Source organism: Agrococcus sp. UYP33 (assembly GCF_054060915.1).
In genome coordinates, this window is the sequence record NZ_JBSSDR010000001.1 from 111,653 (window position 1) to 167,638 (window position 55,986).

Annotated in this window: 51 protein-coding genes and 1 tRNA gene (2 of these 52 only partly in view); 21 read left to right on the top strand and 31 right to left on the bottom strand. The window is 73.6% G+C overall.

Translation table 11 applies throughout. The features are described 5' to 3' along the window. Positions 1–857 carry the 3' portion of an aminotransferase class I/II-fold pyridoxal phosphate-dependent enzyme gene (locus ACVWW9_RS00500; RefSeq protein ID WP_354259832.1) on the top strand. 352 nt of this gene lie to the left of the window's left edge, so 857 of the gene's 1,209 nt are visible here — the last part of the coding sequence; the start codon falls outside the window, past its left edge; the stop codon is at positions 855–857. A 56-nt stretch (positions 858–913) separates the two neighbouring features. Here ACVWW9_RS00500 and ACVWW9_RS00505 read toward each other — a convergent pair whose 3' ends face one another. Further along, complete coding sequence (locus tag ACVWW9_RS00505) at positions 914–1,714, bottom strand: nitrilase-related carbon-nitrogen hydrolase (RefSeq protein WP_456513966.1); 801 nt, start codon at positions 1,712–1,714, stop codon at positions 914–916. A 106-nt stretch (positions 1,715–1,820) separates the two neighbouring features. Here ACVWW9_RS00505 and ACVWW9_RS00510 point away from each other — a divergent pair, with 106 nt between their 5' ends. Both ACVWW9_RS00510 and ACVWW9_RS00515 read left to right on the top strand, forming a co-directional pair. Beyond that, complete coding sequence (locus tag ACVWW9_RS00510; protein ID WP_123698305.1) at positions 1,821–2,126, top strand: thiamine-binding protein; 306 nt, start codon at positions 1,821–1,823, stop codon at positions 2,124–2,126. Further along, entirely contained in the window at positions 2,123–2,839 is a 717-nt protein-coding gene (locus ACVWW9_RS00515) for an AIM24 family protein (RefSeq protein WP_354259826.1), read from the top strand. Before ACVWW9_RS00510 ends, ACVWW9_RS00515 begins: the two co-directional genes overlap by 4 nt. Positions 2,840–2,861: 22 nt before the next feature. On the opposite strand, the gene ACVWW9_RS00520 is transcribed toward ACVWW9_RS00515, so the two are convergent. The 4 genes from ACVWW9_RS00520 to ACVWW9_RS00535 all read right to left on the bottom strand — a co-directional run bounded on the left by ACVWW9_RS00520 (position 2,862) and on the right by ACVWW9_RS00535 (position 8,020). Beyond that, positions 2,862–3,626: a class I SAM-dependent methyltransferase gene (locus ACVWW9_RS00520; RefSeq protein ID WP_456513967.1), complete on the bottom strand. Its 765-nt coding sequence runs from the start codon at positions 3,624–3,626 to the stop codon at positions 2,862–2,864. 86 nt (positions 3,627–3,712) lie between these two features. Next, positions 3,713–3,786 (bottom strand) — tRNA-Met (locus tag ACVWW9_RS00525). Positions 3,787–3,845: 59 nt separating this feature from the next. Then, positions 3,846–6,812 (bottom strand): UPF0182 family membrane protein, encoded by a 2,967-nt coding sequence (locus ACVWW9_RS00530; protein ID WP_456513968.1) that lies wholly within the window; start codon positions 6,810–6,812, stop codon positions 3,846–3,848. A 71-nt stretch (positions 6,813–6,883) separates the two neighbouring features. Then, entirely contained in the window at positions 6,884–8,020 is a 1,137-nt protein-coding gene (locus ACVWW9_RS00535; protein ID WP_354259818.1) for a YlbL family protein, read from the bottom strand. Positions 8,021–8,040: 20 nt separating this feature from the next. Here ACVWW9_RS00535 and ACVWW9_RS00540 point away from each other — a divergent pair, with 20 nt between their 5' ends. Next, positions 8,041–9,435, top strand: coding sequence for a zinc-dependent metalloprotease (locus ACVWW9_RS00540; protein WP_456513969.1), 1,395 nt, complete (start codon positions 8,041–8,043; stop codon positions 9,433–9,435). Positions 9,436–9,520: 85 nt separating this feature from the next. After that, complete coding sequence (locus tag ACVWW9_RS00545) at positions 9,521–10,243, top strand: hypothetical protein (RefSeq protein WP_456513970.1); 723 nt, start codon at positions 9,521–9,523, stop codon at positions 10,241–10,243. Here ACVWW9_RS00545 and ACVWW9_RS00550 read toward each other — a convergent pair. Next, the gene (locus ACVWW9_RS00550; RefSeq protein ID WP_456513971.1) at positions 10,173–11,921 is read right to left on the bottom strand and encodes an ATP-dependent helicase; all 1,749 of its coding nucleotides are present in this window, start codon (positions 11,919–11,921) and stop codon (positions 10,173–10,175) included. The two genes, ACVWW9_RS00545 and ACVWW9_RS00550, sit on opposite strands and share 71 nt — an antisense overlap. Continuing rightward, positions 11,876–12,778 (bottom strand): NAD(+) diphosphatase, encoded by a 903-nt coding sequence (gene nudC, locus ACVWW9_RS00555; RefSeq protein ID WP_456513972.1) that lies wholly within the window; start codon positions 12,776–12,778, stop codon positions 11,876–11,878. The genes ACVWW9_RS00550 and nudC overlap by 46 nt, the downstream gene beginning before the upstream one ends. A gap of 58 nt (positions 12,779–12,836) precedes the next feature. On the opposite strand from nudC, the gene ACVWW9_RS00560 reads away from it, so the two are divergent. Next, a complete protein-coding gene (locus ACVWW9_RS00560) occupies positions 12,837–13,877 on the top strand; it encodes a phosphotransferase (RefSeq protein ID WP_456513973.1) in 1,041 nt (346 codons plus the stop codon). Here ACVWW9_RS00560 and ACVWW9_RS00565 read toward each other — a convergent pair. Further along, a complete protein-coding gene (locus ACVWW9_RS00565) occupies positions 13,863–17,009 on the bottom strand; it encodes a UvrD-helicase domain-containing protein (RefSeq protein WP_456513974.1) in 3,147 nt (1,048 codons plus the stop codon). The genes ACVWW9_RS00560 and ACVWW9_RS00565 overlap by 15 nt on opposite strands. Then, positions 17,006–20,146, bottom strand: a complete 3,141-nt coding sequence (locus tag ACVWW9_RS00570) for a PD-(D/E)XK nuclease family protein (protein WP_456513975.1) — start codon at positions 20,144–20,146, stop codon at positions 17,006–17,008. The genes ACVWW9_RS00565 and ACVWW9_RS00570 overlap by 4 nt, the downstream gene beginning before the upstream one ends. A 112-nt stretch (positions 20,147–20,258) precedes the next feature. Between ACVWW9_RS00570 and ACVWW9_RS00575 the strand changes: the two genes are divergently transcribed. Together ACVWW9_RS00575 and ACVWW9_RS00580 are read left to right on the top strand one after the other, a co-directional pair. Continuing rightward, complete coding sequence (locus tag ACVWW9_RS00575; protein ID WP_123698315.1) at positions 20,259–20,477, top strand: DUF3107 domain-containing protein; 219 nt, start codon at positions 20,259–20,261, stop codon at positions 20,475–20,477. Further along, positions 20,477–20,776, top strand: a complete 300-nt coding sequence (locus ACVWW9_RS00580; protein WP_354259794.1) for a hypothetical protein — start codon at positions 20,477–20,479, stop codon at positions 20,774–20,776. Before ACVWW9_RS00575 ends, ACVWW9_RS00580 begins: the two co-directional genes overlap by 1 nt. Before the next feature lie 17 nt (positions 20,777–20,793). On the opposite strand, the gene ACVWW9_RS00585 is transcribed toward ACVWW9_RS00580, so the two are convergent. After that, positions 20,794–21,519, bottom strand: coding sequence for a ferritin-like fold-containing protein (locus ACVWW9_RS00585; RefSeq protein ID WP_354259791.1), 726 nt, complete (start codon positions 21,517–21,519; stop codon positions 20,794–20,796). Positions 21,520–21,606: 87 nt separating this feature from the next. On the opposite strand from ACVWW9_RS00585, the gene ACVWW9_RS00590 reads away from it, so the two are divergent. Further along, positions 21,607–23,112: a DEAD/DEAH box helicase gene (locus ACVWW9_RS00590; protein WP_354259788.1), complete on the top strand. Its 1,506-nt coding sequence runs from the start codon at positions 21,607–21,609 to the stop codon at positions 23,110–23,112. Between the two features lie 23 nt (positions 23,113–23,135). Here ACVWW9_RS00590 and ACVWW9_RS00595 read toward each other — a convergent pair whose 3' ends face one another. Genes ACVWW9_RS00595 through ACVWW9_RS00605 form a run of 3 tightly spaced genes read right to left on the bottom strand, consistent with a single transcriptional unit; the run spans position 23,136 to position 24,744 of the window. After that, positions 23,136–23,417, bottom strand: coding sequence for a winged helix-turn-helix transcriptional regulator (locus ACVWW9_RS00595; RefSeq protein WP_456513976.1), 282 nt, complete (start codon positions 23,415–23,417; stop codon positions 23,136–23,138). Then, complete coding sequence (locus ACVWW9_RS00600) at positions 23,414–23,818, bottom strand: VOC family protein (RefSeq protein WP_354259782.1); 405 nt, start codon at positions 23,816–23,818, stop codon at positions 23,414–23,416. Before ACVWW9_RS00600 ends, ACVWW9_RS00595 begins: the two co-directional genes overlap by 4 nt. 32 nt (positions 23,819–23,850) lie before the next feature. Further along, positions 23,851–24,744 (bottom strand): PHP domain-containing protein, encoded by an 894-nt coding sequence (locus tag ACVWW9_RS00605; protein ID WP_354259780.1) that lies wholly within the window; start codon positions 24,742–24,744, stop codon positions 23,851–23,853. A 75-nt stretch (positions 24,745–24,819) separates the two neighbouring features. On the opposite strand from ACVWW9_RS00605, the gene ACVWW9_RS00610 reads away from it, so the two are divergent. Continuing rightward, entirely contained in the window at positions 24,820–25,827 is a 1,008-nt protein-coding gene (locus ACVWW9_RS00610; RefSeq protein WP_456513977.1) for an endonuclease/exonuclease/phosphatase family protein, read from the top strand. On the opposite strand, the gene ACVWW9_RS00615 is transcribed toward ACVWW9_RS00610, so the two are convergent. Genes ACVWW9_RS00615 through ACVWW9_RS00625 form a run of 3 tightly spaced genes read right to left on the bottom strand, consistent with a single transcriptional unit; the run spans position 25,824 to position 28,754 of the window. Continuing rightward, the gene (locus ACVWW9_RS00615; protein ID WP_456513978.1) at positions 25,824–26,642 is read right to left on the bottom strand and encodes an esterase/lipase family protein; all 819 of its coding nucleotides are present in this window, start codon (positions 26,640–26,642) and stop codon (positions 25,824–25,826) included. The two genes, ACVWW9_RS00610 and ACVWW9_RS00615, sit on opposite strands and share 4 nt — an antisense overlap. After that, complete coding sequence (locus ACVWW9_RS00620; RefSeq protein WP_456513979.1) at positions 26,639–27,433, bottom strand: alpha/beta fold hydrolase; 795 nt, start codon at positions 27,431–27,433, stop codon at positions 26,639–26,641. The genes ACVWW9_RS00615 and ACVWW9_RS00620 overlap by 4 nt, the downstream gene beginning before the upstream one ends. Positions 27,434–27,485: 52 nt before the next feature. After that, a complete protein-coding gene (locus tag ACVWW9_RS00625; protein WP_456513980.1) occupies positions 27,486–28,754 on the bottom strand; it encodes an MFS transporter in 1,269 nt (422 codons plus the stop codon). A 57-nt stretch (positions 28,755–28,811) separates the two neighbouring features. Here ACVWW9_RS00625 and ACVWW9_RS00630 point away from each other — a divergent pair, with 57 nt between their 5' ends. Beyond that, on the top strand, positions 28,812–29,348 hold the full coding sequence (locus ACVWW9_RS00630; protein WP_456513981.1) for an ArsR/SmtB family transcription factor: 537 nt from the start codon (positions 28,812–28,814) through the stop codon (positions 29,346–29,348). Between the two features lie 45 nt (positions 29,349–29,393). Next, positions 29,394–30,848 (top strand): aminopeptidase P family protein, encoded by a 1,455-nt coding sequence (locus tag ACVWW9_RS00635; protein WP_456513982.1) that lies wholly within the window; start codon positions 29,394–29,396, stop codon positions 30,846–30,848. 18 nt (positions 30,849–30,866) lie between these two features. Here ACVWW9_RS00635 and ACVWW9_RS00640 read toward each other — a convergent pair whose 3' ends face one another. Next, positions 30,867–31,526: a LysE/ArgO family amino acid transporter gene (locus ACVWW9_RS00640; RefSeq protein ID WP_456513983.1), complete on the bottom strand. Its 660-nt coding sequence runs from the start codon at positions 31,524–31,526 to the stop codon at positions 30,867–30,869. Between the two features lie 85 nt (positions 31,527–31,611). On the opposite strand from ACVWW9_RS00640, the gene ACVWW9_RS00645 reads away from it, so the two are divergent. After that, positions 31,612–32,493 carry a LysR family transcriptional regulator ArgP gene (locus tag ACVWW9_RS00645; RefSeq protein ID WP_456513984.1) on the top strand — a complete coding sequence of 294 codons (882 nt, stop codon included), beginning with the start codon at positions 31,612–31,614 and terminating at the stop codon, positions 32,491–32,493. A gap of 4 nt (positions 32,494–32,497) precedes the next feature. Here ACVWW9_RS00645 and ACVWW9_RS00650 read toward each other — a convergent pair whose 3' ends face one another. Then, entirely contained in the window at positions 32,498–33,031 is a 534-nt protein-coding gene (locus tag ACVWW9_RS00650) for a general stress protein (RefSeq protein ID WP_354261583.1), read from the bottom strand. 100 nt (positions 33,032–33,131) lie between these two features. Between ACVWW9_RS00650 and ACVWW9_RS00655 the strand changes: the two genes are divergently transcribed. Genes ACVWW9_RS00655 through ACVWW9_RS00665 form a run of 3 tightly spaced genes read left to right on the top strand, consistent with a single transcriptional unit; the run spans position 33,132 to position 35,964 of the window. Then, positions 33,132–34,361, top strand: coding sequence for a magnesium transporter MgtE N-terminal domain-containing protein (locus ACVWW9_RS00655; RefSeq protein WP_456513985.1), 1,230 nt, complete (start codon positions 33,132–33,134; stop codon positions 34,359–34,361). A 46-nt stretch (positions 34,362–34,407) separates the two neighbouring features. Beyond that, entirely contained in the window at positions 34,408–34,851 is a 444-nt protein-coding gene (locus tag ACVWW9_RS00660) for a DUF1003 domain-containing protein (protein ID WP_456515389.1), read from the top strand. A 30-nt stretch (positions 34,852–34,881) separates the two neighbouring features. Then, positions 34,882–35,964 (top strand): Mrp/NBP35 family ATP-binding protein, encoded by a 1,083-nt coding sequence (locus tag ACVWW9_RS00665; RefSeq protein WP_456513986.1) that lies wholly within the window; start codon positions 34,882–34,884, stop codon positions 35,962–35,964. A 533-nt stretch (positions 35,965–36,497) separates the two neighbouring features. Here ACVWW9_RS00665 and ACVWW9_RS00670 read toward each other — a convergent pair. After that, complete coding sequence (locus ACVWW9_RS00670; protein WP_211333872.1) at positions 36,498–36,869, bottom strand: twin-arginine translocase TatA/TatE family subunit; 372 nt, start codon at positions 36,867–36,869, stop codon at positions 36,498–36,500. 93 nt (positions 36,870–36,962) lie between these two features. Between ACVWW9_RS00670 and ACVWW9_RS00675 the strand changes: the two genes are divergently transcribed. Further along, a complete protein-coding gene (locus tag ACVWW9_RS00675; RefSeq protein ID WP_354259754.1) occupies positions 36,963–37,613 on the top strand; it encodes an O-methyltransferase in 651 nt (216 codons plus the stop codon). An 86-nt stretch (positions 37,614–37,699) separates the two neighbouring features. Here the strand turns inward: ACVWW9_RS00675 and ACVWW9_RS00680 are convergent, their stop codons facing one another. From ACVWW9_RS00680 to dapE, 3 genes are all read right to left on the bottom strand, one after another. Next, positions 37,700–37,873, bottom strand: a complete 174-nt coding sequence (locus ACVWW9_RS00680; protein WP_123698332.1) for a DUF3117 domain-containing protein — start codon at positions 37,871–37,873, stop codon at positions 37,700–37,702. Positions 37,874–37,971: 98 nt separating this feature from the next. Beyond that, on the bottom strand, positions 37,972–39,177 hold the full coding sequence (locus ACVWW9_RS00685; RefSeq protein WP_456513987.1) for a hypothetical protein: 1,206 nt from the start codon (positions 39,175–39,177) through the stop codon (positions 37,972–37,974). Next, positions 39,159–40,241, bottom strand: coding sequence for a succinyl-diaminopimelate desuccinylase (dapE, locus tag ACVWW9_RS00690; protein WP_456513988.1), 1,083 nt, complete (start codon positions 40,239–40,241; stop codon positions 39,159–39,161). The genes ACVWW9_RS00685 and dapE overlap by 19 nt, the downstream gene beginning before the upstream one ends. 23 nt (positions 40,242–40,264) lie before the next feature. Here dapE and ACVWW9_RS00695 point away from each other — a divergent pair, with 23 nt between their 5' ends. The 3 genes from ACVWW9_RS00695 (at position 40,265) to ACVWW9_RS00705 (ending at position 43,641) form a co-directional block, all read left to right on the top strand. Further along, positions 40,265–41,185, top strand: a complete 921-nt coding sequence (locus ACVWW9_RS00695; RefSeq protein ID WP_456513989.1) for a DapH/DapD/GlmU-related protein — start codon at positions 40,265–40,267, stop codon at positions 41,183–41,185. A gap of 90 nt (positions 41,186–41,275) precedes the next feature. After that, positions 41,276–42,088: an ABC transporter ATP-binding protein gene (locus ACVWW9_RS00700; protein WP_456513990.1), complete on the top strand. Its 813-nt coding sequence runs from the start codon at positions 41,276–41,278 to the stop codon at positions 42,086–42,088. Then, positions 42,064–43,641: a hypothetical protein gene (locus ACVWW9_RS00705; RefSeq protein WP_456513991.1), complete on the top strand. Its 1,578-nt coding sequence runs from the start codon at positions 42,064–42,066 to the stop codon at positions 43,639–43,641. The genes ACVWW9_RS00700 and ACVWW9_RS00705 overlap by 25 nt, the downstream gene beginning before the upstream one ends. Positions 43,642–43,666: 25 nt before the next feature. Here the strand turns inward: ACVWW9_RS00705 and ACVWW9_RS00710 are convergent, their stop codons facing one another. From ACVWW9_RS00710 to ACVWW9_RS00740, 7 genes are all read right to left on the bottom strand, one after another. After that, positions 43,667–45,118 carry an NCS2 family permease gene (locus tag ACVWW9_RS00710; RefSeq protein WP_456513992.1) on the bottom strand — a complete coding sequence of 484 codons (1,452 nt, stop codon included), beginning with the start codon at positions 45,116–45,118 and terminating at the stop codon, positions 43,667–43,669. A 58-nt stretch (positions 45,119–45,176) separates the two neighbouring features. Continuing rightward, entirely contained in the window at positions 45,177–46,493 is a 1,317-nt protein-coding gene (locus tag ACVWW9_RS00715) for a citrate synthase (RefSeq protein ID WP_354259734.1), read from the bottom strand. 61 nt (positions 46,494–46,554) lie between these two features. Next, entirely contained in the window at positions 46,555–47,631 is a 1,077-nt protein-coding gene (gene dapC / locus ACVWW9_RS00720) for a succinyldiaminopimelate transaminase (RefSeq protein WP_456513993.1), read from the bottom strand. 10 nt (positions 47,632–47,641) lie between these two features. After that, on the bottom strand, positions 47,642–47,971 hold the full coding sequence (gene fdxA / locus ACVWW9_RS00725; protein WP_354259728.1) for a ferredoxin: 330 nt from the start codon (positions 47,969–47,971) through the stop codon (positions 47,642–47,644). Beyond that, positions 47,968–49,059, bottom strand: a complete 1,092-nt coding sequence (locus tag ACVWW9_RS00730) for a PIG-L family deacetylase (RefSeq protein WP_354259725.1) — start codon at positions 49,057–49,059, stop codon at positions 47,968–47,970. The genes fdxA and ACVWW9_RS00730 overlap by 4 nt, the downstream gene beginning before the upstream one ends. Positions 49,060–49,154: 95 nt before the next feature. Next, positions 49,155–51,059 (bottom strand): translational GTPase TypA, encoded by a 1,905-nt coding sequence (gene typA / locus ACVWW9_RS00735; RefSeq protein WP_354259723.1) that lies wholly within the window; start codon positions 51,057–51,059, stop codon positions 49,155–49,157. Positions 51,060–51,142: 83 nt separating this feature from the next. Continuing rightward, complete coding sequence (locus ACVWW9_RS00740; RefSeq protein ID WP_456513994.1) at positions 51,143–53,041, bottom strand: ABC transporter ATP-binding protein; 1,899 nt, start codon at positions 53,039–53,041, stop codon at positions 51,143–51,145. A 62-nt stretch (positions 53,042–53,103) separates the two neighbouring features. Between ACVWW9_RS00740 and ACVWW9_RS00745 the strand changes: the two genes are divergently transcribed. Further along, on the top strand, positions 53,104–53,721 hold the full coding sequence (locus ACVWW9_RS00745) for a PH domain-containing protein (RefSeq protein ID WP_354259718.1): 618 nt from the start codon (positions 53,104–53,106) through the stop codon (positions 53,719–53,721). 14 nt (positions 53,722–53,735) lie between these two features. Here the strand turns inward: ACVWW9_RS00745 and ACVWW9_RS00750 are convergent, their stop codons facing one another. After that, entirely contained in the window at positions 53,736–54,731 is a 996-nt protein-coding gene (locus ACVWW9_RS00750) for an ABC transporter permease (RefSeq protein WP_354259715.1), read from the bottom strand. Continuing rightward, positions 54,728–55,986, bottom strand: the 3' portion of a protein-coding gene (locus tag ACVWW9_RS00755) for an ABC transporter permease (RefSeq protein ID WP_456513995.1). The gene runs 283 nt beyond the window's last position; only the last 1,259 of its 1,542 coding nucleotides appear in the window; its start codon lies off the right edge, out of view; its stop codon occupies positions 54,728–54,730. The genes ACVWW9_RS00750 and ACVWW9_RS00755 overlap by 4 nt, the downstream gene beginning before the upstream one ends.

Here is a 55,986-nt window from a genome sequence, read left to right on the forward strand (position 1 = left end):
TCTCCCCGGGCGACGAGGTGATCGTCTTCGAGCCGTACTACGACGCGTACGCCGCGGTCGCCGCGCTCGCCGGCGCCGTGCTCGTGCCCGTGCCGCTCGCCGCACCCGACTTCCAGCCCGACCCCGACCGGCTGCAGCGCGCGGCGACGCCTCGCACGCGCATGATCATCGTGAACTCGCCGCACAACCCGACCGGCACCGTCTTCGACGAGGCGTCGATGCGGCACATCGTGCGCGTCGCCGAGCGCCGCGACGCGATCATCGTCACCGACGAGGTCTACGAGCACCTCGTCTACGACGAGCGGCACGTGCCGATCGCCACGATCGACGCGGCGCGCGACCGGCTCGTGTCGATCTCGTCGGCCGGCAAGACCTTCTCCGTCACCGGCTGGAAGGTCGGCTGGATCATGTCGACGCCGGAGCGCATCGCCCAGATCAGCGCCGTCAAGCAGTACCTGACGTTCGTGAACGGCGCGCCGTTCCAGCCCGCGGTCGCCGTCGGCCTGCGGCTCGCCGACGAGCACTTCGACACCATCCAGCAGACCTTCGCCCGCAAGCGCGACATCCTCGCGCGCGGGCTGCGGAAGGCCGGCTTCACGGTGCACGACGCGATGGCCGGCTACTTCCTGCTCGCCGACGCCGCGCCGCTCGGCATCGACGACGCGACGGCGCTCGCCCGGCGCATGCCGGAGCTCGTCGGGGTCGTCGGCGTGCCGCTGCTCGCGCTCGCGCGGCCGTCGCGGCGCGACCTGCGCTCGACGATGCGGTTCGCGTTCTGCAAGTCCGACGACACGCTGCACGAGGCGGCCTCGCGGCTCGCGGGGCTCAAGAGCGCGGTGCTGCAGCCGGTGCCCTGAGCCCGCCGCGCTGAGCGCGCTGCGCAGCGCCCGCCGCGCACCGCGCGCCGCCGCCCTCAGGCGATGCGGTAGCGCCGGTTCGCGAGCGACGGGTTGCGCACGCGCGTCGCCGCGGTGACCTCCGCGTCGATCGGCGCGACGGCCAGGCCCTCCCCGTCGCCGAGCGCGGCGAGCGCCACGCCCATGGGGTCGACGATGAGCGAGCAGCCCACGCCGAGCGGCGGCGCCTGGTCGGCGGCCACGACGTGCACCGTCGACTCGATCGCGCGGGCCGTGACGAGCGTCGTCCAGTGCCGCTCCTTCTGCGGTCCGCGCACCCACTCGGCGGGCACGACGACGACGTCGGCGCCCGCGTCCACGAGCCGCCGCGTCGCCTCCGGGAAGCGCAGGTCGTAGCAGGTCTGGATGCCGATGCTGGTGCCGAGCGCCTCGATGACCGGCACCTGTCCGGGGTCGCCGGCCGTCAGCCAGTCGGACTCGCTCGACCCGAACGCGTCGTAGAGGTGCACCTTGCGGTAGGCGACGCGCACCCCGGTCGCGTCGACGGCGACGACGGTGTTCGAGACGCCGCCGCCCCGGCGCTCGAGCAGGCCGGCGACGACGAGCGCGTCGTGGGCGGCCGCGCGGTCCGTCAGCATCGCGACGAACGGTCCGTCGAGCTCCTCGGCGGCCGAGGGCGCGGTGGCGGCGAGGTCGCTCGAGCAGTGCTGCGAGTACTCGGGCAGCACGATGAGGCGAGCGCCGCGCGCGGCGGCCGCATCGATCCAAGCGGCAGCGGCATCCCGGTTCGCGTCCACGTCCTCGCCCGGCGCCCACTGCACGGCCGCGGCCGTCAGCACTCCGTCTCGCTCGTCCATGCTCCGAGCCTACGGCGGCGGCCGTGCGCGGGCTGTCGGGAGCCGTGGCGAGCCGCGGGCGCTTCCAGCATGCGGATGCCAAGATCGCACCGACGAAGGGAGCAGGATGCTCGTCGCATTCTCCGTTGCACCCGGCACCGCCGGCCCCGACGGCTCGGTGCACGACGCGGTCGCCGCGGCCGTGCGCGTGGTCCGCGAGAGCGGGCTGCCGCACCGCACCGACGCGATGTTCACGACGATCGAGGGCGAGTGGGATGCGGTGTTCGACGTCGTGCGCCGCGCGACCGACGCCGTCCTGGCGCTCAGCCCGCGCGCATCCCTCGTCCTGAAGGCGGACATCCGGCCCGGATGGACGGGTGAGCTCGACGGCAAGGTCGTCAGGCTCGAGCAGGCCCTGGAGGGGGACGCATGAGATCCGAGCTGTTCGCAGAGGCGAATCAGGAGACCCAGTCGACCGAGCGGTGGGTGAAGCAGTCCAGCTACATGCTGCGCACGAACGTCGCCAACGGCGGCGACGTGCTGGCCGCGAAGGGCGCGATGGTCGCCTACCAGGGCCAGATCGAGTTCCAGCACGAGGGTGCCGGCGCCGCGCGCATGCTGAAGAAGCTCGTCACGGGTGAGGGCGCACCGCTCATGCGGATGCGCGGGCAGGGCGAGGTCTTCCTCGCCCGCGACGCCGCGAACGTCTTCACCGTGCTGCTCGAGAACGAGGGCCTGTCGGTGAGCGGCAAGAACCTGCTCGCCTTCGACGCGAACCTGCAGTGGGACATCAAGATGCTGCGCAGCGGCAACATCATGGCCGGCGGCCTGTTCAACCTGGAGCTCGGCGGCGCCGGCACCGTCGGCGTCTCGTGCGAGGGGCAGCCGATGCTGCTCGACTGCTCCCGCCAGCCGACGTTCGTCGACCCGAACGCCGCGGTCTGCTGGTCGTCGAACCTGCAGCCGAGCGTCGTGAACAGCATGAACATGCGCTCGCTGCTGCGCGGCGGCACGGGCGAGGCCTTCCAGCTCGCGTTCCACGGCCCCGGCTTCGTCGTGGTGCAGCCGAGCGAGGGCCGGCAGCAGGTCTCGGGCTCGAACGGCGGCAGCAGCAGCGGCGGCGGCATCGGCGGGCTCTTCGAGTAGCCCGCGCGGCACGCGCGCCGCGTCAGGCGCGCGTGCCCCTGGCCGCCCAGGCGACCGCGCGCACCTCGAACGGCGGCTCGGGCAACAGCTCGCCGCAGCGATCGCGCAGCCGCTCGCGCGCGGCCGCGTCGAGGCCCGCCACGTGGTCGCCCGCGGGCCCGACGCCGAGCTCGAACGGCTGCCACCACGACGCGACGTCGGGGAAGGCGACCGTCACCGCGATCGGCTCCTCCCGCACGCCCTGCAGCCCCGCCGCCTCCAGGAGCTCCGCGAGCTCGCCGCGGTGCGCGCCCGGCCGCCGCGCCTCCGAGGGCGGCTCCCCCGGCCCGTCGTGCAGCGAGGCGACAGCCGCCCAGAAGGCGCCGAGCGGGCCGGTCGCGTGGTCCCAGACGCACGCTGCGACCGTGCCGCCCGGGCGCGTGACGCGCGCCATCTCGGCCAGCCCCTGCACGGGGTCGCGCATGAAGTGCACGACGAGCTGCGCGAGGGCGGCGTCGAACCTCGCGTCGGCGAACGGCAGCGCCTCGGCGACGCCCTCGACGACCTCGACCGACGGGTGCCTCGCGCGCGCTGCCGCCACGAAGCTCGGCGAGGGGTCGATCGCCGTCGCGGTCGCGCCGCGCGCGAGCAGCTCGTCGGTGAGCGCGCCGGGGCCGCTGCCGACGTCCAGCACCGCGGGCGCGGCGCCGGTCGCGACTCCCGAGAAGTCGGCGAAGACCGCGGCGAGCGGCACCGAGAACCTGCCCATGAACCGGTCGTACGACTCGGCTGAGACCGCGAAGCCCATGCGGCGAGGCTAATCGCCCGCGCCACGACGCAGAAGAGGCCCCCTCGCGGGGGCCTCTTCGTGTGCCGCAGTTCGCGGACTTCTTGTTGCGGGGACAGGATTTGAACCTGCGACCTCCGGGTTATGAGCCCGGCGAGCTACCGAGCTGCTCCACCCCGCGGCACAAGAAGAGACGTTACCAGGGACTCGGCAGCAGGGCAAATCGGCCCCACCGGATGCTTACGGCGCGGTGGTCTCCTCCGGCGCCGGCGTCTCCGCCGGAGCCTCCTCGGGTGCTGCCTCGCCCTCAATCTGGGCCGAGAGCCGGATGGCCTCCGCGAGCGCCGTGGTGAGCCGCTCGTCGGCCTCCGCGGCCGCGACGAGGTCGTTCTCGGCGTAGGCGGCCTGGCGCTCCTGGAGCGCCGTGCCCGCCTGCGCGATGGCCGCGTCGAGCTGCGTCTGCAGATCCGTCTCGGGCGCGGGCTGCTCGCCCTCCTGCCCAGGCTCGGTCGGCACGGGGTCGACGCCGGAGTCACCCGCGTCGGCACCGGAGTCGCCGCCGAAGAGCGAGTCGAGCGCCTCGTCGAGGGTGTCCTCGAACGCGATGTCGTCGCCGAACGCGACCAGGATCTTCCGCAGCACCGGGAACGAGGTCGCGCCCGTGGACTGCAGGTAGACCGGCTGCACGTAGAGCAGGCCGCCGCCGACCGGGAGGGTCAGCAGGTTGCCGTTCAGCACCTCGGTGGAGCCCTGCTGCAGGATGTTGAGCACCTGCGAGACCTCGGCGTCGGTGTCGAAGTTGTTCTGCACCTGGCCGGGGCCGGGGATCGATCCCTCCTTGGGCAGCGACTGCAGCGTGAGCCTGCCGTAGTCCTCGCTCACCTGCCCCGGCGTGCTGCCGGCGTCCGCGTTCACCGACAGGTAGCCGTAGAGCACCTCGCGGCCGTCGCGCGGGATGAAGGTGGAGTAGAGCGTGAACGCGGGGTCCTGCCCGTCCACCGACATCGTCAGGTAGTACGGCGGCTGCGGCGGCGCGGTGACCTGCGCGTTCGACCACGTCGGGTCGGAGGGCGTCGCCCACTGGTCGTCGCCCGAGAAGAAGGTCGCGGGGTTCGTGACGTGGTAGTCGCCGAGCACGTTGCGCTGCAGCTTGAACATGTCGGCCGGGTAGCGCACGTGGCTCATGAGCTCGCCCGACATCGCGCTCATCGGCTGCACCGTGCCGGGGTAGATCTGCATCCACGCCTGCAGGATCGGGTCCTCGGGGTCCCACGCGTAGAGCGTCACGGACCCGTCGTACGCGTCCACGACGGCCTTCACCGAGTTGCGCATGTAGTTCACGATGTCGCCGGCGGTGAGCTCGGGGTTCGCGTTCGTCACGTCGGCGATCGTCTGCGCGATCGAGCGGTGCGACGAGTACGGGTACATCGAGGTCGTCGTCATGCCGTCCACGATCCAGACGAGCCGCTGGTCGACGACCGCCGGGTAGGGGTCGCTGTCGAGCGTCAGGTACGGCGCGACGGCGGCGACGCGGTCGCGCGGGTCGCGGTCGTAGAGGATCTGCGAGTCGGCGGTGACGGCGTCGGACAGGATGATCTGCTCCGACTGGAACTTCAGCGCGTAGACCAGGCGGTTGATGAACGAGTCGAGCTTGGGGCCGCCGTCCTCCGAGAAGGTGGTGTTGGCGTTGCCGCTGCCCTCCTCGGCCGACCGCGGGTAGTCGAGCTCGAGCGGCGCGGAGCCCTCGGCGCCGCCGACGATCGAGTAGTCCGGCGTCGACTCGCCGAAGTAGACGCGCGGCTGGTACTCGCCGAGCGCGCCCTCGGTCGGGATGCCCTGCTGCAGGAAGACCGGCTGGCCCTCGGGCCCGCGCTGGTTGCCGTACGCCGCGACGACGCCGTAGCCGTGCGTGTAGACGATGTGCCGGTTGTACCAGCTGTCCTCCTCGAGCCCCGAGAGGTCGAGCTCGCGCACCGCGATCACGGTGTCCTGCGTCTGCCCGTCGACCTCGTAGCGGTCGACGTCGAGCTGCTCGGCGAAGCCGTAGTACTGGCGGTACTCCTGCAGGTTCGCGAACGCGTCGGTGACGAGCGCCGGGTCGATGATGCGGATGTTCGCGGTCGTCTCGGCGTCGGCGCGCAGCGCGCCGGGCTCGGCGTCCGTGCGCGCATCCGACTCGCTCTCGACCATCCCATCGATGCCCCACGCGGCGCGGGTGGCGTCGATGTTGCGCTGGATGAACGGCTCCTCGAGCGTGCGCGCGCTCGGGTCGACCTGGAACCGCTGCACGATCGCCGGGTAGGCGACGCCCACGACGAGCGAGGCGGCGATGAGCAGCGCGGTGCCGACGATCGCGATGCGCCAGCGGCCGATCACCGCGGTGATGATGAAGAAGATGGCGACGAGGCCCGCGATGCCCGCGAGGATCTGCGCGCCCGGGATGGTCGCGTTCACCTCGGTGTAGCCGGCGCCGGTCGCGAGGAAGCCCTGCGACGTCATGGCGAGCGCGGCGTACTGGCCGAGCCAGATCGAGACGCCGAGCGCGAGCATGTAGAGCGCGACGATGATCGCGAGCTGGATGCGCGCGGAGCGCGAGATGCGGAACTCGCGGCCCGTCACGCGGATGGCGCCGTAGAGGTACGCGGTCGCGAGCGTCGCGACGCCGCTGATGAAGAGCACCGCGAGCGCGAAGCCGACGATCTGCTGGTAGAGCGGCAGCTCGAAGACGTAGAAGCTGATGTCGAAGCCGAACTGCGGGTCGGCCTCGCCGAACGGCGTGCGGTGCAGCCACAGCTGCGCCGTCTCCCACTGCGTGGCGGACGCGATGCCGGCGAAGAGGCCGAGCACGACCGGCGCGGCCCACATGCCGACCTGGCGCAGCGGCTCGACGAGCTCCTGGTAGCGGTCGAGCTGCGAGTTGAGCTGCGCGTAGACGGGGCGCGAGCGGAAGGCGATCTGCACGCTGAGCGCGAGCGGCACCGCCATGCCGAGGAAGCCGATGAGGAACATCACGGCCATCGACAGCCAGCGCGTCTGCAGCACCTGCACGAAGCCGAGCTGGTCGAACCACAGCACATCGGCGTAGAACCCCGAGAAGAGCACGAACGCCCCGATGATGGCGGCGACGATCAGGATCGTGATGAGCAGCGGCGATGGACGCTGCCGCCTGACGGTCGCTGGGGTCGGTCGTTCGGCGTTGGAAGACACGTCGTTCAGCTCCAAGGTGCGGGGCGGGCGGTGCCGCTCATGGTATCCGCCCCGCCTATGAGCAGACCGCGCTACGGCGCGGGCGCAGCCTCGCACGTCGGGAGCGCCGACGTGTCCTCGTTCATGGCCACCGCGTCGATCGCCGCCATCGCGTCGTCGAGCGTGTCGACCGCGAAGACCGTGAGCCCCTCGGGCACGTGCCCGACGACCTCGCCGCAGTTCTCGACCGGCGCGAGGAAGTGCGTCGCGCCGGCGTCGACCGCGCCGTGCATCTTCTGCACGATGCCGCCGATCGGCCCGACGTCGCCGAGCGCGGCGATCGTGCCGGTGCCGGCCCAGCGCGTGCCGGCGGTCATCGCACCGGGGGTCAGCTCGTCGACGACCCCGAGCGCGAACATCATGCCGGCGCTCGGTCCGCCGACGTTCGGCAGCTGGATGTCGACCTCGAACGGGAACGTGAACTCGTTCGACGGGTAGATGCCGACGATCTTCTGCCCGTCCTCGACGACCGGCGTCACCTCGACGGTGAGCGCCTCGTCGCCGCGCTGGATCTCGAGCGTCGTCGGGCCGTCGACGGCCGCGATGGACGCGCGGATCGAGAAGACGTCGTACGCCGCCTCGCCGTTGACGCGCAGGATGCGGTCGCCCTCCTCGAGCAGGCCCTCGGCGGGCGAGCCGGGGATGACGCCGGCGATGCGCACGTCGCTCTCGACCTCGAGGCCCTCGTGCAGCAGCGCGGCCGCGACGGCCGCGGACTGCGAGTTCTGCATCTCGATGCGGCCCGCCTCGTTCGACTCCTCCACCGACACCTGGGGCGGGAAGGCCGCGGCCATCGGGATGATCGAGTCGGACGGGTCGAGGTATGCCTCGGCGACGTCGATCCAGGTGAGCGGCCGCTGCGGGTTGCCGAGCAGCGACACGGTCAGCAGCCGGAGCTCCCCCTCGGTCGGGTACGTCTCGGCGCCGTCGATCGTGATGAGCGGGCCGGCGTCGGTGGCGCCGAGGGTGTCGAAGGTGGGGCCGGGCGTCTCGACCACGTAGGGCGACGGCAGGAAGGCGAGCGCGAGCGACGCGACCGCCGCGATGCCCAGCCCGACCCATCCGGCCCGGCGCACACGGCGGGGCCGCACGTCCGGGAACCGGTGCTGCACCGGGTGTTCGCGGACGGCGGAGGACGGGATGGGCGGATTCCCCGCGGGTTGCGACATGCTGCGGCTAGCGTAGTCGCATGCCTGAGGACTCCGACGATCGACGCCCTGAGGACGAGCTGCGCGAGATGCTGCAGAAGTTCCTGTCGGGCGATGGGCCGATCGATCCCGCCCGACTGGCAGGCGCTGCCGGCATGCCCTCCGATCCCGCGCAGCTGCAGGCCCTGATGGCGCAGCTGCAGGCGGCGCTCGCCCGCACCGAGGACGGCATCGACTGGGAGGCGTCCCGCCGCCAGGCCGCGGCCGTCGTGCAGCGCGACCCGGGCTCGGTGTCGAGCGCCGAGCGCGACGCGGTGCGGCAGGCGGCCGAGCTCGCGGCGCTGTGGCTGAGCGAGACGACCGACATCGGCGCCGCCGCGACCGAGCTGCAGCTGCTCTCGCGGCAGCAGTGGGTCGACGCGACCATCCCCGTGTGGCAGGAGATGAGCGAGCCGGTCGCGAACAGCATCTCCGACGCGCTCACGGCCGCGATGCAGGAGCACGCGCCCGAGGAGGCGCAGGAGATGCTCGCGGGCGCCGAGCGGATCCTCCGCAACGTCGGCGGCACGATGTTCGCGATGCAGCTCGGCAACGTGGTGGGCCAGCTCGCCGGCGAGACCGTCGCGGGCGGCGACTTCGGCTTCCCGCTGCTCGAGGGCACCGCGGCGCTGCTGCCGGTCAACCTGCGCGCGGTGGCAGAGGGGCTCGAGATCCCCGAGGACCAGGTGCGCATCTGGATGTCGGCGCGCGAGCTCGCGCACGCCCGGCTCTTCCACCACGCGCGCTGGCTGCGCCTGCACGTGCTCTCGTCCGTGCGCGAGTACGCCGAGGGCATCCGCATCGACGTCGACCGGCTCGAGGAGCTCGCGGAGTCGTTCGACCCGACGAACCCCGACGAGCTGCGCGAGGCGCTGAAGAGCGGAGCGCTCATCCCCCCGAAGACGCCCGAGCAGGTCGAGACGCTCGCGCGCCTCGAGACGACGATCGCCCTCATCGAGGGCTGGGTCGATGCGGTCACCGAGACGGCGACCGCCAGGCTCCCCAAGCGCGAGTCGATCGCCGAGATGGTGCGCCGGCGGCGCGCGACGGGCGGCCCCGCCGAGAAGGCGTTCGGCACGCTCGTCGGCCTCGAGATCCGGCCGCGCCGGCTGCGCGAGGCGGCCGCGTTCTGGCGCACGGTGACGGATGCCGTGGGCGCCGAGGTGCGCGACTCGCTCTGGGACCAGCCCGACCTCATGCCCGACGGGGCCGACATCGACGACCCCTCGCGCGTCATCGCGCGGCTGCAGGGTGCCGGCGAGCTCGACGAGATGGACCTCGCGCTGCAGGAGCTGCTCGACGACGCGGAGCGCGCGGAGGGCGAGGCGCCCGCACCGGACGCGCCGGCCGAGGACCTCGGCGACGACACCGGCGAGGACACCCCGCCGCAGCGCTGAGCCGGCCGGCGAAGAGCAGGCCGGCGGAGCGCCGGCCTGTGGACAGCCGGCGACGCGGCCCTGCCGATGGGCGCACCATGCCGCCATGCTGCGCCTCGATCCGCACCTCGCCGTCTTCCGCAGCGCGCCCGATCGCATCATGATCGGCGCGCAGCAGCCGGTCGCCGAGCTCGCCGCGGACGACCCCACGCTCCTCGGCATCGCGGCGCTGACGCGCGGGGTCGTGCGCCGCGAGCTCGAGCACCTGCTGGGCGACGAGCCGGCCGCCGTGCTGCTGCGCGCGGTGGGCCCGGCGCTCGAGCCCGCGCCGCCCACGCTCGGGGTGCGCGTGCGCGGCCGCATCCCGCTCGCCGACGCGCTGCACCGCGCCGCGCGGCTGTCGGGCCATCCCGCGCGCGACGACGGGCTCGTGCTGCCGGTGGCGGCGTGGCGGCTGCCGGACGCGGAGCTCGAGCGGCTCGCGGCGTCGGGGCTCGCGCACCTGCCCGTCGTGGTCGGCGACGTCTGGGTGCAGGTCGGGCCGTTCGTGCCCGCGGGCGCCGGATGCGCTGGCTGCGCCCGGCAGGACGCCACGCGCCTGGACGGCGACGCCCTGCTCCCCGGCCACCTCACGCCCGTGCCGAGCGCGATCGCGGCGGCGCAGACCATCGTCACGGTGCTCGGCGCCCTCCGCCGGGCGGCCGACGAGGCGCTGCCCGCGGGCTGGGGCGCGCGCATCCGGCAGCGCGACGCCGCGGTCAGCGCGCTGCGGCGCTCCCGGGCGCGCTGCCCCCACCGATCTCGGCCAGGAACCGCGATGGCTGCCTGACGGCGTGCCCGGAGTGGCGCGCCCAGGTCAGCGAGAGCGACCGCTGCGCGCGGGTGATGGCGACGTAGAGCAGTCGGCGCTCCTCGTCGATCTCGGCGAGCGTCGTCGCGTGCGAGACCGGCAGCAGCCCCTCCGCGAGCCCGATCACGTGCACGTGCGGCCACTCGAGGCCCTTGGCGGCGTGGATCGTCGCGATCGTCACGGCCGCGAGCGTCGGCTCGTGCTCCGTCGCCGCGCGCCGCTCGAGGTCGCGCGCGAAGCCGGGGAGGTCGGTGCCGCCCGCCTCCTCGGCGAGCGTGACGAGCGCGTGCAGCGCATCCCACTGGGCGCGCTCCTCGCCGTGGGTCGCGGGCGGCGAGGCGGAGTAGCCGAGCCCCATGACGATGTCGGCGACCGCCTGGAACACCGGCCTGCCGTCGGCGGGCGCGCTCCGCAGCATGAGCACGGCGCGCTTCACGACGGGTATCTCGAAGAACCGCGTCGATCCGCGCACCGTGGACGACAGCCCGACGCCCGCGAGCGCCTGCTCGAGCAGCCCCGCCTGCGCGTGGAAGCGGGTGAGCACCGCGATGTCGCCCGGGTCGGCGCCCGCGTCGACCTGCGCGCGGCACGCGGCGGCGACCGCGGCGGCCTCGGCGGAGTCGTTGCCGTGCACGGTCGCGCTCGGCTCCCGCCCCGGCTCGCCCGACGCGGCCGTGAGGGTGAGCGCGTCGCGCCCGCGCATGAGCCGGTTCGCGCAGCCGACGATCGCCGCGGTCGAGCGGTACGACCGCTCGAGCCGCACGACCTCGGCGTCCGGGTGGTCGTGGACGAAGCGGTTGAGGCTCGCCGGGTCGGCGCCGGCGAAGGAGTAGATGGTCTGGCTCGGGTCGCCGACCACGCACACGTCGCGCCGCTCGCCGAGCCACGCGGCGAGCAGCCGCTGCTGCATGGGCGAGACGTCCTGGTACTCGTCGACGGTGAAGTGGCGGTAGCGGGATCGCACCTCGTCGGCGACCACGGGCTCCCGCTCGAGCATGCCGGTGGTCGCGAGCAGCACGTCCTCGAAGTCGATCTGCCGCCGCTCGTCCTTCACGCGCTCGTACGCCATGTGGAGGTCGATCATCGCGTCGGGGGCGATGCCCGTCGGCATCGGGCGGATGCGGGCCTGCAGCCCGTAGTCCTCCATCGTCATCGCCTGCGACTTGCGCCACTCGATCTCGCCGGCCGCGTCGCGCAGCTGCGCCGTCGGCAGCCGCAGGCGCAGCTGCGCCGCGGCGTCGGCGAGCAGCGACGCCTTCTGCGGCAGCAGCCGCGGCATCGCGGAGCCGGTGAGCCGCGGCCAGAAGTGCGACAGCTGGGCGAGCGCCGCCGCGTGGAACGTGCGCGCCTGCACCCCGCCGGCACCGAGGCGCGCGAGCCGCGTGCGCATCTCCCCCGCCGCCCGGCTCGTGAACGTGAGCGCGAGCGAGGCGTGCTCGGCCTGCTCGCCGGTCGCGACGCCGTAGGCGATGCGATGCGTGATCGCCCGCGTCTTGCCGGTGCCGGCGCCGGCGAGGATCGCGACGGGGCCGCCGAGCGTCGTCGCCGCCTGGCGCTGCTGCTCGTCGAGGCCGGCGAGGATGCGGTCGGCGTCGGTCAGCACGCGATCGGTCACGCGGGTCGGGCGCCGCGCGCGAGCCAGGCGTCGAGGATCCACGACGCGATCGAGGTGCGGCCCGGCAGCTGCACGGCGCCCGCCCGCAGCTCGTCGCGCGTGAACCAGCGGACGTCGAGGATCTCGACGCCGTCGGGGCGGATCGTGCCCGGGTCGTCGGCGACGCACTCGAAGCCGATCATGAGGCTGCGCGGGAACGGCCACGGCTGCGAGCCGAGGTAGTGCGGCTCGACGACCTCGAGCCCCGTCTCCTCCCGCACCTCGCGGACGACGGCGGCCTCGAGCGACTCGCCCGGGTCGACGAAGCCCGCGATGAGCGAGTAGCGGCCCTCGGGCCACGCCGCGTTGTGCCCGAGCAGGATGCGCTCGTCGGCCCGGTCGTGGATCGCCACGATCACGGCGGGGTCGGTGCGCGGGAAGTGGGCGCCGCCGTTCGCGTCGCGGCGCACCCAGCCAGACTCCTCGAAGTCGGCTGGGCTGCCGTCGATCGGGCTGTGGTGGCTCTCGCGCTGCCAGACGCCGAGCGCGACCGCCTGCACGAGCGCGCCGGCGTCGGCGTCGTCGAGGTCGGCACCCACCTCGCGGAGCGAGCGCCACTCTGCGCCGGGCACGTCGAAGGGCTCGGCGACGAGCATCGACAGGATCGCGCCGCCGTACGCGCCGTCGGCGCCGACGGCGCGGCCGAGCCAGCTGAGCGGCACGAGCGGCTCGACGTCGGCGGCGGGCAGCGCGTCCGGCGCGAACCGCACGAGCGCGCCGTCGCGCACCGGGGCACGATCGCCGGCGACCGCGATGATGCGGGTCGAGGGGTCCTCGAGGGCGCGGTCGACCGCATCCGGCGCGAGCCGGGACGCGTGGTCGCGGTCGAGCGCCGATCGGGCGAGCGGGGGAACCTGCACGTCACCTCCGTCGCGTGGCGCGGCCCCCGACGGTCGAGGGCGGCCTAGCCTGGCATCCATGAGCACGAACCCCTTCACTCTAGCCGCGCTCGCCACCACCGCCGTCGACGGCCTGACGGTGGTCGGCGCGACCGAGGACGGCTCCGACGAGCACCGCTCGGTCGTCGCCGCGCGCCTCGCCGACGGCGAGACCGTGCAGGTCGTGCTCCCCCGCTCGGTCGCGGCGCTCCGCACCGCGCAGGCCCACGCCGCCGCGCTCGCGGCGCTCACGCTCGCGACCCGCTCGCGCCTGCCGTTCGAGGTGCCGTCGGCGCTCGGCACCGCCGAGGCGGGCCGCTCGACCCTCTTCGTGCTCACCCGGCTGGGCGGCGCGACGATGCGGCTGCAGGACATCTCCCCCGCCCGCCCCGGCCTCGCCACGAGCGTCGGCCAGGCGATCGCGGCGATCCACGAGCTGCCGACGTCCGTCGCCGCCGACGCCGGCCTGCCGCACGAGACCGCGCAGGCGCTGCGGCAGCGGCTGCTCGACACCTTCGACCGCGCGGCGGCGACCGGCTCGGTGCCGGCGGCGCTGCTCGAGCGCTGGGAGGGCGCCCTCTCGGACGACCGGCTCTGGCAGTTCAAGCCCGCGCTCGTGCACGGCGACCTGCAGGCGCCCGCCTTCCGCGTCGAGGGCGCGCGGGTCGTCGGGATCGACGGCTGGCACGCGCTCGCCGTCGGCGACCCCGCGCGCGACCTCGCGTTCCTGCTCGGCTCGAACGAGTTCGGCAGCGTCGACGAGGCGTTCGACGCGCACGCCGCGGCGCGCGGCATCGGCGACCGGCAGCTGCGCCAGCGCGCGATGCTGCACGCCGAGCTCGACGTGGCCCGCTGGCTGCTGCACGGCGTCGACTCGGGCGACCGATCCGTCGTCGACGACGCATCCGGCATGCTCGCGTCGCTCGTGCAGCGCGTTGACCGCGACCCGGGCGCCGCGATCGCGGCGAGCCAGCCCGAGACGATGGACCTCACCGGCGTGCAGCAGTACCTCGGCGAGACCGGACCGGTCGACGGCGCGAGCGACGACTACGCGGACCGCGCGCCCTCAGCCGACCGCTGACGCCGCCGCGACCGCCCGCTGCGCCCGCAGCCAGCGGTCCTCGAGCTCGGCGAGCGACTCGATGCGCGACGGCCGCACGACGCGGTCGTGCTCGACGAAGTAGAGCTCCGCGTCGACCAGGTCGGGGTCGAGCCCCGCGTGCGCCGCGTAGGCGGCGCGGTAGAGCGCGAGCTGCAGCTGCCGCGCCTCGAGGTCGGCGTCGCCGGAGGGCAGCCTGCCCGTCTTCCAGTCGACGACCGTCGCCCGCTCGCCGTCGCGGTAGACGGCGTCGATCTTGCACACGACCGTCGTGCCGGCGAGCGGCAGGTGGATCTCGAGCTCGGTCTCGGCCGGCTCGCGGTCACCGTAGGGCGAGGCGAGGAAGGTGCGCTTGAGCCGGTCGAGCCGGTCGGCGTCGATGCCCACGAGCTCCTCGTCGAGCGCCTCGTCGTCGACGGCGTCGCCGAGGCCGATCGCGCTGCCGCGCCGCTCCACCCAGCCGTGGAAGAGCGTGCCGAGCCTGGTCGCCGCGAACGGCTCCTGCGGCATCGGCCGCGCGATCTGCTGCGCGACCGCGACCGGGTCGGCCGCCCAGTCCTTGAAGCCGGATGCGGCGATGCGCGTCGGGAGGGCGAGCGGCGCGGCCGAGCGGTCGGCGAGCAGCAGCGCGATGGCGTCGTCCCACGGCGTCGGCGCCGACGCATCCGCCGCCCGGACGGCGGCCGCGGCGGCCTCGATCGCCGCCCGCCTCGGACCCAGGGGGTCGACCGGCCACGCGAGCGAGGGGCTGCGGTCGCCGAGCGGGTTCTCGGCGCCCTTCGCGGGCGGCTCGAGCAGCTCGGCGCCCATCGCGCCCGCGGCGAGCTCGAGGAGACGCTTCGGCTTCGCGGGGGTGCGCGCCATGCCGTACCACTGGGCACCGGAGAGCCACAGCGCGCGCCGGGCGCGGGTGACGCCGACGTACGCGAGCCGGTCCTCCTCCGACTGGAAGTGGTCCCAGAGCGCCTCGAGGAACCGCTCGCGCGCCGTCGCGTAGTCGAGCTGGGTCGCGTGGCCCCGCCACTCGAGCCGCGGCAGCAGGTCGGCGTCGCCCCGCAGCGGGTAGGGCAGCGTGGCGTGCGTGAGCCAGCCGAGCGGCTGGTCGTCCTGCTTCGCGGCGGCGAGCCGCGGCAGCGCCACGACGTCCCACTCGAGCCCCTTCGAGGCGTGCATCGTGAGCACCTGCACCCAGCCGGGCTCGGGCTCGGGCTCCGGCACGTCGGGGCCGCGCCCCGCCTCGAGCACGTCGAGGTAGGTGAGGAACGCCTCGAGCGAGCCGCGCTCGTCGGCAGCGGTGAACGCCTGCACCTCGCGCGCGAAGGCGTCGAGCGCGCCGTGCGCGTGCGGGCGCTTCGCCGCGACCTCGATGTCGAGCCGGAGCGCCTGCTCGACGCTCCGCACGAGCTCCGGCAGCGGCATCCCGGCGCGGCGGCGCAGCTCGCGCAGCAGCGCGCCGGCCTCCCGCATGCGCGCGAGCCCCGCGTCGGTGGCGCCCTCGAGCCGCGGGACGTCGACGAGCTCGTCGAGCGCGTCGACGATCGACACGTGCGCCTCCGGCGCGATCGCGCCCCGGTCGGCGCTGCGCTGCTCGTCGCTCAGCCCGGCCTTCGCGAGCATCGACGCGCGCCGCTGGAGCGCCGCGAGGTCGGCGACGCCGACGCGCCAGCGGCTGCCGCTGAGCAGCCGCACGAGGCTCGACCCCTCCTCCGGCCGGCCGAGCACGCGCAGCGCGGCGACGAGGTCGACGACCTCCGGCTCGTCGAGCAGCCCGCCGCCGCCCGAGCGGAACACGCGGATGCCCTCGGTGCGGAGCGCCCGCGTGAGCTCGATGCCCTGCGCGTGCGAGCGCACGAGCACGGCCGCGGTGGTCTCGGAGCCCGCGACGCCCGCGCCGTGGGAGCGCAGCCACCCCGCGAGCTCGCGCGACTCGTCCTCGATCGTCGGCAGGTGCCGCACGACGACGTCGCCGGGGCCGGCACCGTCGCGCGCCGCGAGCCGCCTGACGGGCACGCCGGGCTGCTCGGGCAGCCGGGTCGCGACGGCGTGCGCGAGCCGCAGCACGTCCTCGTCGTTGCGCCAGCTCGTCGAGAGCGTGAGCGTGCGCTCGACCCGGAAGCGCTGCGCGAAGAGCGCGAGCGTGCCGGCGCTCGCGCCGCGGAAGCCGTAGATCGCCTGGTTGGGATCGCCCACCGCCATCACCGGCGAGCCGTCGAACAGCGCGTGGATCAGCTGCAACTGCAGCACCGAGGTGTCCTGGAACTCGTCGAGCAGCACCGCGCGGTGGCGGGCGCGCAGCTCGTCGACGGCACCGGCGTGCGCGCTCACGGCATCGAGCGCGAGCCGCACCTGGTCGCTGAACTGCACGGCGCCGCGGCGCCGCTTCGCGTCGTCGAACGCGTCGACGAGGTCGGCGAGCGGATCGAGGCTCGAGACCCGCTCGACGTCCTGCGCGATCGCCTTCGCGTGCGCCGCGCGGAAGGTCTTCGGCTCGTCGGCGGTCGGCAGCGCCCGGAGCGCTTGGAAGCCCTGCGGGTAGTGACCGCGCCGCAGCTCGTCGGTCGAGACGCGGTGGTCGCCGAGCGTGCCGGCGAGCTGCACGACGCGGTCGGCGACGGTCTCGGCGCGGCCGAGGGCGGCGAGCCGGAGGTCGTCGGAGGCGCGCGCGACCCGCAGGGCGAGCAGGAACGCGGCGGGGTCGGTGAGCACCTCCGACTCGGGATCGCGCCCGATCAGCAGCGCCCACTCTCGGAACAGCGCGCTCGCGAAGGAGTTGTAGGTCTGCACCACGGGCCGACGGGTCGCGGCCACCTCGGGGTCGACGAGCCCTGCCTCGCCGAGCGCGCGCAGCTCGGCGGTCAGCCGGTCCCCGAGCTCGCGCGCCGCCTTGCGGGTGAAGGTCAGGCCGAGCACCTCGTCGGGCGCGACGCTGCCGTTCGCGACGAGCCACAGCACGCGCTGCGCCATCGTGTGGGTCTTGCCGCTGCCCGCGCCCGCGACCACGAGCGTGGGCTCCTCCGGAGCCTGGATGACCGCGATCTGCTCCTCGGTCGGGCGCTGCGGCGCCCTCCCGTGCACGGCGGCGATCGCCTCGGTGATCTCGATGGCGCTGATCACTCGGTGACCTCCGGGATGACGTGGATGGCGCACTGGCCGAAGCTGTAGTCGCCGCTGCAGTGCAGCTCGGGCCGCGCCACGAACGTCGCGCCGCCCATGGTGTCGATGGCCGAGCGGATGTGCGCGCGGAACGCATCGGCCACCTCGTCGAACGGCTCGGAGTCGACCGTCTTGTCGCGCCGCGCGAGCTTCGGCATCACGAGCCGCGCGGACGTGCGGCCGCCCGCCTCGATGCCCTCGATGCCGCCGAGCGCGACGGCGAGCTGGTAGGCGCGCAGCTGGAGGTTGCCGAGGCCGGGCACCTCCTTCGGCACGCGCTTGCCGGTCTTGAGGTCGACGATGCGCACCTCCCCCGACGGTCCGTGCTCGATCCAGTCGATCGCCCCGGAGAGGACCGCGCCGTCGACCTCGACCGAGAAGCGCGCTTCGCGCTCGTCGCGCTCGATGGTCCAGCCCGCGCCGCGCAGCACCTGGAAGTAGCCCGCGAGCGCGCCCGCCATCGGCACGACCTCCTCGCGCTGCTGGGCCGCCTCCCACTCGGAGGGGTGGGCGAGCTCGGCGAAGCGGGCGTCGACGGCCGCCTCGATCGCGGCCGCGTCGGTCGCGTCGACGTGCTCGACCGCGTCGTGCACGATCGTGCCGAGCGCCGCCGCCCGGTTGGAGGTGCTGCCGGCGATGCGGCCCACGACCCACGAGAGCTCGCACTCGACGAGGCCCTGCAGCGCCGAGGGGCTCACGCGCACCTGCTCGCTCGCGTCGAGCCGCTCGGTGGTCGTGACCTCCGCGAGGCCCGCCCACTCGTCGGGCGCGGCACCCGGCACGCCGGCGTCGGCGAGCCGCCGGAGCGCCGACGCGGCCTGCTCGGCATCGGGCCGGCGCTCGACCACGCGCCGTCGCAGGCTCGCGACGAGGGAGCGCAGGGAGTGCCAGCCGTCGTCCCTGCCCGGGGCGGGCTCGGGGTCGATGCCGCCGACGAAGGGCGAGGGCTGCTCGTCCTCGCTCGCGACCGCCGTCAGCAGCACGGCGGCGCGCGCGCTCGCGACTGTCTTGACGAACGTGCGGAGCTCGTCGTGGAGCACGCCGGCGCGGGCGTCCTCGCTCGGGTCGCCGTCGAGGCGGTTCGCGCCGAGCAGCGAGCCGCGGGGCCGCAGGTTGGGCCAGACGCCGTCCTGCAGGCCGGCGACGATCACGGTGTCGAGCTCGCGCCCGACGAGCTGGCCGGGGGTGCCGATCGCCACGCGAGAGCGCTCGGCGCGCGCCGCGAGCGAGTCGTCGTCGACGCTCGACGCGAGCCACGCGTCGACGAACGCACCCGTGTCGGCGTCGGGCCGGCGCTCGATGAGCCGTGCCACCTGGTCGAAGAGCGCCACGACGGCGTCGAGCCGGCGGTTCGCGAGCGCGCGCTCGACCGTCGTGCCGCCGAGCGCGGCGCGCCGCCAGCCCTCGGCGACGCCCGCGGCGCTCCACACCGCCCACAGCACGCGGTCGGCGCCCGCCGGGTCGGTCGCGCCGAGCAATGTGCCGGCGTCGGCGAGCATGCGCGCGAGCCGCCGCGCGGCCGCGGCGCCCTGCCGCGCGTCGGCGAGCCCCTCGAGCTGCGCCGGGTCGCCGGCGACGGCGGCCGCGATCGCGGCGCGCACGAGCTCGGCGCCCGCGACGTGCACCTCGCCGCCCGCCGCGACGATGCGGTGCCGGAGCGCGCGCTTGAGCCGCCGCACCGCGAGCGCGTCGAGCCCGAGCAGGTCGCTGCGCAGCAGCTCCTCGGCGAGCTGCGCGTCGAGCTCGCGGCGCCCCGTCGCGACGGCGAGCACGCGCACGAGGGCCTCGACGACCTCGGTCTCGCGCAGCCGCGTGGGTCCGCCGGAGGCGACGGGCACCTCGAGCGCCGAGAGCAGCGACCCCATCTCGGCGGCCGCCCGCCCGGTGCGGGCGATGACGGCGATGTCGTCGAATGCGACGCCGCGCGCGCGGCGCTCGTGGATGAGCCGCGCGATGCGGCGCGCCTGCTCGTCGATCGACTGCGCGAGGTGCAGCTCGAGCTCGTCGTCGCCCGCCGTCACGCGCGGGGCGGCGCGACGGTGCGTGCCGGCGCCCGCGGTGCCGATCCCCTCGACCGACGCCGCGAGGAAGGCGCGCACCCGCGCCCCGTGGCGGTGGTCGACCGCCAGCTCGAGCCGGTGCCCTGGCTCGCGCGCGAAGCCGAGCCGGGCGGGCAGCGCGGCGAGCAGCGCGGGGTCGGCGCCGCGGAAGCCGCCGGTGGTCGTGTCGGGGTCGCCGAAGGCGATCACCGTCGCCCCGCGCGACCGGAGCGCCTCGAGCACGACGACGGCCCCCTCGGTGAGCTCCTGCGCGTCGTCGACGAGCACGAGGCTCGGGAGCGGCACCGTCGTCTCGGCGATCGCCGTCGCGGCGCGGCGCAGGAGCGACGCGGCCGTCATCGCCTCGGCGCCGCGGCGCTCGAGCCGCTGGAGCCGCTCGAACTCGTCGAGGAACTGCGCGGCGGCGGCCCACTCGGGCACCTCGCGCGCCGCCGCGAGCGCGGCGAGGTCGGCGGCGTCCATCCCCCGCTCCTGCGCGGCGGCGAGCAGCTCGCGCAGCTCGGCGCGGAAGCCCGCCTGCTCGCGGACCTCGTCGTGCAGGTGCGGCGGCCACTCGGGGCCGGTCGCGATGCCGGCCGCGGCATCGTCGGCGTGGCCGGCGAGCATGGCGGCGATGATGCGGTCCTGCTCGGCGCCCGAGAGCAGCTGCGGCACGGGCCGCTCGTCGGCGAGGGCCGCGGCGCTCAGCAGCGCGTGCGCGAACGACGGCATCGAGCGCGCGAGCGGCCCGGGCGTGACGAGCGCGGTGCGCTGCGCGAGCCGGTCGCGGAGCGCGGTCGCCGCCTGCCGGGAGCCCGCGACGACGAGCAGCGATGCCGGGTCGAGGCCCCGCGCGAGCCGGTCGGCGGCGAGCTCGACGAGCGTCGTCGTCTTGCCGGAGCCCGCGACGCCGAGCACGATCGCGGAGGACCGCCCGTCGAGCGCGAGCACGGCGCGCTGCGAGGCGTCGAGGCCCGCGCCGGCCGGGGCGACGGGCTCGGCGCCGGGTGCCTCGGGCAGGTCGGCGATCGCATCGGCGAGGGGCAGCAGGTCGAGCACGACGCCACGGTAGCGGCGGCCGCCGACACGGCCGGGAGCCGCTCCGGGCGGCGGCGCTTCGCCCTCGGCGGACGCGGCCGATCGCCCGGCCGGCATCGCCTATCCTGAGGCCATGGACATCCGCATCGGCATCAAGGACTCGCCCCGCGAGATCGCGTTCGACTCGGCGCAGACGGCGCAGGAGATCGAGTCCGCCGTCATCGCCGCGCTCGGCGCCGGTCACCTCACCCTCGACGACGCGAAGGGCCGCCGGTACCTCGTGCCGAGCGCGCAGATCGCCTACGTCGAGATCGGCAGCGAGACGACGCGCAAGATCGGCTTCGTGGCCTGATGCCCATCCTCGTCCTGGTGCCGATGGTCATCGGCGCGGCGATCGGCCTGACCGCGCGGTACCTGCTGCCCGGCAGGCAATGGGTGGGGCTCTTCCTCAACCCCGCCGCCTCCGCCGCGGCCGCCGGCATCGTCTGGACGATCCTCCGGCTCGCAGGGCTCGCGAACGACAACGGCTGGCTCTGGATCGCGAGCCTCGCGGCGGCGCTCGCCGTGGCGCTCGTGCTGCCGCGCGTGCTCCCCCCGCGCCGCGAGCGGGCCGACGCCGCCTACCTCGCGCAGCTGACCCGCGCGGCCTGACCCGCTCGGCCAGGCGCTCAGGCCGTGAGGCCCAGCTCGTCCATGCGGCGGGTGTGCGACGCGACGATGTCGTTGAACGCCGGCTCGAGCCGCGGCTGGCTTGGCACCGCCCGACCGGAGTCGTCGGGGCCGTTGACCGCCAGGTACATCTGCAGCAGCGCATCCCCGACGATCCGGCGGCCCCACACGGCCAGCCGGTCGGAGAGCCGCGGCGTCGCGACGATCGCCCGCTGCAGCAGGTGCACGAGGTGCGGATGCGTGGACTCGCTGCGCAGCGCGCGCAGCATGGCGTCCTGGTCGTCCTCCGGCAGTCCGGGCGCGATCGAGACGAAGAAGTCGACGAGCAGCCCGCTCGCGACGTGCAGCGCGAGCACCTGCTCGTACCAGTCGGCGCCGGCGATCGCGTCGGCGAACGAGCGGGTCGTCTCGGCGAAGGGGCGCATCGCCTCCTCCGCGTCGACGTGCTCGCCCTCGAGGATGTGCGCGAACGCTCCTGCGCGGGCGGCGTGGATGCGGACGACCTCCGCGAGCGCGACGCGCGACTCGAGCGAGGGCGCCTCCGCGAGCACGCGGCCGGCCTTCGCGACGAGCTCGAGCTCGAGCCCGAGCGCCTGGCCGACGAAGGGCACGAGCGCGGGACGCACGTCCGAGAGCAGCACGCGGTCGCCCACGACCGGCACGCGATGCTGACGGAGCAGCTGGCGCGTGACGTCGCGCGGCGTCCGGTCGAACCACTTCACCACGCTGAGGAGTCTAGGGGCGCGGAACACCCCGCCCACGCATGCCGCGGGTAGGCTGGTCGGAGCAACCCGAACAGGCGGAACACTCCCTTGACTTTCCAAGACCTCAACATCGATGCCGACATGGTCCAGGCGCTCGCCGACCGCGGCATCCTCGAGCCCTTCCCCATCCAGACGCAGACGATCCCGCTCGCGCTCTCCGGCCAGGACATCATCGGCCAGGCGAAGACCGGCACCGGCAAGACCTTCGCGTTCGGCCTCCCCCTCGCGCAGCGGCTCGGTGCGGAGCCGCCCGCCGGCGTCCAGGCGCTCATCGTCGTCCCCACGCGCGAGCTCGCCGTGCAGGTGACCGAGGACATGGAGATCATCACCTCCAACCGTCCGACGACCATCGTCTCCATCTACGGCGGCAAGGCCTACGAGGGCCAGATCGAGCAGCTGAAGGCCGGCGCGCAGATCGTCGTCGGCACGCCCGGCCGCCTCCTCGACCTCTCGCAGCAGCGCATCCTCGACCTCTCCAACGTCAAGGAGATCGTGCTCGACGAGGCCGACAAGATGCTCGACCTGGGCTTCCTGCCGGACGTCGAGAAGATCTTCTCGAAGGTGCCGGCGGTGCGGCACACGATGCTGTTCTCGGCCACCATGCCGGGACCGGTCGTCGCGCTCGCCCGCCGCTTCATGGCGCGCCCGCTGCACATCCGCGCGACCGACGTTGACGACACCATCGCGCAGGCCAACATCGAGCACGTCGTCTACCGGGCGCACGCGCTCGACAAGGACGAGGTCATCGCGCGCATCCTGCAGGCCGAGGGCCGCGGCAAGACCGTGGTCTTCACCCGCACGAAGCGCGCCGCCGCGCGCATCACCGAGGAGCTCATCGACCGCGGCTTCCAGGCCGCGGCCGTGCACGGCGACATGAGCCAGGAGGCGCGCGAGCGCGCCATGGCGTCGTTCAAGGCCGGCAAGAAGGATGTGCTCATCGCCACCGACGTCGCCGCCCGCGGCATCGACGTCGACGACGTGACGCACGTCATCAACCACACCATCCCCGAGGACGAGATGGCGTACCTGCACCGCGTCGGCCGCACCGGCCGCGCCGGTCGCACCGGCATCGCCGTGACCTTCGTGGACTGGGAGGACCTCCACAAGTGGTCGGTCATCGACCGCGCGCTGGAGTTCGGTCGCCCCGAGCCGGTCGAGACGTACTCGTCGAGCCCGCACCTCTACACCGACCTGAAGATCCCGCAGGGCGTGAAGGGCCGCCTGCACGCGACGCCTCCCAACAAGGAGGCGAAGCGCGAGGGCGTCGCCCCCGGCGGCCGCTCCGAGCGCGGCCGCGGCGGCGAGGGCCAGCGCAGCGGCGACAGCCAGCGCAGCAGCGACGGCGAGCGCAGCGAGGGCGGCCGACGCCGCAGCCGCGGCGGACGCGGCCGCGGCGCCGAGGGCGCTGCCCCGACGACGGATGCGCCGGTCGCCGAGGGGCGCGGCACGCACGACGGCGGCGGCAATGAGCACCACGACGGCAACGCGTCGCCCACGCGCCGCCGTCGCCGGCGCAGCCGCTCCGGCGGCTCGACGCCGCCCGCCCAGGGCTGAACCAGCGCTGACAAGGCGCCGAGCTAGTCGAGCTCGGCGCCCCAGCGCCCGAGCGCGTCGATCGCCGCCCGCAGGGCGAGCCCGCGCTCGGTGAGCGCGTAGGCCCTGGTGTTGTGCGTCAGCGGGAGCCGGGCCAGCACGCCGGCCTCCTCGAGCTCGCGCAGCCGGGTCGCGAGCATGTTCGTCGGCACCCCGAGGTCGCGCTGCAGGTCGCCATAGCGCTGCGGCCCGTCGAGCAGCCGCTCGACGATCCGCAGCGCCCAGCGCGCTCCCAGGACCTCGAGGGCGGCCGCGAGGTCGCTCACGCGTCGGGGGCTGCGTCCGGCTTCATCCAGAACGGCGAGTAGTGGTAGCCGTCCGGGTCGTCGAACTGGCGCTGGTACATGAAGGGGTAGTCGTCGGTGTCGCCGATCCGGCCGCCCGCGGCGCCGGCGCGCTCGACGAGCTCGTCGACCGCCTCGCGGCTGCCGAGGTCGAACGAGACCGTGACCTTCGACGGGGTGTCGGGACCGCCGATGACCGACTCGACGCCGCCGACGCTCGCGTACATCTCGCGGCTGCCGAGCATGACGTACTGCTCGGGCGCGATCTGGAAGCACGAGACGTTGTGGTCGGACATCTCGGCGTTGAGGGTCCACCCGATGGCGGTGTAGAAGGCGGTCGCGCGCTCGACGCTCTGGACCGGGCAAGTGATGAAGAGGCTCATGCCGCTGATGCTTGCAAAATGCAAGTGCCGCGTCAAGGCCCCGTCGCGCGCGGCGAGGGCCCGGGGACGACCGGCGCGAAGCCGGTCGCGCGCCGCACGATCTCGGCGAGCACCGCCGGCTCGGTCGTGTGCTCGCCCAGCACGTTGGGCTTCCCCGAGCCGTGGTAGTCGCTCGAGCCGGTCACGAGCAGCCCGAGGCGCTCGGCGTCGACGAGCAGCTCCCGCTGGGATCGCGCGTCGTTGTCGCGGTGCCAGATCTCGACGCCCGCGAGGCCGGCGTCGACGAGCTCGCCGAGCACGCCCATCCGCATGACGGGCCTCCCGCGCGCCGCGGGGTGCGCGAGCACGGCGACGCCGCCGGCATCCGCGATGATGCGGATCGCGTCGACGGGGTGCGGCGCGTGGTGCGGCTGGTAGTAGCCGCCCTGCCAGTGCAGGATGCCCTCGAACGCCGCGGACCGGTCGGGCACGATGCCGAGGGTCACGAGCGCGTCGGCGATGTGCGGGCGGCCGATCGTGGCGCCGGGCGCCGAGTGCTCCTCGACGTGCCGCCAGGTGAGCGGGTAGTCGCGGCCGATCGCGCGCACCATGCGCTCGGCGCGCTCGACGCGCTCGAGCCGGATGCGCTCCCGCTCGCCCACGAACGCGGCCGAGACGGGGTCGAGCAGGTAGCCGAGCACGTGCACGCTCGCGGGGCCGATCTGCGACGAGAACTCGACGCCCGGGATGAGCGCGACGCCCGTCTCCATCGCGGCATCGGCCGCCTCCTGCCACCCCGAGACCGTGTCGTGGTCGGTGAGCGCGACGACGCCGAGCCCCGCCGCGGCGGCGGCTCGCACGACGTCACCGGGCGCATCCGTGCCGTCCGACTCGCGCGAGTGCGCGTGCAGGTCGATCGGGCCCCTGCGCACCCAGTCGTCGTCCATCCGGCCAGCCTATTCCGGCCGATCGGGGGACGCGCTCCACAGGCCCCGCATCGACCGGTGTCCTACGCTCCCGATGTGCTCGCGATCCTCGGCTGGCTGCTCGCCATCGTCATCGCGGCGTGCCTGCTGGTCGCCGCGTGGCCGCAGGCGCTCGGGCTCGAGCAGGCGCCGGTCGTCGCCCAGGTCGTGTCGATGCGGATCGGCGTGGTCGGCATCGCGCTCGTGCTCGCGATCGTGTTCCTCTGCTTCGTCGGCTGGCGGCGCGTGCGGCCGTTCGTGCTCGGCGTCGTCTCGCTGCTGCTCGTCTTCGCGCTCGTCTCCGGCGGCGTCCATGCCTCGCGCGGGCTCGACGACGGCCAGGCGATCGACGGCGACGGCGGCGACCTCGTCGTGCTCACCTGGAACACGCTCGGCGACGAGCCGGGCGCCGAGGAGGTCGCGCGCATCATCGACGAGACCGGGGCGGACGTCGTGATGCTGCCCGAGACGACGCTGCCGCTCGGCGTCGGCGTCGCGGAGCTGCTGCGCGAGCGCGGGAACCCGTTCTGGGTGCACACGACCGAGTACTCCCCCTCCTACGGCGCGCTCAACACGACGCTGCTCATCTCGGCGGCGCTCGGCGAGTACACGACCGACAGCTCGGTCGGCGGCACGCGCACGCTGCCCACCGTCGTCGCGCGACCCGACGACGGCGAGGGCCCCGTGCTCGTGTCGACGCACCCGGTCGCGCCCGTGCCGCAGCAGATGCGCAACTGGCGCGCCGACCTCGAGTTCGTCGCGGGCCTCTGCGACGGCTCCTCCTCGGTCGTGATGGCGGGCGACTTCAACTCCACGCTCGACCACTGGGCCTCGCTCGGCGTCGACGGCGGCGATCTCGGCACGTGCCGCGATGCTGCGAGCGCGGTCGGCGCGGGCGCGGTGGGCAGCTGGCCGACGTGGGCGCCGTCGTGGCTCGGCGCGCAGATCGACCACGTCGTGGCGACGCCCGACTGGGAGCCGGTCGCCGCCCGGGTGCTCACCGGGGTCGACGGCGCGGGCACCGACCACCGGCCGGTGCTCGTGCAGCTGCGGAGGACCGGCTAGCGGTCGGCCGTGCCGCCCTGCTCGGCGTCGTCCGCCGCGTCGCGCACCGCCTCGCGCAGCTCCGCCCCGGGCGCCGCGCGCTCGTCGCTCGTGAGCGCGCGGATCGCGTCGAGCACGGCCTCGGCCGCCTCGCGGGTGGCGAGCGGCCGGAAGTGGCCGCTCGCGCGCAGCCGCACGCCCTGCATCCCCTCCGGGATCTCGTTGCCCGGGATGTGCGGGTCGATGCGCGGCAGGATCACGCGGATGCGCGCATCCGCGACGCGCTCCGCGGCGAGCGCGAGCAGCACCTCGCTCGACGCGTCGAGCTCGCGCACCCACGTGCCGGGGATGAAGCGGGCCCGCGCGGAGCCGGCGAAGGGGGTCGCGAGCGCGACGAGGCCGTCGGGCTGCGGCATGTCGGGCTCGAGGGCGCGGTCGACGAGCACGCGCTTGCCGATCAGGCCGCCCTTCGAGTGGCCGACGAGCACGATCCTGGCGTGCGGATGCTCGGCGGCGACGCGGTCGACGACGTCACGCACGATCGGCGCCGACTCGAGCACGGGCGCGAGGTTGCGGTCGAGCTCCGGGACGAAGCGCACCGCGTGCCCCGCGTGCACGAGGTGCTTCGCGAGCGGCTCCATGAAGTGCCACCGCTCGACGACCCCGGGCACGAGCACGACGTGCACGCGCGCATCCGCGGGACCGGTGAGCGACGGAGGACGGCGGTCGAACCACGAGCGCACGTGCTGCATCGCGGCGAAGCGGTAGTCGCCCGCCCAGACGAGCGCCTCCCCTGGCATGAGCCGCGCGCTCGGCCGCGGACGCTGCGCGGTCATGCCGAGAACTCCATCACCATGCGCGCGACCGGCTCGGCGCCGGTCACCATCGCCTCGTGGCCCTTGCCGCGCGCGATCCGCAGCTCCGCGTGCGGCAGCAGGCCGCACACCTCGGCGGCCCAGTCCTCCGGCACCACCTTGTCCTCCTCGCCGCGGATGACGAGCGTCGGCTGCAGCACGCGCGGCAGCACGTCGCGCAGGTCGTGCGCGAGCATCGACCGCAGCTTCCGCAGGTACCAGCGCAGCCCGGTCTGGGCGTACATGCGCGCGCCGACGAGCGCGACGATGGGCGGGTCGTTCGCGAGGTCCTGCAGCAGCCGCCACGCCTGCTGCCAGCCGCTGCGCTCGCGCGGGTTGACGGTCGGCGCGATGAGCACGACGCGGTCGACGGCCTCGGGGTGCCGCGCTGCGAGCTCGGCCACCACCTGGGTGCCCATCGAGTGGCCGAGCGCGATCACCGGCTCGCCGACGATGCCGCGCAGGGCGTCGGCGACGAAGTCGGCGAGCTCCGGCATCGGCATGCTCTCCGCGGGCTCGGGCGATGCGCCGAAGCCGGGGAGGTCGAGGGCGATGACGTCGAGCTCGGCCGAGAGCGCCTCGCGCAGCAGCCCGAAGTACTGCTGCCCCATGCCGATCCCGTGCACGAGCAGCACGATCGGCGCGCCCTCGCGCCGCCAGCGGCGCAGCAGCAGCACGTGATCGCCCTCGACGTGGGAGGCGACGGCGGCGTCGACCGCGGTGTCGGCGACCTCGCGCCACTCGGCGAGGCCAGCGGGGGTCGGCACATGCATCCCACGAGGGTACGGCGCACCGCCTGAGCCTGTCCTGCGTCGCGCTGGCCGGTCAGGCCGCCGCGTCGGGCAGCTCGCGGAGCGCCCAGAACGGGCCGATGACGACGAACAGCGCCGAGACCACCTGCCCGACCGCGCCGATCCACATGGTCGGGACGACGCCGAGCCAGGTGCCGAGCACGCCCGCCGCGAGCGCCGCGATCGGCATGACGCCCCAGACGCAGAAGCGGATCGACGCGTTCATGCGGCCGAGCAGCCGCGAGGGCGTGATGCGCTGGCGGAAGGTGACCTGCGTGATGTTGTAGAGCAGCACGGTGAAGCTCGCGACGAACCCCTGCGCCACGAGCAGCGGGAACGCGACGGACGGGAACGCGGCGGCGAGCGGGAGCAGGCACGCGACGACGCTGAACGCGATCGCGCTCACCGGGATGGCGCGCGCCTCGCCGATGCGGCGCACGATGTGCGGCGTCGCGACGGCGCCGGCGAAGCCGCCGATCGCCCCGAGCGAGAAGATCACGCCCATCGCGGCGGGGGTGAGCCCGAGCTCGCGCAGCAGGAAGATGGGCAGCAGGGTGAACGACAGCGTGCTCGAGAGGTTGAAGACGGCGGTCGTCGTCACGATGCGGCGGAGCAGCCGGTTGCCGAACACCCAGCGCAGGCCCTCGGCGATCTCCTGCAGGATCGGCCCGCGGTCGTCGGCGGCGCGCGGCTCCTCGTGGTCGCGCGTGAGCAGCAGCGCGACGAACGAGGCGACGTAGGTGCCGACCGTGGCGAGGATCGCGAAGGGCGCGGCGACGAGCCCGACGAGCCAGCCCCCGACCGCGGGGCCGCCGATGTTGGCGAGCTCGTAGGTCGCCTGCAGCTTGCCGTTCGCCTCGGCGATCTGGCCGGGCCGCACGAGCGACGGGATGATGCTCTGGTACGAGACGTCGAAGAAGACGGTGGCGACCCCGACCACGAGCGCGACGGCGTAGAGGTGCCACATCTCGAGCAGCCCTGCCCACCACAGCAGCGGCACGACGCCGAGCGCGACCGCGCGCACGGCATCCGCCCAGATCATCACCCGGCGCTTGCGCATGCGGTCGATCCAGGCGCCCGCGGGCAGCCCGACGACGAGGAAGGCGGCGACGCCCGCGGCGTTGAGGAAGCCGACCTCGAGCTCGCTCGCGCCCAGCAGCAGCACCGCGAGCACCGGGATCGCGAGCTCGGCGACCTGCGATCCGAGCTGCGCGAGCGCCTGGCCGCTCCAGAGGGTGAGGAAGTTGCCGTCGCGCCAGAGCGAGCGATCCGCGCGCTCCCCGACGGCTTCCGATCGAGACATGTCGATCAGTGTGCGCGCTCGATTGAGATCTGTCAATCGCTCGCGTAGGGTGACGGCATGGGCGACGACCGGATCGAGCTGCGGGCCGACGATCCCGACGCCCGCGCGCAGGCGATGGCGCGGGCGCTCAGCTCGCCGTTGCGGCTGCGTGCCCTGCGGCTGTGCGCGTTCGAGTCGCGCACGAACAAGGAGCTCGCCGAGCTGCTGGGCGTCAACCCCGGCACGATGCTCCACCACGTGCGCACGCTCGTGCAGACCGGGTTCCTCGCGGCCGAGCCCGAGCGCGCCGGCGCCGGCGGCGCCCGCGAGGTGCCCTACCGCGCGACCGGGCTCTCGTGGCGCACCTCGATGCCCGGGGGCTCCCCCGTGCTGGTCGAGACGTTCCTGCAGCAGATCGAGGGCCTCCCGCCCGACCAGCTCGACGCGAGCTGGATGGGGCTGAAGATCGACGACGCGCACCGCGAGGAGTTCGAGCAGCGGCTGCACGCGCTGCTCGACGAGTTCAAGGAGCGCGGCCCCGACCCCGACGGCACGACGCTCGGGTTCTTCGCCGCGCTCTACGCCGACCGCAACCCGCCCTCGGCGCGGGGCTGAGGCATCCTCCGCCACCGACCGCGCCGCGGTGGGATGATGGCGGGCATGAGCGACCAGGCCACGACGCAGAGCACGACCAACCGATCGACGACCCCGACGTCGTCGGCGTTCACGGAGCACATCCAGTCCGGCTGGGCCGAGCGCGAGGCGACGACGCCCGCGCCGCGCGCCGCCGCCGGCCCCGCCGCAGCGCGCCGCGCGCGGCTCTCGGCGATGCACCAGGGCGTGCGCCTCGTGATCCCCGCGGGGTCGCTCAAGGTGCGCTCGAACGACACCGACTACCCGTTCCGCGCGCACGCGGACTTCACCTACCTCACCGGCTGGGGCTCGGACGCGGAGCCCGACTCGGTGCTCGTGCTCGAGCCGACGTCTGGCGACGGTGAGGGCCACGACGCGACGCTGTACTTCCGCGGTCCCGCAGGTCGCGGCACGACGGAGTTCTACGCGAACCCGGCCATCGGCGAGTTCTGGGTGGGCCCACGGCCCTCGCTCGAGCACGTCGCGGCCGACCTCGGCGTCGCGACCGCCGACCTCGCCGAGCTCGACGCCGCGCTGACCGGCGGCGGCACGGCGCTCGTCGTGACCGGCGCCGACCCCGCCGTCGAGGCGCGCGTCGAGGGCGCGAACCCCGACGGCGACACGCTCGCGCGCGACCTGAGCGAGCTGCGGCTCGTGAAGGACGCGTGGGAGGTCGCCGAGGTGCAGGCCGCCGTCGATGCGACGGCGCGCGGCTTCGACGACGTCATCGCCGACCTCGCGCTCGCCACCCGGCACGAGAGGGGCGAGCGCGTCGTCGAGGGCGCCTTCCACCGCCGCGCGCGGCTCGACGGCAACGCCGTCGGCTACGACACGATCGCCGCATCCGGCCACCACGCCTGCTACCTGCACTGGACGCGCAACGACGGCGCGGTCCGGGAGGGCGACCTCATCCTGCTCGACGCGGGCGTCGAGGTCGACAGCCTCTACACGGCCGACATCACCCGCACGCTGCCGATCTCGGGCGTGTTCACCGAGGTGCAGCGGCGCGTCTACGACGCCGTCGTCGAGGCGGCCGACGCCGCCTTCGCGATCGTCAAGCCGGGCATCGTCTTCAAGGAGGTGCACGCCGCCGCGATGGAGGTGATCGCGCGTCGGACCGCCGAGTGGGGGCTGCTGCCGATCTCGGCGGAGGCGTCGCTCGAGCCGGACCAGCAGCTGCACCGACGCTGGATGGTGCACGGCACAAGCCACCACCTCGGCCTCGACGTGCACGACTGCGCGCAGGCCCGTCGCGACTTCTACCACGACGGCATCGTGCGCGAGGGGATGGTCTTCACGATCGAGCCCGGCCTCTACTTCCAGGCCGACGACCTCACCGTGCCCGAGGAGCTGCGCGGCATCGGCATCCGGATCGAGGACGACATCGTCGTCACCGCCGACGGCGCCAGGAACCTCTCGGGCGCGATCCCCCGCACGGCCGACCAGGTCGAGGCGTGGATGCGCGAGGTGCGCGCGCGCTGACCGTGCCCCGCGGCGCGCTCAGCCCAGGACGAGCGTGACGGCGATCACGAGCATGACGGCCGCGATCGCGCCGTCGAGGATGCGCCACGCGCGCTCCGTGCGCAGCAGCGGCGCGAGGTAGCGGGCGCCGTAGCCGAACCCGACGAACCACAGCGTGCTCGCCGTGATGCCGCCCACCATGAACCACCAGCGCGCGTCGCCATGCGTCGCGGCGACCGAGCCCATCACGACGGTCGTCTCGACGAGCGCGTGCGGGTTGAGCCAGGTGACGGCGAGGATCGTGCCGAGCACCGCGAGCCTGCTGCTGCGCGTGCGCGTGCGCGTCGCCACGGGGGCGCCGCCGCCCGCCTCCGGTGCCGCCTCGGGCGCGGCCTCGAGCGAGCCGCCGCCGCGCCACGCGCGCCGGGCGCTCACGATCGCGAAGCCCACGATGAACACGGCGCCGGCCCAGCGGGCGACGGTCTCGAGCCACGGGTGGCTCGTCACGAGCGTCGCGACGCCGGCGACGCCGATCACCTGCAGGATGGCGTCGCTCACGACGCACACGAGCACGACGATCCCGACGTGCTCGCGGCGGAGGCCCTGCCGCAGCACCACGGCGTTCTGCGCGCCGATCGAGATGATCAGCCCGAGGCAGAGGCCGAGCCCCGACAGCAGTGCGATGAGTCCCTGGTCCATGCCCTCGACGCTACGACCGGTCAGACATGCAGTCCAGCGCACGATCGTGCAGCATCATAAGGATCGCTTCATCTAGGATCGAGGGATGGACCTGCCGCTCGACCACCTCCGCACGCTCGCCGCCGTCGTCGACGCCGGCACGCTCGACCGGGCGGCCGTGCAGCTCGCGGTGTCGCCGAGCGCCGTGAGCCAGCGCATCCGCGCGATCGAGCAGCGCGTCGGCCGGGTCGTGCTGCAGCGCACGAAGCCGGTGCGCGCGACCGAGGCGGGCGAGGCGCTCGTGCGGCTCGCGCGGCAGCTCGCGCTGCTCGAGCACGACGCGCGCATCGCGCTCGGCGACGACACCCTCGCGCAGCGCGTGCCGCTCGCCGTGAACGCCGACTCCCTCATCACCTGGTTCCTGCCCGCGCTCGCCGCGGTGACCGCCGAGCGGAGCGTGACGTTCGACATCCATCGCGAGGACCAGGAGCGCACCGCCCAGCTGCTCGAGGCGGGCACGGTGATGGGCGCGGTCACCTCGCAGCGCGAGCCGGTCGCCGGCTGCGTCGCCTCGCCGCTCGGACGCATGCGCTACGTCCCGATCGCCTCGCGGGAGCTCGCCGAGCGGTGGTTCTCGCGCGGGCTGTCGCGCGCGGCGCTCGAGGCGGCCCCGATCGTCGACTTCGACCGCCACGACACCCTGCAGGCGAAGTTCGCGCACCGGCACGGCGCGCGCGCCGAGGCGCCGCGCCACGTCATCTCGGCATCCGCGGAGTTCGCCGAGGCGGTCCGGATGGGGCTCGGCTGGGGCATGCTGCTGCCGGGTCAGTTCGAGGCGGGGCTCGCCGACGGGTCGCTCGTGCAGCTCGCCGAGACGGGGGTCGAGGTGCCGCTGTGGTGGCAGCGCTGGAACCTGTCGTCGCCGCTGCTCGACCTCGTGACGGATGCCGTGCAGTCGGCCGCGCGGACGTCGCCAGCGCTCGTCTGAGCGGTCAGCCCAGCGGCGGTGCGGGCGGCTGCTCGGCCTGCTGCGGCGCGGGCGATGCCGCCGCCGAGGCGCCGCCGCGCTGACCGATGATGTGCATCGCCTTGCCGGCGGTCTCCTGCGGGGCGACCACGTCGTAGCGCGCCGCGAGCACCTGCTGCACCGACGCGTAGTCGCGCTTGCGGCGCGTCATCGCGTGCGAGGTGACGCCGAGCAGGATGCCGAACGCGAGGCCGAGGGCCGGGAAGAGCAGCACCGAGGCGATCGCCTCCGGCACGAAGAGCAGGTAGACGAGGCCGATGAACGCGCCGAAGCCGAGCCCGCGCATCGCGCCCTGCAGCGCGACCTTGCCCCACGTGAGCCTGCCGACGATGCGCTCGACGAGCTTGAGGTCGTTGCCGATGATCGCGAGGCCCACGACCTCCGCCTCGGCGCCCGAGACCTTCGCGACCGCGGCCTGCGCCTGGTCGTAGGTCTCGTAGGAGGCCACCACGACACCGCGCGGCAGATGCTGGTCGCCGGTCGCGGATCGCTGGAACATGCTCACCTGCCCAGTCTCCCATGCGCTCCCCGGCGCGCACGGGGCTTTCGCTCTGGGCGTCACACCTCGACGGGCGGTGCTGCGCGGTACGTTGGACGGCATGAGCGCTCCCACCGTGTTCGTCGCGCGCCTCGCAGGCTCGGGCGTCTTCGACCCCGCGGGAGAGCGCATCGGCAAGGTGCGCGACGTCGTCACCGTGCCGCGCACCGCGGCCTCCCCGCGCGTGGTCGGGCTCGTCGTCGAGGACCGCGGCCGCGCGCGCGTGTTCCTCTCGATCGGCCGGGTGCTCTCGATCGGCGGCGGCCAGCTCATCGCCTCCGCGATCAGCGACCGTCGCTTCCGCCAGCGCGGCGGCGAGCGCCTGCTGCTCGCCGACGTGCTGGGCCGCACCGTGACGCTGCGCGACGGCTCGACGGCGGTGCTCGAGGACCTGTCGATCGCGGAGCACGGCCCCGGCGAGTGGGAGGTCGACGAGCTCTTCCTGCGGAAGCCCAAGGTCGGCCCGTTCGGCAAGGGACCCACGACGCTCGCGCGCTGGAACGACGTGCGCCACGAGCCCGACGCCGACCACGACACCGACCACCTGCTCGCGTCGCTCGAGGAGCTGCCGGCCGCCGACGCCGCGTCCGCGATGCTCGACCTGCCCGAGCAGCGCATGATGGAGGTCGCCGAGGACCTCTCCGACGACCGGCTCGCCGACATCCTCGAGGAGATGAACGAGGACCGGCAGGTCCAGATCCTCAACGGCCTCGAGGACATCCGCGCCGCCGATGTGCTCGACCAGATGGAGCCCGACGACGCCGCCGACCTCGTCGCGCACATGACGACCGAGCGCGCCGAGACGCTGCTCGAGCTCATGGACCCGGATGAGGCCGAGGACGTGCGCATGCTGCTCGCGTTCGGCGCGGACACCGCCGGCGGCCTCATGACGACCGAGCCGATCATCCTCGCCTCCGACGGCACCGTCGCCGAGGCGCTCGCGCTCATGCGCCGCCACGAGGTCGCGCCGGCGCTCGCCGCCGCGATCTGCGTGACCCTGCCGCCGTACGAGGCGCCGACCGGCCGCTACCTCGGCATGGTGCACTTCCAGCGGCTGCTGCGCTACCCGCCGAACGAGCGGGTCGGCACGCTGCTCGACGAGCAGATCGAGCCGGTGCTCACGAGCGACACCGCCGCGGAGGTGACGCGCCAGATGGCCGCGTACAACCTCGTCTCGGTGCCCGTCGTCGACACCGCCGGCAGGCTCGTCGGCGTCGTCACGATCGACGACGTGCTCGACCACCTGCTGCCGGCGGACTGGCGCACGCAGGAGGAGCCGCAGCGTGGCTGAGCGCGACGAGCAGTTCTCGCGGCCGAAGGCGCGGCGCCGCTTCGCCATGCCCAAGCCGCAGTCGAAGGACCGCTTCGGCCGCTTCACCGAGTCGTTCGCGCGCGGCATGGGCACGCCCGCGTTCCTCATCGGGATGACGATCTTCGTCACCTTCTGGCTCGGCTACAACTCGCTCGCCGCGCCCGCCGCGCAGTTCGACCCGCAGGACCAGGGCTTCCCCCTGCTCACGCTCGTGCTGAGCCTGCAGGCCTCGTACGCCGCGCCGCTGCTGCTGCTCGCGCAGAATCGCCAGGACGACCGCGACCGGGTGCAGATCGAGCAGGACCGCCTGCGCGCCGAGCGCAACCTCAACGACACCGAGTACCTGGCGCGCGAGGTCGTCGCGCTGCGCATGGCGATGCGCGACATGGCGACGCGCGAGTTCATCCGCGCAGAGCTCAAGACGTTCGTCGAGGACCTCGACGAGCGGCGCGAGCGCGAGGCGTCGTGACCGGACCGGTGACAGCCCGGTGACCGACCGGTGATCGACCCCCGGCTCGAGCGCGCGCTCGGCACCGTCGTCGACCCCGAGATCCGGCGTCCGCTCGTCGAGCTCGACATGATCCCGACCGCGACGCTCGACGGCGGCCTCGCGAGCATCCGGCTCGAGCTGACGGTCGCGGCGTGCCCGGCGGCGGACCGGATCGAGGCGGATGTGCGGCAGGCGGCCGCGTCGGTGCCCGGCGTCGACGCCGTGGCGGTCGAGGTCGCGGTGATGGATCCCGCCCGCCGGCAGGCGCTCGTCGAGCGGCTGCGCGGCTCGCGACCCGCGCAGTTCGGGCCCGGCACGCTCACGCGCATCATCGCGGTCGCGAGCGGCAAGGGCGGCGTGGGCAAGTCGACCGTCACGGCGAACCTCGCGGTCGCGCTCGCGGCGCGCGGGCTCGCGGTCGGCGTCATCGACGCGGACGTGCACGGCTACTCCATCCCGGCGCTGCTCGGGAGCGCGGCGAAGCCGACGAAGGTCGGCGACATGATGATGCCGCCCGAGGCGCACGGCGTGCGGCTCGTCTCGATCGGCATGTTCGTTGACGGCAACCGCTCCGTGTCGTGGCGCGGCCCGATGCTCCATCGCACGCTGCAGCAGTTCCTCACCGACGTGTGGTGGGGCGACCTCGACGTGCTGCTCATCGACATGCCGCCCGGCACCGGTGACGTGGCGATCTCGCTGGGCCAGCTGCTGCCGCACGCGCAGGTGCTCGTCGTGACGACGCCGCAGCGCGCGGCCGCCGACGTCGCGGAGCGCGCGGCCGAGGTGGCGCGGCAGACGGGCCAGGAGGTGCTCGGCGTGGTCGAGAACATGGCGGGGCTCGCGCAGCCCGACGGCTCGATCCTCGAGCTGTTCGGCGCGGGCGGCGGCGACGAGGCGGCGCGACGGCTCGGCGTGCCGCTGCTCGCGCGCATCCCGCTGTCGGTCGCGCTGCGCGAGGGCGGCGACGCGGGCGCGCCGGTCGTCGCGTCGGCGCCGACCGATCCCGCGGCGGCCGCGGTCATCGCGCTCGCCGAGGCGCTCCGGGGCACGCGCCCCATCGCGGGCCGGGGTCTCCCCCTCTCCCCCGCCTGACCGCCGCCCGCCCTACCCGCGAGCGGTCACTCCCGCACGTGAGTGGTCACTTCCGCTCGTGAGTGGTCACTCCGGCACGTGAGAGGTCACTCCGGTCTGTCAGAGGTCACTCCCGTCCGTGAGAGGTCACTCCGGTCCGTCAGAGGTCACTTGGGCACGTGAGAGGTCACTGCCGCTGGTGAGTGGCGCCTGGGTTGCATGGCCACGGATGCAGTGACTGCGCGACGCAACCGGGAAGTGGGTGATGGGCGCGGTAGATGCGGGACGGTTCCACTCGTCGGCTCCCGGCTTCCTTCCCTGACCCAGTGAGGGGCAGAAGTGACCACTCAGGCGCGCAAATGACCACTCGTCCGCGGAGGTGACCACTCAGGCGCGGAGGTGACCGATCGCGCGCGGAAGTGACCACTCACGGGCGGAAGTGACCACTCACGGTCGGAAGTGACCACTCACGGTCGGAAGTGACCACTCACGGTCGGGAGTGACCGCTCAGGCGCGGGAGTGACCACTCGGGTGCGGGACGCGGAGGGGCGGGGTTAGGTGGCCTCGTCGTCGAAGCGCATCGGGCCGCTCGCCCGGCGCGGGAGGCCCGTCACGGTCGCGACCGAGGCACCAGCTGCGGCGGTGGCGAAGTCCGGCGGCGGCTTCGGGTCGTCGCGCAGCGCATCCATCACGATCCGGCGCGGGTCGTACTGCCGCGGGTCAAGCCGCCGCCAGTCGACCTCGTCGAACTCCGGGCCCATCTCCTCGCGCATCCGCTCCTTCGCGCCGCCGGCGAGGTCGCGGAGGCCCCGCACGAGCGCGCCGAGCTTCTCGGCGAGCGCGGGCAGCCGCTCGGGGCCGATGAGGATGGCCGCGAGCACTGCGATGAGCAGCAGCTTGTCGAGGGTGATGCCTGCGAGGGACACCCCTCCAGGGTAGTCGAGGCCGCGACGGCCGGATCGGCGGCGAGCCTGGAGGGTGCTGATGCCTCGCACGGCTAGGGTCGAGGCGGAGGAACCGTGCAGACAACATCGCTCATCGCCAAGTACCTCGACGACCTCGCGAGCGAGGACGAGGTGCTCACCGCCGCGCGCGACGCCTCCGTCGAGCTCGGCATCACGCCCATCGCGCCCGCCGTCGGCGCGCAGCTCGCCGCCGTCGCCGCGGCGACGCAGGCCACCGCCATCCTCGAGGTCGGCACCGGCGCGGGCGTCAGCGGCCTCTGGCTGCTGCGCGGCGCACCCACCGCCACGCTCACCTCGATCGACACCGAGCTCGACCACCAGCAGCACGCCCGCGCGGCGTTCGCGAAGGCGGGCATCCCCGTCACCCGCGCCCGGCTCATCACCGGCAAGGCGCGCGACGTGCTGCCGCGCATGAACGAGTCGAGCTACGACATCGTGCTCATCGACGCCGACCAGGCCGGGATGCTCGAGTACGTCGAGCACGCCCTCGCGCTCGTGCGCGTCGGCGGCTCGGTGCTCGTCGCCCACGCCCTGCTCGGCGGCAAGGTCGCCGACCCCGCCCAGCGGGACGACGCCGCCTCGGACGTGCGCGCGCTGCTCAAGGAGCTCGCGACGAGCGACGCGGTGCAGGCCGCGGTCTCGCCCGTCGGCGACGGGCTGCTGCAGATCGTGCGCAAGCCCGAGCCGGCAGCACCGAAGCGCTAGCCGCCGCGCGGCATCCGCGCACGCGAACGGGGCCGATCCGCCATGGATCGGCCCCGTTGCGCTCTGCCCGATGGGCCAGGAGCGGTTCAGGCCGTGACGACGACCTCGCCCAGCGCCTTGTGGAGCGCTGCTGCCTCTGCATCATTGACGGAGACCACGAGGCGCCCGCCACCCTCGAGAGGGACGCGGACGACGATGACCCGACCCTCCTTGACGGCCTCGAGCGGTCCGTCTCCGGTGCGTGGTTTCATGGCGGCCATGGAGGCACCCCTTTCATTCGCGGCTACTGGGGACATTGTCTCATGTTCTCGCCCTGCATCGCTCGCGTGCCGCCTGGGAGCGGCCGCGCGAGCGCCCGCTACGGCACCGTCCAGTCGGCGCCGTTCACGTGCCAGCAGAACCAGATCCACACCGGCTGCAGCACGATGCACGCGCCGAGCAGCAGCGCCCTGGCCCACCCGGGCCGCAGCGCGGCGAGCAACGCCGCGGCGGGGAAGATCGGCATGAGGAGCCGCCAGGTCGACGACTGCGGGAACCACACCGCCGCGAGGTAGAGCAGGTAGGCGATCGTCCACAGCCGCGCCTCGAGCGCGACGCCGCGCCGCCACGGGCCGGCGAGCAGCGCGACCGCCGCGCCGACGATCGCGACGAGCCACAGCGGCCACCACGCCCCGAACCACCACTCGAGCCCGATCGGCCAGGGCGTGAGCGGCACGAGCTCCTGCCTGCCGATGTAGGCGGAGCGCCAGCTGAGCTCGGTCTCGACGTAGGCGGTGGCGCTGCCGGTGACGAGCGTGCAGGCGAGGAGCCAGCCGAAGCCCCAGAGCGCGCTCCACGCCCCGAGGCCCGCGACCATCCGCCGCTCCGCCACCGGGAAGGCAGCACGGTCGGTCGAGAGGCGGATGAGGAACCACAGCCCCAGCGCGAGCGCGAACGCGAGCCCGCCGGGCCGGGTGAGCGCCAGCACCGGCAGCAGCACCCAGAGCCACGACCACGCGCGCAGCCGCCAGGCGAGCAGCGCGCCGGCGAGCAGCAGCAGGAAGAGCGACTCCGCGTAGCCCAGCTGGAAGACCGGCGCGGTCGGCGACAGCAGCACGATCGCGAGCGCGAAGCGCTCCCGGCCGGGCGCGATGTCGGCGAACAGCCGGTAGGCGACGAGCGCGAACGCGAGCGAGGCGGCGACCGACAGCAGCACGGACGCGACCTCCCACGGCAGCCCGACGGCCGTCAGCAGCCGCGCGACCATCGGGTAGACCGGCATGAACGCCCAGGCGTTCTCGCCGACGTGCCCGTCGTCGGTGATCGGCAGCTCGGACGGGTAGCCCGAGACCGACACGATGAAGTACCAGTGGGCGTCCCACATCGTGGAGTAGTCGAGCAGGTCCGGGCCCGCGGGCGTCCACGAGCTCTGCTCCTGGCGGCCCGCGAAGGCGGCGAGGAACGCCGTGCTGATGAGGCGCGAGACGAGCCAGAGCGCCGCGGGCCACACCCACCAGCGCTCCGCGCCCGCCGCGGCGATCGCCGCGAGCGCGGGGCGGCGCTCGGTCAGGCCGGCGAGAGCCACGTGCGGAGGCTCTCCTCGGTCGCGACGATCTGCGCGACCGGCACCGACTCGTCGTCCGCGTGCGCCTTCGACGGGTCGCCCGGGCCGAAGTTCACGGCCGGGATGCCGAGGCCCCAGAAGCGCGCGACGTCGGTCCAGCCGTACTTCGGCTGCGGCGTCACGCCGACCGCCTCGATGAACTCCTTCGCGAGCGGCGCGTCGAGGCCCGGGCGGGCGCCGGGCGCCGCGTCGATGACGCGCACGTCGAAGCCCTCGAAGAGCTCGACGACGTGCGCGGTCGCCTCCTCGAGGCTCCGCGACGGCGCGAAGCGGTAGTTCACCTGCACGACGCACTCGTCGGGGATGACGTTCGTCGCGACGCCGCCAGAGATCATGACGGCGTTGAGGCCCTCGCGGTAGACGAGCCCCTCCACCTCGATCTGCCGCGGGCGGTACGACTGCAGCACCTGCAGCACCTCCGCGGCGTCGTGGATGGCGTTGTGGCCGACCCACGCGCGGGCGGAGTGCGCGCGCACCCCCCGCGTGCGGATCTCGGCGCGCAGGGTGCCGTTGCAGCCGCCCTCGATGTGCCCGTTCGAGGGCTCGCCGAGGATCGCGAAGTCGCCCTGCATGAGCTCGGGATGGGTCTCGGCGAGCAGACGCAGGCCGTTCTGGTCCTCGCCGACCTCCTCGTGGTCGTACCAGATCCAGGTCAGGTCGACGACGGGCTCGGCGAGCTCGGCGGCGAGCTTCAGCTGCACGGCGACGCCGGCCTTCATGTCGACGGTGCCGCGGCCCCAGATGTGCGGCTCGCCGTCGACCTCGATGTCGCGCGTCGGCAGGTTGTCGTTGATCGGCACGGTGTCGATGTGCCCGGCGATCACGACGCGGCGATCGCGGCCGAGCTCGGTGCGCGCGACGACGGTGTCGCCGACGCGCGTCACGGTGAGGTGCGGCACGGCCTGCACCGCGGCTTCGATCGCGTCGGCGAGGGGCCCCTCGCGGTCCGAGACGGAGTCGATGTCGCAGAGCGCGCGCGTGAGCGCAGCGCTCGTCGCGGTGAGGTCGAGCGTCGGGGCAGTCATGGGCCCAAGCCTAGACTTGGCGCATGGCTCGCCCCGCACACGGACATGCGCTCGTCACCGTCTTCGAGGGCCGGGCGCTCGACGCGTGGTTCCCCTCCCCCGCGCTCGGCTCGCCGAGCGGCGACGAGGCGTGGATGGGCGGCGGCGAGCTCGGCGACCAGGCCGGCCCGGTGCCCGCTCGCGGTGTCGTGCTCGAGCACCGGCACGTCGAGATCGACCTGGATGCCGCCCCCGCGTCGACCGAGGACGCCTACCTGCGCCTCCACCTGCTGAGCCACCGCCTCGTGCAGCCGAACACGATCAACCTCGACGGCATCTTCGCCGCGCTGCCGATCGTCGCGTGGACGAACGCCGGCGCCGTCGACCCGGACTGGGCGGCGTCGCACCGGGTGCAGCTGCAGCGCGCGGGCATCCAGGTGCAGCTCGTCGACCGCTTCCCGCGGATGACCGACTTCGTGCTGCCGGACGGCGTGCGGATCGGCGACGCGTCGCGCATCCGCCTCGGCGCCCACCTCGCGCCCGGGACCGTCGTCATGCACGAGGGCTTCGTCAACTTCAACGCCGGGACGCTCGGCACCTCGATGGTCGAGGGCCGGATCTCGCAGGGCGTCGTGGTCGGCGACGGCACCGACATCGGCGGCGGCGCCTCGATCATGGGCACGCTCTCGGGCGGCGGCAAGGAGCGCGTGCAGCTCGGCTCCCGCGTGCTGCTCGGCGCGAACGCGGGCGTCGGCATCTCGATCGGCGACGACTCCGTGGTCGAGGCCGGCCTCTACGTGACGGCCGGCACGAAGGTGACGCTCGTGCCGTCGGGCGAGACGGTCAAGGCCGTCGAGCTCTCGGGCACCCCCGGGCTGCTCTTCCGCCGCAACTCGGTGTCGGGCGCGGTCGAGGTCGTCGCGCGCGACGGCCGCGGCGTCGAGCTGAACGCACTGCTGCACTGACCTGAGCGAGCGTCCTCCCCTGCTCAGGGGAGGCTCAGTTCACTCCCACGGCGGATGCGCTCCGGCCGACCGCGCTGGGAGGCTGAGGGCATGACGCTCAGCGCACCGCGACCGGCACCGACGCAGCCCGCCGACGCCCTCGCGCCCGCGCTCGAGCTCGTGCAGCTCGCGAAGCGCTTCGGCCAGAAGGCGGCGGTCGACGGGCTGAGCCTCCGCGTGCCGCAGGGCTCGCTCTTCGGCCTCGTCGGCCCGAACGGCGCCGGCAAGACGACGACGCTGTCGATGGCGACGGGCCTCCTGCGACCCGACCACGGCACCGCAGCGGTGCTGGGCCACGACGTCTGGCGGGACCCCGCGCGGGCCAAGGCGATCACGGGCGTGCTGCCCGACGGCGTGCACCTGTTCGACCGGCTCACGGGTGCCGAGCTGCTGCGCTACAACGGGCTGCTGCGCTCGATGCCGGAGGCCGAGGTGACGTCCCGCGCGACCGACCTGCTCGACGCGCTCGGGCTCGCCGACACCGGCGGCACCGTCGTCGCCGACTACTCCGCCGGCATGCGGAAGAAGATCGCGCTCGCGTGCGCGCTCATCCACGCGCCGCGGCTGCTCGTGCTCGACGAGCCCTTCGAGGCGGTCGACCCCGTCTCGGGCCAGGCGATCCGGGCGATCCTGCGCGGCTTCGTCGCCTCCGGCGGCACGGTCGTGCTGTCGAGCCACGTCATGGAGCTCGTGGAGTCGCTCTGCGACCACGTCGCGGTCGTCGCCGACGGCCGGCTCATCGCGACCGGCACGCTCGACGAGGTGCGCGGGGGCGTGAGCCTGCAGGAGCGGTTCGTGCAGATGGTCGGGCAGCAGGCGCGCGGGACGGAGGCGCTCGGGTGGCTGCGCACTTCGTCGCGCTGAGGTACCGGCTGCTGCTCGGCACGCTGCGGCGGAGCCCGTGGGCGATCGTCGGGCTCGTCGTGAGCCTGCTCGGCGGCCTGTCGCTGCTCGCCCTCACGGCCGTCGGCGCGATCGCCCTCCGCGCGCTCGCCCCCGAGCTCGGCGGACCGGCGGCCGTGCTCGTCGGCGCGGGGCTCGTCGTGGGCCTCACCGCGCTCTCGGTGCTCATGGGCACGAGCGACCCGCTCGCGGCGGAGCGGTTCAGCCTGCTGCCGCTGCGGCCCCGGCAGCTGCGCGGCGGCCTGCTGGCCGCCGAGCTGCTCGACGTCTGGGGCATCGTGCCGGTGCTCGCCTTCGCGACGCTGCTCATCGTCTGGTCGACCTCCCCCGCCGCGCTCATCACCGCGATCGTCGCGCTGCCGATCGCGGTCGCGACCGTGCTGCTCATCGCCCGCGTCTCGGCCGACCTGCTCGCCCGGCAGCTCGCGAGCAAGCGGGCGCGCGACGCGATGGCGATCCTGCTGCTCGTCGGCGTGATCGGCTTCACCGTCGCGATGCAGGGCGTCGCGATGGCGGTGCTCGCCGTCGGCGACCTCGGCGGCGTGATCGCGTCCACTGCGGCGGTCGTCGCGTGGACGCCGCTCGGCGCCGCCTTCGCCCTGCCGCTCGCAGTCGCGGACGGCGCGTGGCTCGAGGCGGCGGCGAAGCTCGCCATCGCGATCGCCACCGTCGCGATCGCCTGGTGGGGCTGGGGGCGGCTGCTCGGCGAGCGGCTCACGAACCCGATCGTGCTGCGCGGCGGCGGCCGCGTGCGCGAGGGGCACGTGCTCGACCGGCTGCTCCCCGCGACGCCGGTCGGCGCGATCGCGGCGAGGAGCATCCGCTACCGACGCCGCGACGTGCGCCACCTCATGAACGTGATCGCGGTGCTCATGCTGCCCGCCGTGCTGGGCGGCCTGCAGCTCGTGAGCGACGAGATGCCGCGCGAGCCGCTCGCCTTCGTGCCGCTGCTCATGGCCCTCGTCGCCGGCAGCATCGTGCAGATCGACACCGCGTACGACGCGAGCGCCTTCGCGTGGCACCTGCTCGCCGGCGTCCGGGGCGCGCAGGACCGCGCCGGGCGGCTGCTGGGCATCGGCGTCGTCTACGTGCCGGCGATCGTGCTCACCGCGGTGCTCGGCACCTGGGCCGCCGGACGCTGGGACCTGCTGCCCGCGAGCATCGCCGTCGGGGTCGGCACGTTCGGCGTGCTGAGCGGCGTGCTGCTGTGGCTCTCGGCCTACCTGCCGGGCGAGGCGCCGCAGCCCGGCGCGAACCCGCTCGGCCGCGGCTCGTCCGGCGGCGTGCAGTCGCTCGCCGGGGTGGCGATCGCCTTCCCGGCGCTCGCGATCGTGGGCGGACCCTTCGTCGGCCTCGCGATCGCCGCCGTGTGGATCCCGTGGCTCGCCTGGCCGAGCCTCGCCGCGGCGCTGCTCATCGGTGCGCTCGCAGGCTGGCTCGGCATCCGCTTCGGCGGCGCCGCGGTCGACCGCCGCGGCCCGGAGCTGCTCGCGCAGGTGTCGCGGGCCGTCTAGCGGCCGCGAGCCGGTCGGCGCGGCGTCAGCCGATGAGCGCCTGCAGCGGTCCGCGCACGAAGAAGACGACGAAGAGCGCCGCCACGATCCACAGCAGCGGCGAGATCTGCTTCGCGCGGCCGGAGACGGCGTTGACGATGACCCAGGCGATGAAGCCCACGCCGATGCCGTTCGCGATGTTGTAGGTGAGCGGCATCACGACGATCGTGAGGAACGCGGGCAGCGCGATCCGGAAGTCGGTGAAGTCGATGTCGGCGATCTGCGCCATCATCATCGCGCCGACCACCACGAGGGTCGCCGCAGCGACCTCGAGCGGCACGATCTGCGTGAGCGGCGTCAGGAACATGGCGGCGAGGAAGAGCACGCCGGTCACGACGGAGGCGAGGCCCGTGCGGGCGCCCTCCCCCACGCCCGCGGCGGAGTCGACGAAGACGGTGTTCGACGAGGCGCTCGCGCCACCGCCGGCGACCGCGCCGAAGCCCTCCACGACGAGCGCGCGCTTGAGGCCCGGGAACTGGCCGTCGGGGGTGGCGAGGCCCGCCTGGCGGGCGAGGCCCGTCATGGTGCCCATCGCGTCGAAGAAGTTCATGAACACGAGCGTGAAGATGAACATCGTGGTCGCGAGGATGCCGATGCGGTCGAACGAGCCGAACGACACCTGCCCGATGAGCGAGAGGTCCGGCAGCGCGACGACGCTCGTCGGCAGCGCCGGCGCGTTGAGGTTCCAGGCGTCCGGGTTCGCGCCGAGCGACGGGCCCACGCGGAAGATCGCCTCGAGGATGATGGCGATGATCGTGGTCGCCACGATGCCGATGAGCAGCGCGCCCTTGACGCGCAGCGCGAGCAGGATGCCCATGAGGATGACGCCGATGACGAAGACCGCGGTCGGCAGCGACGTGATCGAGCCGCCGTCGCCGAGCTCGACCGGCGGCGACGCGGCGCCCGTCGAGCGCACGAAGCCGGAGTCGACGAAGCCGATGAACGCGATGAAGAGGCCGATGCCGACCGCGATCGCGCTCTTGAGCGCCGGCGGCACGGCGTCGAAGATCATCCGGCGCAGCCCGGTCGCGGCGAGCACGACGATGATGACGCCGTTGATGAGCACGAGGCCCATCGCCTCGGGCCAGGTGAGCTCGCCGACGAGGCCGAAGGCCAGGAAGGAGTTGATGCCGAGGCCCGCTGCGAGCCCGAACGGCACGTTGGCGATGAGGCCCATCGCGAGCGTCATGAGGCCGCCGACGAGCGCGGTGACGGCCGCGACCTGACCGTTGGGCAGCCATCCGCCCTCGACGTCGGTCGCCGCCTGGTCGGCCGAGAAGCCGCCGATGATGAGCGGGTTCAGCACGATGATGTACGCCATCGCGAAGAACGTGACGAGGCCGCCGCGCACCTCCTGCGAGACGCTCGAGCCCCGCTCGCTGATCTTGAAGAACCGGTCGACGACGCCCGTGGGCTGCGCCTGCGTGCTGCTGGTCATGGATGCTCCGGGTCGGTGACCGCGCAGGCGGCGGTGGGTGGGGTCGGCCGGGGCCGGCTCAGATGTGGCGCTCGACCGGGCCGACGTACAGCTGCTGGGGGCGGCCGATCTTCGTCTGCGGGTCGAGCATCATCTCGCGCCAGTGCGCGATCCAGCCGGGGAGGCGGCCGATCGCGAACAGCACGGTGAACATGCGCTCCGGGAAGCCCATGGCCTTGTAGATCACGCCGGTGTAGAAGTCGACGTTCGGGTAGAGCTTGCGCTCGCGGAAGTAGTCGTCGGCGAGGGCGACCTGCTCGAGCTCCTGCGCGATGTCGAGCAGCGGGTCGCGCACGCCGAGCTGGGCGAGCACCTCCTCGGCCGACGACTTCACGAGCTTCGCGCGCGGGTCGTAGTTCTTGTACACGCGGTGGCCGAAGCCCATGAGCTTGACGCCCTGCTCCTTGCGCTTCACACGCTCGACGAAGCGCTCGACGCCCTCGCCGGAGTCGCGGATGCCGCGCAGCATCTGCAGCACGGCCTCGTTCGCGCCGCCGTGCAGCGGACCGGAGAGCGCGTGGATGCCGGCGGAGACGGAGGCGAACAGGTTGGCATCGGTCGACCCGACGAGCCGCACCGTCGAGGTCGACGCGTTCTGCTCGTGGTCGGCGTGCAGGATGAGGAGCCGCTCGAGCGCCCGCACCATGACGGGGTTCTGCACGTACTCCTCGGCCTGGATGCCGAAGTTCAGCTTCAGGTAGTTCTCGACGAACGACAGCGAGTTGTCGGGGTAGAGGAACGCCTGGCCGATCGACTTCTTGTGCGCGTAGGCGGCGATGACCGGCATCTTCGCGAGCAGCCGGATGGTCTGCTTGTCGACCTTCTCGGGGTCGCGCGGGTCGTGGTCGGCCTCGTAGTACGTCGACAGGGCGCTGACGGCGCTCGAGAGCGCGCTCATCGGGTGCGCGTCGCGCGGCAGCGCGTCGAAGAAGCGCCGCAGGTCCTCGTGCAGCAGCGTGTGGCGGCGCACGCTGTGGTCGAAGTCCGCGAGCTCGTCCTCGTTCGGCAGCTCGCCGTGGATGAGCAGGTGCGCGACGTCGAGGAAGGTCTTCTGCTCGGCGAGCTCCTCGATCGGGTAGCCCCGGTAGCGGAGGATGCCCTGGTCGCCGTCGATGTACGTGATGGCGCTGCGGGTGGCCGACGTGTTGACGAAGCCGTAGTCGAGCGCGGTGTAGCCGGTGTCGCGCGTGAGCTTCGACACGTCGATCGCCGAGCGGCCGTCCGCCGCCTCGAAGACGGCGAGCTCGGTGGCGCGGCCGTCATGCTGCAGGGTCACGGTGCGCGCAGGGGCGTCCTCGGATCGGGCGGGGTGCATGGCGGTGTCCTCGGTCGTCACCAGGACAGCCTACCGACCGCCGGGCGGGCCCTCGGCCACGGCCATGCCACGGCCCGGCGCCTCAGCCCAGCAGGCGCGCCGCGGCGGCCGCGATGTCGTCGTCGGAGGCCGTGATCGCGACGCGCACGTGCGTCGGGTCGCCGTAGAACGTGCCGGGGGCGACCAGGATGCCTAGGTCGGCCAGCCGGTCGACCTGCGCGAGCGCATCCGTGCCGTCCGACGCCCACAGGTAGAGGCCGGCGTCGGAGGAGACCGAGAAGCCGCGCGCTTCGAGCGCGGGCAGGAGCAGCGCGCGGCGGGCGCGGTAGCGCTGTCGCTGCACGTCGACGTGCGCGTCGTCGCCGAGCGCGACGGCGAGCGCGTGCTGCACCGGGCTCGGCGCCATGAGCCCGAGGTGCTTGCGCACCGCGAGCACGCGCTGCACGACCGCGGCGTCGCCGGCGACGAAGGCGGCGCGGTAGCCGGCGAGGTTCGACTGCTTGCTGAGCGAGTAGACGGCGAGCAGGCCGCCGATGTCGCCGTCGGTCACGCGCGGGTCGAGGATCGACGGCGCCGCGTCGACCTCCCACGGCAGCAGCGCGTAGCACTCGTCGCTCGCGACCACGATCCCCCGCTCGCGGGCCGCGCGCACGACGCGGCGGAGCGCATCGACGCCCAGCACGTCCCCGGTCGGGTTCGACGGCGAGTTGAGCCACACGAGCCGCGTCTCGGCGGGCCAGTCGTCGGGGTCGTCGGCGCGCACGGGGGTGGCGCCGGCCATCCGGGCGCCGATGTCGTAGGTCGGGTAGGCGACCGCGGGGTGCACGACCGCGTCGCCCGCGCCGAGGCCGAGCTGCTGCGGCAGGCCGGCGACGAGCTCCTTCGAGCCGACCGTCACGAGCACGTTCGCGTCGACGAGGCCGGGCACGCCGCGCACGCGCGCGAACCACGCGACGATGGCGCGGCGTGCCTCGGGCGTGCCCCAGTTCGTCGGGTAGCCGTGCGCGTCGGTCGCCTCGCGCAGCGCGTCCTGCAGCAGCGCGGGCGTCGGATCGACGGGCGAGCCGACGCTGAGGTCGACGAGGCCGCCGGGATGCTCGGCCGCGCGCGCCTTCGCCCCGGCGAGCGTGTCCCAGGGGAACTCGGGCAGCTGGACCACGCGGCGCGGGCTACGGGGCCGGCTGCGCCTGCGGGGGCAGCGCCGCGACGATCGGGTGGTCGAAGGGCAGCACGCCCACCTTCGCCGCGCCGCCGGGCGAGCCGATCTCGTCGAAGAAGTGCACGTTGGCCTCGTAGTACTCGGCCCACTCCTCCGGCGTGTCGTCCTCGTAGAAGATCGCCTCGACGGGGCACACGGGCTCGCACGCACCGCAGTCGACGCACTCGTCGGGGTGGATGTAGAGCATCCGCTCGCCCTCGTAGATGCAGTCCACCGGGCACTCGTCGACACAGGCGCGGTCCTTGACGTCCACGCACGGGAGCGCGATCACATACGTCACTTCCGGTCCCCTTCCGTCGCGGTCGTCGAAGCCATCCTAATCCGCCGCATCGCCTCCGCGTCCGGCCACGCCAGCGCGACGAAGGACGCGACGGCCGGCACGATGGTCCAGAGCCATCCCGGCAGGTTCGCCGGCACGATCGCCCGCTCGGTGCCGAAGGCGCCCCGGCCGAGCGGATCGATCGCGACGAGCGCGACGACGCCGAGCACGCCCAGCACGGCCGCGAACGTCAGCTGGCGCGACCCGGATGCCGCCCGCACGCCGACGATGAGGCCGAGCGCGGCGAGCAGCGAGAGCGCGATGCCCCACGGCACCTGCTGGTGCGAGAACGTGCCGACGGTGCCGACGATCGCCCCGGCGAGCAGCGTGCCGATGCGCAGGCCCCAGCGGATGCGGCGGCGCGGGCGCGTCTCGATGAGCGTGTAGTGCTCGACCTCGTCGAGCGCGCGGCGCTGGCCGCCGACGTGCAGCACGTCGTCGCCCTCCACCGTCAGCTGCGAGCGGTGCTCGCCGAGCGCGGCCACGACGCGGTCGCGCACCGGCGCGAGCGGGAAGGCGACGTCGCCGGCCCGCTTCGAGCGCACGTAGAGCGGCAGGTCGTAGCGCCGCGCGGCGATCACGGCTGCGTGGTGCGCGGCGACGTGGTCGGGATGCCCGTAGCCGCCGTCGACGTCGTACGTGACGATCGACGTCGGGTCGACCTCCTCGATCACGACGCCGAGCGCGTCCGCGAGGTCGTCGGGGTCTGCCTTGCTCATCGAGGTGGGCGGCGCGTCGGGGGCGGCGCCGGCGACGCCCGACGCGTGCCAGGCCATGCCGGAGTCGTCCCAGCCGTGGATGCGGCGGCCGCGCGCGCCGAGCGCCCGCAGCGCGCCCTCGAGCTCGGCGCGGCGCACCTCGCCGACGCCGACATGCTCGACGTCGACGAGCCGCTCCTCGCGCACCTCGCCGCGCTCGCCGAGCGTGAAGGTGACGACGACGGGGTCGCCGCCGCCGGCGGCGACGGTCGCGATCGCGGCGCCGGTCGAGAGCGTCTCGTCATCGGGGTGCGCGTGCACGAAGAGCACGCGCTCGAGGCGGGGGTCCATTCCGTCCATCCAACCACTCGCGCCGGTGCGCCCGGGACGCGGCAGCGCCCCGCGGGACCGAGCGATCGGTCCGCGGGGCGCTGCTGGTGGGTCGGTCAGCCCTGCTTCTTGAGGCGGCTCGCCTCGCGCGCCCGGGTGTTGGCGTCGAGGTTGACCTTGCGGATGCGCACCGCGTGCGGCGTGACCTCGACGCACTCGTCGTCGCGCGCCCACTCGAGGCACTCCTCGAGCGAGAGCAGCTTCGGGGGCGTCAGGCGCTCGAGCTCCTCACCGGTCGACGACCGGATGTTGTTGAGCTTCTTCTCCTTGGTGATGTTGACGTCCATGTCGTCGGCGCGGGCGTTCTCGCCCACGACCATGCCCTCGTAGACGTCGTCGCCCGGCTTGATGAAGAACACGCCGCGCTCCTGGAGCGTCATGATCGCGTTCGGCGTCGAGACACCCATGCGGTCGGCGACGAGCGCACCGTTGTTGCGCGTCACGATCGAGCCCGCCCAGGGCTGCCAGCCGTGCGCGATCGCGTTCGCGATGCCCGTGCCGCGCGTGATGGTGAGGAACTCGGTGCGGAAGCCGATGAGGCCGCGGCTCGGCACCACGAACTCCATGCGCACCCAGCCGGTGCCGTGGTTCTGCATCCCGTCCATGATGCCCTTGCGGGCGGCGAGCAGCTGCGTGACGGCGCCGAGGTGCTCCTCGGGGACGTCGATCGTCAGGTGCTCGAACGGCTCGTGCAGCTTGCCGTCCACCTGGCGCGTGACCACCTGCGGCTTGCCGACGGTGAGCTCGAAGCCCTCGCGGCGCATCTGCTCGACGAGGATCGCGAGGGCGAGCTCGCCGCGGCCCTGCACCTCCCACGCATCCGGTCGGCCGATGTCGACGACGCGGAGCGACACGTTGCCGATCAGCTCGCGGTCGAGGCGGTCCTTCACCATGCGGGCCGTGAGCTTCGAGCCCTTGACCTTGCCGGCGAGCGGCGACGTGTTCGTGCCGATCGTCATCGAGATGGCCGGCTCGTCGACCGTGATGGTCGGCAGCGGGCGCACGTCGTCGGGGTCGGCGAGCGTCTCGCCGATCGTGATGTCGGCGATGCCGGCGACGGCGACGATGTCGCCGGGGCCAGCGCTCTCGGCCGGCACGCGCTCGAGCGCCTTCGTCTCGAGCAGCTCGGTGATGCGCACGTTCTGCACCTCGCCGTCGTGCCGCACCCACGCGACGGTCTGGCCCTTGCGGATCGTGCCCGCCTTCACGCGCAGCAGCGCGATGCGGCCGAGGAACGGCGACGCGTCGAGGTTCGTGACGTGGGCCTGCAGCGGCGCCTCGTCGTCGTACGTCGGCGCCGGGATGTGCTGGAGGATCGCCTCGAACAGCGGCTCGAGGTCCTCGCTGTCGGGCAGCTGGCCGTCGGCCGGCTTGACGGTCGACGCGCGGCCGGCCTTGCCGGATGCGTAGACGACGGGCACGTCGAGCACGGCGTCGAGGTCGAGGTCGGGCACGTCGTCGGCGAGGTCCGAGGCGAGGCCGAGGAGCAGGTCCTGGCTCTCCGTCACGACGTCGTCGATGCGCGCGTCGGGGCGGTCGGTCTTGTTGACGAGCAGGATGACGGGCAGCTTCGCCTCGAGCGCCTTGCGCAGCACGAAGCGCGTCTGCGGCAGCGGGCCCTCGGAGGCGTCGACGAGCAGCACGACGCCGTCGACCATCGACAGCCCGCGCTCGACCTCGCCGCCGAAGTCGGCGTGGCCTGGGGTGTCGATGACGTTGATGATCACGGGGCCGTCCGAGGCGTGCGCGCCCACGTACCGGATCGCCGTGTTCTTGGCGAGGATCGTGATGCCCTTCTCGCGCTCGAGCTCGTTCGAGTCCATCGCCCGCTCGTCGTGCGTGTCGTGCGTGCCGAACGAGCCGGTCTGCTGGAGCATCGCGTCGACGAGGGTGGTCTTTCCGTGGTCGACGTGGGCGACGATCGCCACGTTCCGGAGGTCTGATCGCGCGGCGATCGGCATGCAGGTGCCTTCCGATGAGGGGGTGCGCGACGAACGGCCGCGGCGCCCAGTCTAGCGGGCGGCCGCGGCCGTCGGATCTGGCGTCAGATGTTGCGCTCGTCCTCGATCGCCTGCACGTCCTTGCGCTGCTCGACGAGCGCGTCCGGGTCGGCGGCCGCGGGGGCATCCACCTCGGGCGACTCGTCGGACGTCTGCGCGAGCACCTGCTGTCGCAGCGCGCGGCGGGCGGCCTGCTTGTCGGGGTCGGGCACCGGGATCGCGGCGATGAGGCGCTGCGTGTACGGCTGCTCCGGCGCGCGCAGGATCGCGTCGCGCGAGCCCTGCTCCACGATCTTGCCGTGGTGCATGACCGCGATGCGGTCCGACATCAGGTCGACGACCGCGAGGTCGTGGCTGATGAAGAGGCACGCGAAGCCCTGCTCGCGCTGGAGCTCGGTGAGCAGCTCGAGCACCGTCGCCTGCACCGAGACGTCGAGCGCGCTCGTCGGCTCGTCGGCGACGAGCAGCTCGGGGCTCATCGACAGCGCGCGGGCGATGCCGACGCGCTGCTTCTGGCCGCCCGAGAGCTCGTGCGGGAAGCGGTTGCGGTAGGACTGCGGCAGCCGGACCGCGTCGAGCAGCTCCTCGACGCGCTTGTCGAGCGCCTTGCCGCGGTGGATCTTCGCGAGGAACATCGGCTCGCCGATGGACTCGCCGATCGGCAGCCGCGGGTTGAGCGACGACGACGGGTCCTGGAAGACGATGCCGACCTTGCGGTTGAGGCTGCGCGCGAGCTTGCGGTCGATGTGCGAGATGTCGACGCCGGCGACCTCGAGCCTGCCCTCGGCGATCGGCTGCAGGCCGATCGCGGCGCGGCCGATGGTCGACTTGCCGGAGCCCGACTCGCCCACGAGGCCGAGCACCTCGCCCGCGTGGATCTGCAGCGAGACGCCGTCGACCGCGCGGAACGTGCCGAGCTTGCCCTTCTTGCCGTACTCGATCGCGACGTCCTCGAGCACGAGCACCGGCGGCGTCGTCGTCGCGGTGGTCTCGGCCTGCCTGGCCTGCTCCGCCGCGCGGGCGTTCACCTCGACGCGCTGCGCGAGCTCGGCGTCGTCGATGTCCTCGTTCGAGGCGAGCGCGAGCGCCGCCGTCAGGTCGATCGCCTCGCCCTCGCCGCCCTCGCCGAGCCGCGGCACGGCGGCCAGCAGCATCTGGGTGTAGGCCGCCTTGGGCGAGCCGAAGATCTCGCGCACGGGACCCTGCTCGACGATGCGGCCCTGCTCCATCACGACGACCCAGTCGGCGAGGTCGGCGACGACGCCCATGTCGTGCGTGATGAGCAGCACCGCGGAGCCGAGGCGATCCTTGAGGTCGCGCATGAGCTCGAGGATCTCGGCCTGCACCGTGACGTCGAGCGCGGTGGTCGGCTCGTCGGCGATGAGCAGCTCGGGGTCGAGCGCGAGCGCCTGCGCGATCATCGCGCGCTGCCGCTGCCCGCCCGAGAGCTGGTGCGGGTACGACTTGAACGCCTTCATCGCGTCGGGCAGCTCGACGAGCTCGAGCATCTCGAGCGCGCGCGCCTTCGCGTCGCTCGGCGACATGCTGCGGTGGATGCGCAGGGCCTCCATGATCTGGAAGCCGACGGTGAAGACGGGGTTCAGTGCCGTCATCGGCTCCTGGAAGATCGCCGACACGCGGTTGCCGCGCACCTGCCGCATCTCGGAGGGGCTGATGCCGGTGAGCTCCTCGCCGCCGAGCTTGATCGAGCCCGCGACGCGCGCGTTCTTCGGCAGCAGGTCGAGGATCGCCATGGAGGAGACGCTCTTGCCGGAGCCGGACTCGCCGACCACGGCGACGACCTCGCCCTTGCCGATCTCGTAGGAGACTTCGCGGGCCGCCGGGATCCAGTAGCCGTCGACCGCGAAGTCGACGCTGAGGCCGGTGATCTGCAGGGCGGGTGTGTCGCTGCCGGTGGAGTGGGTGCTGGTGTGGGAAGTCATGCCGCCTCCTGCAGCGGGGTGTCGGAGTCGTCCGGCGCGGAGGCGCCTGCGACGATGAAGCTGTGTCGAACGACGATCTGCATGCCGTGACCGTCCATTCTCGAGTGAACCGGGGCGTCGCCGTCGCGTGCTGGGCGCTGCTCGCCGTGCTCGGCGCGCTCGTCGCCCTGCAGTCGGAGCCGCGCGGCGCGCTCGCCGCGGTCATCCTGGCGGTGTGGCTCGGCTACGCGGTCCTCGTGTTCCTGTGGGCGCCCGCGCTCGTCGTGGACGACCGGGGCGCGGAGCTGCGCAACCCGCTCCGCACCGTGCGGGTGCTGTGGGATGCGCTCATCCACGTCGACACGAAGTACGCCCTGACGCTCTTCACGCCCGGCCGCAGCTGGCCCGTGTGGGTCGCGCCGCAGCCCGGCGCGCTCGCGGCTCGCCGCGCCGCCCGTCGGGCTCGCGACGGCGACCGGACGGATCCGCGCAGCCCGCTCGACACCGGCGTCCGGGTCGGCGACCTGCCGGGCACCGAGTCGGGCGATGCCGCCGCGCTCGTGCGCCGCCGCTGGGCGGCGCTCGCCGACGGGGGCGCCGACGCCGAGGCGATCGCCGTGCCCGTCACCGTGCACTGGGCGCGCGTGGCCGTGCTGGTCGCCGGCCCCGTGCTCGCCGCGACCGCCCCGCTGCTCGTCTGAGCTCACGAGTGGCGTCACTGGCGCCGCTCCGCGCTCTCGGGCAGCTCCTTCGTGCGGCGCACGGAGAAGCGCTTCTGGCGCGGGTCGAAGGCGTCGCGCAGGCCGTCGCCGACGAAGTTGATCATCAGCGCCGGCATCACGATGAACGCCGCCGGGAACCAGAACAGCCAGGGCCGGGTGGCGAAGGCGGACTGGTTCTGCGAGACCAGCAGGCCGAGCGACGACTCGGGTGCGCGGATGCCGTAGCCCAGGAAGCTCAGCGCGGTCTCGAGCAGGATCGCCGCCGCCGCGATGAGCGACGCCGCGACGATCACGACGCCGATCGCGTTCGGCAGGATGTGCTTGAAGATGATGCGCATGTCGGACGCGCCCGCGACGCGTGCCGCCTCGACGAACTCCCGCTCGCGCAGCGACAGGAACTCGGCGCGCACCAGTCGGGCGATGCCCATCCAGGTGACGAGTCCGAGGGTGATCGCGAGCCACTGCACGCCAAGGCCACCGGTCATGCGGCCGATGACCGCGCCGACGACGATCGCCGGGATGACGATGAAGACGTCGGTGATGCGCATGAGGATCGCGTCGACCCAGCCGCGGTAGTAGCCGGCGAGCGCGCCGACGACCGTGCCGAGGACCGTCGCGACACCGGCGAGCAGGATGATCACGAGGAACGAGTTCTGCACGCCGCGCATCGTCATGGCGAAGTAGTCGACGCCGATGCGGTTCTGGCCGAAGGGGTGCTCGCCGAGCCCGAAGCCGGGGCCGGGGATGAGCGACAGCGTCGGCCGACCGCCCTCGAAGGGCGCGCTGGGCGTCACGTAGTCGTACTTCCACCAGCCGGGGATCGGGCCGAGGCCGATCGCCGAGACGGAGAAGACGAAGATGAACAGGAGCAGGACGAGCGAGACCATGGCCGTCTTGTTGCGCACGAAGCGCTTGAGGATGACGCTGCTCTGGCTCTCGCCGACCGTGTGGTCGGTGGTCTTGCCGTTGTCGGGTGCCACGGTCGTCACTTCACCCTCACTCTCGGGTCGAGGAGCGCGTAGCTCAGGTCTGCGATGAAGTTGAACAGGATCGCCGTGATGCCGATGACGAGGAAGTACCCCATGATCGGGTTGAGGTCGACCCGGGCGAGCGAGACGGCGAACAGCGATCCCATGCCGCTGATCGCGAAGACGCGCTCGGTGATGATCGCGCCGCCGAGCAGCGCGCCGATGTCGGCCGCGACGATCGTCGTGATCGGGATCAGCATGTTGCGGAACGCGTGCCGGGTGATGACGGTGCGCTCCGACAGGCCCTTCGCCCGCGCGGTGCGGATGTAGTCCTGGTTGAGCACCTCGAGGAGGCCGGCGCGCGCGTAGCGCGTGTAGCCCGCGAAGGAGATGAGCGTGAGCGAGATCGTCGGCAGCAGGAAGTGCATGATCTGGTCGATGCCCATGAACCACATGTCGCCCTGCAGGCCGACCGTCGCCTCGCCGACCGTCGCGACCGGGCGCTCGTTGATGCGCGGGTGCGCGACGTAGCCGGGCCACGCCTGCAGGAGGCGGTCGGCGACGACGAGCAGGAACCCGAGGAAGCCGACGAGCATCGACACGCGGACCACGAGGCTGCGATCCGGGCCGCCGATGAGGAAGCCGACGACGAAGCAGATGGCGAGCACCGCGAGCGCGATGATGATGACCGTCCAGATCGTCGAGATCGCGAACAGCGGCTGGAGCAGGAAGTACGAGGCGTAGGCGAGCACGCCCGCGACGCCCGCGCCGAGCAGCACGCGGCGGTTCTCGAAGCCCGACAGCAGCGCGACCACGCCGAAGACGACGCCGGCGATGAGCAGCAGCAGGCCGACCGCGCCGAGGCCCGGGGTCTGGAACCAGTTCACCGCGTCCATGTAGACGAGCACGGCGACCGTCGCGGCCGCTGAGACGCCGAACGTGATGAGGCGGTTGCGCATCGAGCCGGCGACGATGGCCTGGAGGATGAACCCGAGCACGAGCGCGACGATGATCGTCGGCACGATGCCGAAGCTCGAGTCGCCGCTCGAGAACCAGTTGTTGAAGTCGATCGCGATGAACTCCTTCAGCAGCACCGCGACGAGGAACGACGGCAGCGAGTAGAGGAAGAAGCTCACGAACGTCATCACGAGGTCGAACGCCGAGTACTGGCGGAGGGCCGACACGATGCCCGTGATCACGCCGAGCAGGATCGCGAGGATCGTCGACGCCGCCACGAGCCTCACCGTCGAGGTCACGGCGCCCGGCAGCAGCTGGG

What these genes read in the sequence shown, in the direction of transcription:
- ACVWW9_RS00505 (WP_456513966.1), bottom strand. Translation starts at nt 1,714, where the DNA reads ATGGACGAGCGAGACGGAGTGCTGACGGCCGCGGCCGTGCAGTGGGCG.
- ACVWW9_RS00510 (WP_123698305.1), top strand. Translation starts at nt 1,821, where the DNA reads ATGCTCGTCGCATTCTCCGTTGCACCCGGCACCGCCGGCCCCGACGGC.
- ACVWW9_RS00515 (WP_354259826.1), top strand. Translation starts at nt 2,123, where the DNA reads ATGAGATCCGAGCTGTTCGCAGAGGCGAATCAGGAGACCCAGTCGACC.
- ACVWW9_RS00520 (WP_456513967.1), bottom strand. Translation starts at nt 3,626, where the DNA reads ATGGGCTTCGCGGTCTCAGCCGAGTCGTACGACCGGTTCATGGGCAGG.
- ACVWW9_RS00535 (WP_354259818.1), bottom strand. Translation starts at nt 8,020, where the DNA reads ATGTCGCAACCCGCGGGGAATCCGCCCATCCCGTCCTCCGCCGTCCGC.
- ACVWW9_RS00540 (WP_456513969.1), top strand. Translation starts at nt 8,041, where the DNA reads ATGCCTGAGGACTCCGACGATCGACGCCCTGAGGACGAGCTGCGCGAG.
- ACVWW9_RS00545 (WP_456513970.1), top strand. Translation starts at nt 9,521, where the DNA reads ATGCTGCGCCTCGATCCGCACCTCGCCGTCTTCCGCAGCGCGCCCGAT.
- ACVWW9_RS00560 (WP_456513973.1), top strand. Translation starts at nt 12,837, where the DNA reads ATGAGCACGAACCCCTTCACTCTAGCCGCGCTCGCCACCACCGCCGTC.
- ACVWW9_RS00575 (WP_123698315.1), top strand. Translation starts at nt 20,259, where the DNA reads ATGGACATCCGCATCGGCATCAAGGACTCGCCCCGCGAGATCGCGTTC.
- ACVWW9_RS00580 (WP_354259794.1), top strand. Translation starts at nt 20,477, where the DNA reads ATGCCCATCCTCGTCCTGGTGCCGATGGTCATCGGCGCGGCGATCGGC.
- ACVWW9_RS00600 (WP_354259782.1), bottom strand. Translation starts at nt 23,818, where the DNA reads ATGAGCCTCTTCATCACTTGCCCGGTCCAGAGCGTCGAGCGCGCGACC.
- ACVWW9_RS00605 (WP_354259780.1), bottom strand. Translation starts at nt 24,744, where the DNA reads ATGGACGACGACTGGGTGCGCAGGGGCCCGATCGACCTGCACGCGCAC.
- ACVWW9_RS00615 (WP_456513978.1), bottom strand. Translation starts at nt 26,642, where the DNA reads ATGACCGCGCAGCGTCCGCGGCCGAGCGCGCGGCTCATGCCAGGGGAG.
- ACVWW9_RS00620 (WP_456513979.1), bottom strand. Translation starts at nt 27,433, where the DNA reads ATGCATGTGCCGACCCCCGCTGGCCTCGCCGAGTGGCGCGAGGTCGCC.
- ACVWW9_RS00625 (WP_456513980.1), bottom strand. Translation starts at nt 28,754, where the DNA reads ATGTCTCGATCGGAAGCCGTCGGGGAGCGCGCGGATCGCTCGCTCTGG.
- ACVWW9_RS00630 (WP_456513981.1), top strand. Translation starts at nt 28,812, where the DNA reads ATGGGCGACGACCGGATCGAGCTGCGGGCCGACGATCCCGACGCCCGC.
- ACVWW9_RS00635 (WP_456513982.1), top strand. Translation starts at nt 29,394, where the DNA reads ATGAGCGACCAGGCCACGACGCAGAGCACGACCAACCGATCGACGACC.
- ACVWW9_RS00640 (WP_456513983.1), bottom strand. Translation starts at nt 31,526, where the DNA reads ATGGACCAGGGACTCATCGCACTGCTGTCGGGGCTCGGCCTCTGCCTC.
- ACVWW9_RS00645 (WP_456513984.1), top strand. Translation starts at nt 31,612, where the DNA reads ATGGACCTGCCGCTCGACCACCTCCGCACGCTCGCCGCCGTCGTCGAC.
- ACVWW9_RS00650 (WP_354261583.1), bottom strand. Translation starts at nt 33,031, where the DNA reads ATGTTCCAGCGATCCGCGACCGGCGACCAGCATCTGCCGCGCGGTGTC.
- ACVWW9_RS00655 (WP_456513985.1), top strand. Translation starts at nt 33,132, where the DNA reads ATGAGCGCTCCCACCGTGTTCGTCGCGCGCCTCGCAGGCTCGGGCGTC.
- ACVWW9_RS00660 (WP_456515389.1), top strand. Translation starts at nt 34,408, where the DNA reads ATGCCCAAGCCGCAGTCGAAGGACCGCTTCGGCCGCTTCACCGAGTCG.
- ACVWW9_RS00680 (WP_123698332.1), bottom strand. Translation starts at nt 37,873, where the DNA reads ATGGCCGCCATGAAACCACGCACCGGAGACGGACCGCTCGAGGCCGTC.
- dapE (WP_456513988.1), bottom strand. Translation starts at nt 40,241, where the DNA reads ATGACTGCCCCGACGCTCGACCTCACCGCGACGAGCGCTGCGCTCACG.
- ACVWW9_RS00695 (WP_456513989.1), top strand. Translation starts at nt 40,265, where the DNA reads ATGGCTCGCCCCGCACACGGACATGCGCTCGTCACCGTCTTCGAGGGC.
- ACVWW9_RS00700 (WP_456513990.1), top strand. Translation starts at nt 41,276, where the DNA reads ATGACGCTCAGCGCACCGCGACCGGCACCGACGCAGCCCGCCGACGCC.
- ACVWW9_RS00710 (WP_456513992.1), bottom strand. Translation starts at nt 45,118, where the DNA reads ATGACCAGCAGCACGCAGGCGCAGCCCACGGGCGTCGTCGACCGGTTC.
- ACVWW9_RS00730 (WP_354259725.1), bottom strand. Translation starts at nt 49,059, where the DNA reads ATGGACCCCCGCCTCGAGCGCGTGCTCTTCGTGCACGCGCACCCCGAT.
- typA (WP_354259723.1), bottom strand. Translation starts at nt 51,059, where the DNA reads ATGCCGATCGCCGCGCGATCAGACCTCCGGAACGTGGCGATCGTCGCC.
- ACVWW9_RS00740 (WP_456513994.1), bottom strand. Translation starts at nt 53,041, where the DNA reads ATGACTTCCCACACCAGCACCCACTCCACCGGCAGCGACACACCCGCC.